Source organism: Granulibacter bethesdensis (genome assembly GCF_001889525.1).
Lineage (GTDB): Bacteria > Pseudomonadota > Alphaproteobacteria > Acetobacterales > Acetobacteraceae > Granulibacter > Granulibacter bethesdensis_C.
Genome location: NZ_CP018192.1, coordinates 2,300,858 through 2,356,499 on the forward strand (window position 1 = coordinate 2,300,858; position 55,642 = coordinate 2,356,499).

The window sequence follows — 55,642 nt, forward strand, 5'->3', positions numbered from 1 at the left end:
GAAAACGTCGAACAGCACAACATCGCCCAATTCCTTGAGACCAATCAGATGGGCCAGCGTTCCGCCAATATGACCGGCACCGATCAAGGCAATTTTGTTGCGAGCCATAGGGTGTCCTTCCGAGGGCAATGGAAAACGGCCCGTCTTGTGCCGCTATGCCAGACAACCGCCCGGGAGCCGTCCGGCACAAGCTGGGTATCCTGTTTTGCCGCATTGCGGCAAGAAATCCGGCTACCCGCTCCGTTTATGCCAGACCCTCGTTTTGATAAAGGCTTCATACTGACCCATAAAAAAAATTTATGATCAGGGAATGCAAGCGCTCTCGACATAATCCTCGCTTTGCATTTCTTCCAGCCTGGAGGCCGTACGACGGAAAGCCTCAGCCCCCTCCCCGGCCTGATACAGCGCATCCGGCTGGTCCGCAGCAGAGGCAATCAGTTTGACCCGGTGATCATACAGCGCGTCGATCAACGTGATGAAACGCCTGGCCGCATCATGATTGTCCGGGGAAAGACGTGGCACACCATCCAGCACCAACACTTCAAAATGCGTAGCGATGGCCAGATAATCGCCTGGTCCAAGATTGGTATTACACAGATGGTCGAAATCGGCCCTTGCCACCCCGTTGGCAGCCAACGGAATGGTCAGCGTCCGCCCGGATACCGATAGGAAGACAGGGGCCGCCGGTACCCCATCACTCAGTTCCGCAAAGGCGCGGTCCAGCGCGGCATCGGCCCGTGCATCGGCAGGGACATGCCAGCGCGGCGTGACGCGCAGCCGATCCCGCCGCCAGTCACGCGCCCCGTTCAGCGTGACCAGATCCAGCTTCTGCCGGATCAGAGCGATGAAGGGCAGGAAGGCATCGCGTCCCGGCTTGCCCGCAAACAGATTGTCAGGCTCCGTATTCGATGTCGCCACAATCACCACGCCGCGGGCAAAAAGCGCCTCAAACAGACGGCCCAGCAGCATGGCGTCGGCAATATCGTTTACCTGAAACTCATCGAAGCACAGCAGAATACTCTCGGCGGCGATGCTGTCTGCCAAAGGCGGGATTGGATCAGCGCCACCCGGATTTTCCATGCGCCAACGATGCACGCGGGCATGGGCATCCTGCATAAAACGATGAAAATGCACGCGTTTCTTGCGCGTCAACCCAACTGCACCGTGGAACAGATCCATCAACATGGATTTGCCCCGCCCGACATCCCCCACCATGTATACGCCACGTGGCGGTTCTGTGTCCTGCGTCTGAGCACCCAGCAGACGGCCCAGCCAGCCTTTCCGGGCGGGGGCGGGTGATGGCTCATAACCTTGCAGCGCCTGCCATAAGACTTGCAATTTCTCCGCCACCCCCAGTTGCCCCTGATCAGGCGTAATGATCCCGGCCTGAGCGCGGGCGCGATAGGCGGCCAGCGGGCCACGGCTTAAATCATCACCGGTCATGGACGGCTCCTTTTGATCAACAAAGCGTGATCAAGGCAGCCGATCATCGCTTTATCCGTTGACGTTGCAGAATTGCATCACCGGACCTCCCGGAGACAAGCGATGAAACACCTTCTGCTGACAGGCGTGCTGATAGCCTCCCTTGCGCCTTCTGCACAGGCGGGGACTCCGCTGGAATTATCCGTTCACATGGGTTTCTCCACTGCATGGCCCTATCGCAGTCCCTGCATCAGATCTGATGGGGGGACCAATCCTCAACAGGCCACACCGGAAGCAGTCGCTTTTATAAACCATGCCTGCATGCGACCGGTGTTGGATGCGCAGCCGCTTTCCACCATGAGCCTCGACAAACCCAAGCGTCTCCTGCGGACCTGACCGGAGCGCAAGGGAGGATTTCCCGATACCGCCGGCATGCTAGGAATACCGCCAAGAAAACGGGGGCCGACTTTAATGTCTCCGCCACGTTTCCTGCCCGGTAGGCGGGTCAGGGTTGGGAGCAGAGCAAAGCATCATGGATCTGAACTACGCCGCACTGGATGAGACCCCTGTTTCATCAGACCCGTTCAACCACGTGCTGGTCCGGAATTTTGTGCCCGGCCCTGTTCTCTCCCGATTAATTCCGGAACTACCGCTGCTGGAAAAAGGGGGGTCTTTTCCCGCCGAAGCCCTGCGGTTGGGACCGATTGGCAAAGACCTTTTCGCAGAACTTTCCGGCCCCCGTCTGAAGGCCGCGATCGCACGGAAATTTTCCCTCGATCTGGAAGATGCCGCAACCATGGTCACACTGCGCGGCTGGTCTCGGGAAAAAGACGGACGCATCCACTGCGACAGTGTCGCCAAGCGCGTGACGATTTTGCTGTATCTGAACCCCGAAACGGAAGCCTGGGCCAAACAGGAAGGCTGCCTGCGTCTGCTGCGTAGCCCGGATGATATCGAGAACTATGCCGTCGAGGTTCCGCCCGTGAATGGCACACTGCTGGTTTTCCCCAACGGCCCTACCACATGGCACGGACACCGCCAGTTCGTGGGACGACGCTATGTGGTGCAGTTGAACTATATGGCCGACGATAAGGCGGCACGCTATGAACTTCGTCGCCACCGTTTCTCTGCGCTGGTCAAACGGCTGACCAGAGCCGCCTGATAATCTGCATTGTCACAGGGCGGGCTATCAGACAAAGCCCGGCCCTGTTCAGCAACAGGCGTCAGTCTTCCTGAATCATGCTCTGACGCTTTGTCTCCGGCATCATGATGTAAACGACCAATGACAGCATGATCATCATGGTCACATACCAGAAGAAATAAGGCTCATGGCCGTTCTTCTTGAACCAGAGCGCGACATATTCTGCGGTGCCGCCAAAGATCGTATTGGCCAGCGCATAAGGCAGCGCCACACCCAGAGCTCGGATATGCGCGGGAAACAGCTCCGCCTTCACCAGCGCATTGATGGAGGTATAGCCAGACACGATCAGCAATGCCGCCAACGACAACAGAAACGCGGGCAGCATATCATCGGTGGTGGCAAGGGCGCTGAAAATCGGAATGGTGAATGCACTTCCAAGCAGACCGAACCCGATCATCAGCGGCTTGCGGCCGATCCGGTCGGACAACGCACCGTACAAAGGCTGTAACAGCATATAGATGAACAGGGCCAGAGCCGTGATGCGCGTACTTTCCGGACGGCTGAAACCAGCAGAATTGACCAGAAATTTCTGCAGATAAATCGTATAGGTATAGAAAGCGACCGTGCCACCCGCCGTCAGCGCCATCACCATGAAGGCCTGTTTGGGATAGAAATGGAACAGCGCCAGCCCGCTGGAACGGCGAGGCTCAGTCTGATCCCGGTGTGCTTTGGTGAAAGCTTCCGTCTCCGCCAGTCCGCGCCGTATGTAATAGACTGCCAGTGCCAGCACGCCACCAATGGCAAATGGAATACGCCAGCCCCATTGCTCCAGCGTCTGCTCACTCATGAACGCCTGCAGAAGCAGTTGCACCGCCAACGCGGTCAACTGGCCACCCACCAGCGTGACGTATTGAAAGCTGGTGTAAAATCCCCTGTGATCCCGCCCGGCCATCTCACTGAGATAGGTGGCGCTGGCACCGTATTCCCCACCGACGCTGACGCCCTGAATCAGGCGCGCCAATACCAGCAGGCCGGGCGCGGCCAGACCGATCTGATGATAGGAAGGGGCTACCGCAATGATCAGCGAGCCGAGGCACATCAGCGTCACTGACAATGCCAGACCTGCCTTGCGGCCATGCCGATCCGTATAGGTTCCCATGATCCATGCACCGATCGGGCGCATCAGAAAACCAACCGCGAAAATCGCCGCCGCGCTCAAAAGCTGGGCAGTATGGTCTTCCGAGGGGAAAAAAGATTTGGCGAAATAAACCGTGAAAGCCGAATAGGCATACCAATCATACCATTCGACGAGATTCCCGGCAGAACCACCGAGAATCGACTTCAACCTGCGTTTGCGTTCCTGCGCATCTGTATTCCAGGCCATAATTTTGGTACTTCCCCCACCAGGACTGGCAAGTCTTGTGTGCTGCCATTTCATTATTCAGTGCGTCGGATAAGGATGATCCTCACCGATCATTCCCGACGGAGCACCGTATCCGTAATGAAACTGGATAATCCGCCTGCAACGAAATCCCGCTTGAGTGCGACCTCGTCGTAATCGTGCTTTACCCAATCCAGAAAATTCTGTTTTCCCTCTGCCTCCCTTGCATATCGAACAAAGAATGCATCCAGAATCCCGGTGCGGGAGCGGTTGAAATGCCCGAACCGCCATGACAGCTGCCGCAAGGCCTGCGCCGCAGTACCACCGGCCAGAACAATAGCCAGTCCCGATGCCAGACCAGCCCGGTCTGCCCCCGATTTACAGTGCATCAGGACAGGATATTCGATCTGCTGCAGGATGGAGGCAAAGCGCAGGATGCGGTCCCTATGCGGTGCACCCCGGCTTTCGAACGCCATATCGACATGGGCCATCCCCAGCCATTGGGCCGCATCGCGCGACAGCGCGTCAGAGCCGCATTGCCGGTGGCCACGCAGATTGATCAGAGTGCGAATACCATGCCGCCTGACGGCCGCGGCCAAACGACCGGGCGTAGGGTGGTTGGAGCGGTAAAGGCCGGGCAGAACCTCGGCCCAGTTATCCCAGACGAGCCTGAAAACGGCATGATCGACGAACAGGCTGTCAGCCCATGCACGGCGGCGCATCGCAGGGCCGGAAAGATCACCAGTAAACATGCCGCCTTATAGCGGGACGACGGAGCGGAGGGAAATGCCCACCGTTCCGTAACGTTCCATCCTGGAAAAGTCCGCTCAGGCCTGACGTTCGGCCAGCAGCTTCTTGATCTCGCCAATCGCCTTGGCGGGGTTCAGCCCTTTCGGGCAGGTCTGCGCACAGTTCATGATGGTGTGGCAGCGATACAGCTTGAACGGATCTTCCAGTGCATCCAGACGCTCACCGGTCGCCTCGTCACGGCTGTCGGCAATCCAGCGATACGCGGCCAGCAGCGTGGCCGGACCCAGATAGCGATCACCATTCCACCAGTAGCTGGGGCAGGAAGTGGTGCAGCAGAAGCACAGGATGCACTCCCACATACCATCCAGTTCGGCCCTTTCCTCACGGCTCTGGCGACGCTCGGCATCAGGCGGGGGAGGCGTATCGGATTTCAGCCACGGCTCGATGCTACGCAACTGTGCATAGGCCTGCGTCAGATCAGGGATCAGATCGCGTACCACGGCCATATGCGGCAGCGGATTGACATTGCAGGCCCCCTTCACATCCTCGATCGGCTTCAGACAGGCCAGCGTATTGCCACCATCGATGTTCATAGCGCAGGAGCCACAGATGCCCTCACGGCAGGAGCGGCGGAAGGCGAGGGTCGTATCGACCTCGTTCTTGATCTTGATCAGCGCATCCAGAACCATCGGTCCGCACTGATCCAGATCGATTTCGTAGGTATCGACCACCGGATTATTCCCGTCATCCGGGTTCCAGCGATAGATCTTGAATTCCTTGACCCGCGTCGCACCCGCAGGCGCCTTGAACGTCCGGCCTTTGCCAATTTTGCTGTTTTTGGGCAGCGCGAATTCGACCATTGTCCGTATCCTCCCTGCTCTCAGTACACGCGCTTCTTGGGCGGGAAGACCGAGACCTCGTTGGTCAGGGTCTGCATTTTCACGGGGCGATAGCCCAGCTGCACATCGCCACCCGCGTCCACCCAGGACAGGGTGTGCTTCATCCAGTCCTGATCGTTCCGATCCGGATAATCGTCATGCGCATGGGCGCCACGGCTTTCCGGACGGGCCTCGGCGCTGACCATGGTGGCGGCCGCGTTGCCCATCAAATTGTCCAGCTCGAGCGCTTCCACCAGATCGGTGTTCCAGATCAGGCTACGATCGGTGACGGAGACATCCGACAGACCGCCCCACACCGTCTTCATCTTCTTCACGCCCTCGGTCAGACTGGCGCTGTTGCGGAACACGGCGGCATGACGCTGCATCGTGCGCTGCAATTCGGCACGCAGATCCGCCACGCGGGAACCACCCCTGGCATGACGACGGGAATCGAGGCGATCCAGCGCGGCCTCCCCCGCACGGGCCGGCAGCGGGGCGTGCTGCGCACCCGGCTTGACGATCTCTGCCGCACGATGCGCCGCGGCACGACCAAACACCACCAGATCGAGCAGGGAGTTGGTACCCAGACGGTTCGCACCATGCACGGACACGCAGGCCGCTTCCCCCACCGCCATCAGGCCCGGTACCACCGCATCGGGATTTTCCGCCGTCGGACGCAATACTTCAGCGCGATAATTCGTGGGAATACCACCCATATTGTAGTGAACGGTCGGCAGAACCGGAATCGGTTCCTTCGTTACATCCACACCGGCAAATACCTTGGCGGTTTCGGAAATGCCCGGCAGGCGCTCGGCAAGGATCTCCGCCCCGAGATGCTCCAGATGCAGCAGGATATGATCCTTGTTCGGACCGACACCCCGCCCTTCATTGATTTCGATGGTCATGGAGCGGCTGACCACGTCCCGACTCGCCAGATCTTTCGCGGTTGGCGCATAGCGTTCCATGAAGCGCTCACCCGCTGCATTGGTCAAGTAGCCGCCTTCACCGCGCGCACCCTCCGTAATCAGGCATCCGGCGGGAAAGATACCGGTCGGATGGAACTGCACGAACTCCATATCCTGAGTTGGCAGGCCCGCGCGCAGCACCATGCCGCCACCATCGCCGGTACAGGTATGGGCAGAGGTGCAGGACTGGTAGGCGCGTCCGTAACCACCAGTCGCCAGCACCACCATATGCGCGCGGAAGCGGTGCATGGTACCATCTTCCAGATTCCAGGCGATGACGCCACGGCAGGCACCTTCATCGTCCATGATCAGATCGAGCGCGAAATACTCGACGAAGAATTCGCAATGATGCTTCAGGCTCTGCTGATACAGCGTGTGCAGCATCGCATGGCCGGTCCGGTCGGCTGCGGCGCAGGCACGCTGTACCGGCTCTTTGCCGTAATCCCGCATATGGCCGCCGAACGGGCGCTGATAAATACGCCCATCCTCGGTGCGGCTGAACGGCACCCCGAAATGTTCAAGCTCGTAAATCGCAGGAATAGCCTCGCGGCACATATATTCGATGGCGTCCTGATCCCCGAGCCAGTCGGAGCCTTTCACCGTGTCGTACATATGCCAGCGCCAGTCATCGGGCGTGATATTGCCCAGCGCCGCACTGATGCCGCCCTGCGCCGCCACGGTATGGCTGCGGGTCGGGAAGACCTTGGTGACGCAGGCGGTTTTCAGCCCGGCGGCACCCATACCCAGCGTCGCACGAAGGCCGGCACCGCCGGCGCCGACGACAACGACATCGTAGGTGTGATCGACGATTCTGTAAGCGCCGGTGGAGGGAGACGTTATCGCGTTCATTCTTGACCGATCCGCTGGGGCATTCGAGCCGGTGTCCGACAATAGGGAGGAATGCCGGAAATCCGGCAAAACAAGACTCTCTGAAAAAGCTTACGGTGTGGCCGCCAGCGTCAGAGCGTCAGCTTCAGGATGGAAATTGCACAGGCCAGAGCCAGCAGAAAACAGGCTGCCCTGGCTGCAAGCAGACTAGCAATTTTCACGGAGTCGGTATGCACGTAATCCTCAATGATGACCTGCAAACCAAGCTGGACATGATGGAAAGTAGCAAAAACCAGACTCAGCAACAGCACGGCATGGACGGGATGACCAACCCATTGCGCGACCTCGGCCCGGCTATGACCGGTCAGATGGAGCGCGGCGAAGATAAACCAGAGGGTCAGCGGCACCAGCGCAACCGAAGTCATGCGTTCCGCCCACCAGTGGGTCAGGCCGTGTTTTGCGGAACCAAGACCACGCGCACGGCCCAGATGGCTGCGCATGACGCGAATACGGGGAGATGATTGGGCCATTTCTCTGCTCCTGCTGACTGATGCCGGTTACAGAACCACGGCAGCGGCGATCCAGATCGCCACGGTAAACAGGGCCGTCAGCCCCAGAACGATATAGGAGCTTCTGTTGGCTTCGTGCTTGTCGAAGCCATAGCCCGCATCCCACACCAGATGGCGGATACCGTTGATAAAATGGTACACCAGCGCCACCGTCCAGCCAAACAGCATCAGTAACCCCAACCCTGAGCGCATGAAGCCGGACACGGTGTCGTAGGCATGATCGGAGGTCGCAGCCGCCACCAGCCACCAGGTCAGCAGCAGGGTACCAATCGCGGCCGCAACACCGGTGACCCGGTGAAGGATGGAGAGTGCCATCGTGATAGGCCAGCGATAGACCTGTAGATGGGGTGACAGCGGACGATGGATCAGACGACCATCGCTCGTCCGTCCAACTGCCAGAACCTCACGTGTTTCAGTCATGATAGGGGCCTGCCTCTGCGCACTTTAATTTCACAAAACCAGCGCACGTCTTTCATACTTGTGCGCCGCAGCGCGGTCAACGCGAAAGAAGCAATAAAGTGATCCGGGCAACCCTGATCTGCCGGTATTAGGAAGGATTGCCGCATCACAGGATCAGACACCCCAACGATAACGGGCGGCCCGAAAGCCGCCCGTTTCATTTTGGTCAACGCACTCTGAGCCGCTTCTGTTGGACCAGAAGCTCCGCAATCTGGACCGCATTCAACGCGGCCCCCTTGCGGAGATTGTCGGACACACACCAGAACGCCAATCCGTTCGGCACCGTGGGATCCTGCCGGATGCGGCTGACATAAACCGCATCCTCACCCTGACATTCCAGCTGGGTGATGTAGCCACCATCCTCCCGATGATCGACCACAGTAATGCCGGGCGCCTCCCTCAGCACCGCACGCGCCTCCGATGCCGTCACCGGCTTTTCAAATTCGACATGCACCGCCTCGCCATGGCCGATGAACACCGGCACGCGCACGCAGGTGGCAAAAACGGCGATATCCGGATCGAGAATCTTGCGGGTCTCAACCGCCATTTTCCACTCTTCCTTGGTGGCGCCGTCATCCATGAATGTGTCGATATGCGGGATGCAGTTGAAGGCGATTTCCTTGGTGAACTGCTCCGGCTTGGTGGGATCGTTCACGAAACCGGCCTTGGTATGGCTGAACAGCTCGTCCATCCCTTCCTTGCCGGCGCCGGATACCGACTGATAGGTCGCAACGGAAACGCGCTTGACGCCCCAGCGCGTATGGAGCGGCTTCAGCGCCACGACCATCTGGATGGTCGAGCAGTTCGGATTGGCGATGATTCCGCGCTTGATGGACTCAAGCGCCTGCGGATTAACCTCCGGCACCACCAGCGGAACATCCGGCTCCATACGGAACTGGCTGGTATTATCGACCACGATGCAACCAGCCGCCGCAGCACGCGGTGCGTGCACAGCGGAGACAGAGGCACCGGGGCTGAACAGGCCGATATCCCAGCCGGTAAAATCGAATGTGTCCAGGTTCCGGACCTTCAGAACCTTGTCTTCACCAAAGGAAATCTCCTGCCCGGCTGAGCGGCCGGACGCCAGCGCCGCCACTTCCGAGACAGGGAAGTCACGCTCGGCCAGGGTTTTCAAAATCTCGCGGCCCACTGCGCCCGTCGCGCCAACTACCGCTACCCTGTAACCCATGTCTTTCGCTCCATGCTGTGTCGGCCCGTCATGCATCCCGACACCAGCCGCCGACAGGAATGCGGCGGCCAGAGCAGGCGTGCCAGAGAGGGGACAGCCATCAATAGAAAATGCCTATACGCCAGTTGCCTCCGGAACAAGCTTATCACCCGTTCCCAGCCACGAGCACGAAGACCATCAGCCGCGCAAGGATTGCAGGGCAACGCAGAGATAACGTTTTCGTATCGAATAATGTTTGTCGTTTTGCTGCCTTTCGTCATGACAGAAGGCTTTGTCTGGAAATCTCTCCGGACTTCTCCCATAAGCAGCATATGAGGTGCGAAAACCCTGACCCATCCGAATTGAATCTCGATCTGCTGCTTCTGCTGAACGACGTTGCCCGTCTGCTCCGCATTGCTGCCGACAAGCGTGCGCGGCTGCATGATATGACCCGCGCCCAGTGGATCATGCTGCTATGGCTGGATCAGATGCCCGGCATCTCCCAGAAACAGCTTGCCGAGAAACTCGAAGTTGAACCCATCACCGTCGCCCGGCTGGTAGATCGGCTGGAACAGCGCGGCATGGTAGAACGCCGTCCCGATCCGTCAGACCGACGTATCTGGCGGCTGCACCTGCTGCCTGCCGCCCGTCCGCTGATCTCGGACATCAATGCAGGACGTGCCGAAATTCTGCAGCTGGCTACCCGGGAGCTGGACCCGTCTTTGCTGGAACCAATGCAAGCCGGCCTTATGCGCATGAAGCATACGCTCTGTTCAGAACTGCGCCCAAGAAAACGTGATCAGGATGATCAGGATCGGATACAGGGTCATTCTACCTCATCAGTGTCTTCCCCTGAAGGAGAATAATCCGCTTTGTAATGTGGATGGTTTTCATCCGGCCATGGAAACGGCTAAGACAGCATCGTGCCAACTGATCTTCCCAATCTGCTGACCTTGTCGCGCATTGCCGCCATCCCTCTGATGGTGGCCCTGATCGCATTTGGCAGCCCCGGTGGCGATCTGGCCGCCTGCATCATTTTCTCCGCCGCCGCCATCACCGATTATTTCGACGGTAAAATCGCCCGCGACCGCCGCCAGATTTCCGATCTGGGCCGGATGCTGGACCCTATTGCCGATAAATTGCTGGTCGGAGCCTCCCTGATGATGCTGGTCGGGTATGGCCGGGTCGGCGATCATGGCCTGTTCCCCGCTATCGTCATCATGCTGCGGGAAATCCTCGTCAGCGGTCTGCGCGAATATCTGGCCGGACTACAGGTCAGCCTGCCAGTGACCCGGCTGGCCAAATGGAAAACCGGTGTGCAAATGGGCGCACTCGGCACCCTGCTGGGGGGCGATTCTGCTGCCCATCTCATCGGCCTCGGGTTTCTACCCGTGCAGTTGATCGGGGAAATTCAGTTATGGATCGCCGCCGCACTAACCTTGGTAACGGGCTGGGATTACCTGATGGCCGGACTGCGCCATGTTTCCCCTCCAGCCGGTGTCGCAAAACCGGAACATCCCTCTTCCACACCCAGTCGCACACCATGACGACCGGGACTTCACCAAATTCCGCCCTCGCGAAGCCGAAAATTCTCGGCATTGCAGGTTGGTCCGGCAGCGGTAAAACCACCCTCCTCACATCCCTGATTCCGCTTCTGATCGCATCCGGGCTGCGTGTCTCCACCATCAAACACGCCCATCATGGCTTTGACCTCGATCGTCCCGGTAAGGATAGCTGGCGGCACCGGGAAGCCGGCGCGCATGAAGTCATGCTGATGGGTGAGGCACGCTGGGCCTTGCTGCATGAACCTCGCGCAGATGAGGAGGCGCCAGATCTGGACCGTTTGGTACAGCGCATGGCACCGGTGGATGTCATTCTGGTCGAGGGTTTCCGCAGCTACCCTCACCCCAAGATCGAGATCTACCGGCCCGCAACCGGGAAACCGCCCCTCTGGCCGGACCGGCGTGACATCGTGGCGGTTGCGGCCTCCCCTTTCCTGCCGGAAACGCTGGAAAGCGGCATCCATAAACCGTGTTTTCTGCCGCTGGATGATGTGCAGGCCGTTGCAAACTGGACGATTGGCTTTCTCAGCCGCTATGTAGCGCCGGCTTGATCGTTCCGGTTCTGCGATCCATTGCAATATGATTGCTGTTATGTCGTCTCTTTCCGGTTATTCCGGTTGCTATCGTTCAAGGAAGCTCGTCATGCGTCGTCTGACCTTGCTGGGTATCATGCTGTCTCTGTCAGGCTGCGGCTTCGGTGATTTTCTGTCGGATACCCACACTTTCCGCAGCAATCCGAACGGGCCGATCGGCTCCAGCCCGAATATGCTGCGGGTGCAGGGTGAACGTACCGTCACCACGCCGCTGACCACCGAGCCGGGAGATGTCTGGCCCGGACCCATCCCGCCTACCCCCACCTTGTCCGACCTTCAGAAGCAGCAGAATAACATCGCGCCAGAGCTGGGCGGCGTACGACGCACACCCAATATGCCACTTGGCACAGGTGTCATGCCATCTCCCGCACCCTATAAGCCGATGCCGGAAGGTAATGGAGCCGCCAAAGGCGCGGAACCGGGCAGCACAGGAAAGAATACCGACGGCCAGATCATCGTCCCAAACGGAAACGGCACCAGTACGGTGATCGAGCCTGATGGAACGGTCCGCACCATTCCAACCCCCAAGGACAAGACACGCTGACGTGTTGCTGCCCGAGGATATCGTTTTTTTATTGATTGCACGACGTGGAGGCTGATCGGAACACCAATGAAGGAGGGACTACATATCGTTTATTTCGCGTGGCTTCGCGACCGGATCGGTCGTAATGAGGAACACGTGCCGTTACCTCCGGGTGTCGCGAATGTCGGTGGGCTGATCACCTGGCTGCGTGGACGCGGCAGGGATTACAAATCAGCGCTCGCCACTGAAAATCGCATCCGCTGTGCCGTCAATCATGAGGTTGCGGCGCTCGACACGCCCATCTCCCCGGGGGATGAGGTCGGGTTTTTCCCCCCGATCACAGGCGGATAATCCCTTATGATCCCCCTGCTCCCGCGTATTGCGGTTCAGGCTGATCCCTTTGATATGACAAGGGAATATGAAGCACTGACCGCAGGACAGCGCCGGATCGGGGGGATCGGCAGCTTTGTCGGCGTGGTGCGCGGTGAAAGCGCCGGGCAGAGCGAACAGTTACAGGGCATGACCCTGGAACACTATCCCGGCATGACCGAAAAACAGATCCGCCGCATTGCCGAAGAAGCCATCCGGCGCTGGTCCCTACTGGGCTGCACCATTATCCACCGGATCGGCTACCTCCCTGCCGGTGCCCCTATCGTTCTGGTGATGACCGCCGCGCCGCACCGTGAGGCTGCGCTGGAATCGACCTCCTTTCTGATCGACTGGCTGAAGACCAAGGCCCCGTTCTGGAAACAGGAGCATCTGGAAGACGGCACCACACGCTGGGTCGCAGCAAGGGATGAGGACGAGATCGCCGCCGATCGCTGGAATATCATCAGCGCCTCTTGACCTTCCAGTGCTGGAACCTTCCATTTTTCATCCTGTTCCAGATCACACAGGGCCGTGATGCCGGTCTGACAAGATCAATCTGACAACCTCTATCTGGCAAAGAAGGAAACGGCCGATGACCCCAACCACCATCCTGTCGATCAAGGGCATGACCTGCGAAGGCTGCGTCAATGCCGTTCGCCGCATTCTGCTGGCTGTGCCGGGGGTTTCCGATGCTTCCGTAACCCTTGGGCGGGCAGAGATCAGCGGCGGCGAGGCCGCCAGCCTGATGGAAGCCGTGCGCGATGCGGGCTTCGGTGCCGAGATTCTCGCCACGGAGTAACCCCGATGCCGGTTGAAGCGATGCCATCCGGCCCCGCCCGGCAGGAGCTGGACATCACCGGCATGACCTGCGCCAGCTGCTCCGGTCGTGTGGAGCGGGCGCTGCGCAATGTCGAGGGCGTCAGCCGGGCGGTGGTCTCCCTTATCAGCCATCGCGCCCTGGTCGAAGGCTCGGCCCGGATCGAGACGCTGGTGGCGGCCGTGACCCGCTCCGGCTTTACCGCCACTCCACTGACGGGCGAGCGCGAACAGGAAGAACGGATCGAGCAACAGGCACGCAGAGCGACCCGACAGGAAGGGCTGCGTGTGCTGCTCTCCGCGCTGTTTACGGCGCCTTTGCTGCTGCCCATGCTTGGAGTACCTCTACCCGGGCTGCTGATGCTGGTGCTGGCAGGCATCGTCCAGATCGGTTTCGGATACCGTTTCTATATCGCTGCATGGCGAGGCTTGCGGGCCGGAGCCGGCAATATGGACCAGCTGGTCGCCATCGGCACCAGCGCTGCTTTTCTCTACAGTACCGCCTCTGTGCTGGGCGGAGACAGTGAACACGGCTATTTCGATGCCTCCGCTGTCGTCATCAGCCTGATCCTGTTCGGGCGCTGGCTGGAAAGCCGGGCGCGGCAGGCCACTGGCTCCGCCACGCGCGCCCTTTCGGCCCTCCGCCCAGACACCGCACGGCTACAGGATGGCGATGGAGAGCGCATCGTTCCCGCGAGCCATCTGATGCCGGAAGATATCGTGATCATCCGCCCCGGCGAACGCTTCGCCGCCGATGGGGAAGTCGTGTCCGGCCAGTCCGATGCGGATGAAAGCCTGCTGACCGGGGAAAGCCATCCGGTTCCCAAGTACCCCGGTGATTCCGTCATCGGCGGCGCTATGAACGGTTCCGGCCTTCTGCGGGTGCGTGTCACGGCCACTGTCAATGACGGCACACTGGCGCGTGTGATCTCGCTGGTGCGGGAGGCGGAAGCCAGCCGGGCCCCTGTACAGCGGCTGGTGGATCAGGTCGCCGCCATTTTCGTACCCGCCGTGGTGACCATCGCCGTGCTGACATTTCTGGGGTGGTGGATCATCGGCCATGACGTTGCGAACGGGTTTCGCGCTGCCGTCTCCGTGCTGGTGATCGCCTGCCCTTGCGCGCTGGGACTGGCCACGCCCGCTGCCCTCATCACCGGCACCGGGATCGCCGCCAGACGCGGTATTCTGATCCGCGATGCCGCCAGTCTGGAACGAGCAGGCAGCATTGACACCGTGGCGCTGGATAAAACCGGCACGATCACGGAAGGCAAGCCGGTGCTGCATGAGATCATTCTACTGCCCTCCGCTCCGGTCGGCATGGACAAAGCCACGATCCTGCGTCTGGCCGCCGCCGCCGAGTCGGGCAGTAACCATCCGCTGGCGCATGCCGTTCGCGAATCGGCCCTGGCCGGGGAAACAACTCTTCCGGTGCCGGATTGCCTTCAGGAGCGTCCGGGGGAAGGCGTGATCGCCCATGTCGCCGATCATGAAATCGCCATCGGCAATGCAGCACTGTTCATTCATCTGGACATCCCCGACAGCCCACAAGCCGTGGCCTTGGAACAGGAGACCCCATCCGCCATCCTGCGGGTTGCCATTGATCGCAGTCCTGCTGCGCTATTACTGGCCGAAGATACGCTGCGCCCCGGTGCCGCTGCCGCAATCCGCCGCATTCACGCCACCGGCTGCACAGTGATGCTGCTGACCGGCGATACCGAAGCATCCGGCCACAAGGCGGCCAAAGCTGCGGGCATTGAACTGGTCGAAACCAGATTGCGCCCCGAAGACAAGGCCGCCCGGATCGCCGCGTGGCAAGCCAAAGGCCATGTGGTGGCCATGGTCGGCGACGGCGTCAACGATGCGCCGTCTCTGGCGCAGGCCGATCTCGGAATCGCCATTGGCACCGGAGCCGATGCGGCCCGCCATGCAGCCGGCGTTATCCTGATGCGACCGGAGCCGGGCCTGATTGCCGAAGCCATTTCACTCAGCCGCGCCACAAGGCGTAAAATCCGGCAAAATCTGTTCTGGGCCTTTATCTATAATGCCATCGGTCTGCCCTTTGCGGCTCTGGGCCTGCTCAACCCTGTGATCGCGGGGGCAGCCATGGCCTTCTCGTCGGTCAGTGTGGTGGTCAATGCACTGCTGCTGAAACGCTGGAAGCCATCCTCTCTTTAAGCTATCGGAGGATCATACATTTGCCTGACGCACCGGAACCGGATCACACGCACGATCATCGGGGTGGTCTTGCCATCGGCGAGGTCTCACGCCTGTCTGGTCTGCCTGCGAAAACCATCCGTTATTACGAGCAAGCCGGGCTGCTGCCACCTCCGTCTCGCAGCGATAATCAGTATCGCCGCTACCACCACGAGGTGCTGGAGCGTCTGCGTTTTCTGTCAGCCGCACGTGGGCTGGGCTTTCCATTGCAGGAGCTGAAAATGCTGATGGCCCTGCGCTCAGACCCGCATCGGGCGAGTCGCGAAGTCAAATCACTGGCCCTGGAACATATTGATCGTCTGGAGGACGATATCGCTCGGCTTCAGACCATGCGAGACACGTTGCAGGGGCTGACGGCTGCTTGCCCGGGGGATGACTGCCCCGCCTGCACAATTCTGGATGCGCTCAACAGCGCGGGTATCCATACGCAGAACGGTGCGAGCACCAACGCGCCCGCACCGTTTTGTCAGACTGAGCCGGAAAGCCGGAACAATCAGTAAGCCAGCAGCGCCACCAAAGCGCGGCCATTCTCGGTGCTCAGCTCAGCCGGGCTCAGCGTGCCGTCATGATCCGGGTCGGCCTTCTTGAAATAGGCATCGACCAGCTTCAGCCATTCGGCCTTGTCCAGAGAACCGTCATGGTCGGGATCGAAGGCAGCCAAAGCCTTCTTGCCGAGGATGCCGGTCAGTTCGGACGCATCCAGCGTGCCTTCGTGATCAGTGTCCAGAGCCTCAAACTTCGCTTCAGCGGCCTTCTGAGCCTCTTCCAGGCTGACGGTGCCGTCATTGTCGGGGTCGAGGCGGCTCATCACCAGGCTGGTGTCATGCGGGGTCGCATCAACAGCAGCCATGGCAACATGGGACAGGCCCTGAGAAGTCAGGATGGACAGACCGAATACGGCGGTCATCAGAACATTTTTGCGCATTATGTGAACTCCGATTGCACTTTATGCAATGAATAGGCCCCATAAATGCAGAACATGCAAGCAGATAATGTGCGACCCTTTAAAAAAGTCGCGCATACGACTTATGCAGCAGCAAGATGAGGGGGGAGGGAAAAAGCAGCCAGATCCGTCAGCGCGTAGGGCGCGGCGGCGTATGGGCGTAATCGTAGAAACCACGGCCTGTTTTACGGCCCAGCCACCCGGCTTCGACATATTTTACCAGCAGCGGACAAGGACGATATTTACTGTCGGAAAGACCGTCGTACAAAACCTGCATGATGGAAAGGCAGGTATCGAGGCCAATAAAATCCGCCAGTTCCAGCGGCCCCATTCTGTGGCTGGCCCCCAGCCGCATGGCAGTATCAATTCCGCTGACGGTGGCCACGCCCTCGTAAAGCGCAAAAACCGCCTCGTTGATCATCGGCACCAGAATACGATTGACGATAAAGGCCGGGAAATCCTCGGCCACTGAAATGGTTTTATCCAGTCGCTGCGCCAGACCGCTGACAGCAGCAAAGGTCGCATCATCCGTCGCAATGCCGCGGATGATCTCCACCAGCTTCATCACCGGCACCGGATTCATGAAATGCAACCCGATGAATTTCTCCGGCCGGTCCGTACTCGCCCCCAACCGGGTGATCGAAATAGAGGACGTATTGGTGGCCAGAATACAGTCCGGCTTCATATGAGGCGCCAGAAGCTTGTAGAGCGCTTTTTTGGCCTCTTCCTTTTCGGTAATGGCCTCGACCACCAGATCGCAGTCACTGAGCCGATCATAACCGACCGCCGTGACGATACGCGTCAGCGCTGCAGCTTTCTGCTGCTCGGTGGTTAATCCAGCCTTGATCTGCCTATCCAGATTGACGCGAATCGTCGTCATGGCACCATCCAGAGCTTCCGCTCTGGTATCGGTCAGTACAACGTCGATCCCTGCCAGGGCGCAGACATGAGCAATTCCGTTGCCCATCAACCCTGCACCGACCACACCTATTTTTCGGATGGCATAAGATGCGGCTTCAGAAAGAGGCAAAGGCTCGACGCTCATGACGATATATTCCTGTCGCGGATCATGATGCCTGCCAATCCACGCAAAGGGGAGCATGGACCGACAAGCGTATCATCACCACGCAGCAAGGCACGATTCAACACGGGACGCAAAGAGGCTTTGATCAGAGTGCTTTTTCAAGGGCGGGAAGCGCCTCGAACAAATCGCCGACATAACCGTAATCGGCCACCTGAAAGATCGGCGCATCCGGATCTTTGTTGATGGCGACAATGACCCGGCTGTCCTTCATCCCCGCCAGATGCTGGATGGCGCCGGAGATACCGACCGCGATATACAGTTCCGGGGCAACAATCTTGCCGGTCTGCCCGACCTGATAATCGTTTGGGGCATAACCCGCATCCACAGCGGCGCGGGATGCACCGACCGCAGCATTCAGCTTCCGGGCAACCCGGTCAAGCAGCTCGAAATTTTCGGCGTTCTGCATTCCCTTGCCGCCGGAAATCACGATCCGGGCGGAGCCGAGTTCCGGTCGTTCGCTGGCCGTCAGCGCCTCTGACACGAAGCGGGAGCCGCCTTCGACCGGCGTGGTGGAAGCGGGAGCGATTTCTGCAGAACCACCCTCGGAGGGAACCGGTTCGAAACTGGCGGCGCGTACGGTGATGACCTTCACAGGGTCCGCCGAACGCACGGTTGCCAGCGCATTCCCTGCATAGATCGGTCGCACGAAAGTATCGGCCGATTCGACACCGCAAATGTCGCTGATCGGTTGCACATCCAGCAGCGCCGCCGCGCGGGGCAGCACATTCTTGCCGGTGGCGGAAGCCGGCGCAAGGATATGGGAATAATCCGGCGCCAACGCCACCAGCAGAGCCGCCAGCGGCTCCGCCAGCGCATGGGCATAGGAAGGTGCATCGGCGGTCACGACGCGCGACACGCCGGGAATGGCGGCAGCCTGGGCAGCGACCGGCCCGACATCCTGCCCGGCGACCAGAATATGGAGGTCTCCGCCCAGTTTCCGGGCGGCGGCAATGGCGCTGCGGGTCGCCTGTTTCAGCGTGCGCCCGTCATGTTCAGCAAGAACCAGTGCAGTCATGACTCAGATCACCTTCGCTTCGGTTTTCAGCTTCGACACCAGTTCATCAACAGAGCTCACTTTCACCCCTCCCTGACGCGGCGGCGGTTCCGCCACACGCAACACGGTCAGACGCGGGGATGCATCGACCCCGAGATCGGCCGGTGTCATGGTCTGTATCGGCTTCTTTTTCGCCTTCATAATGTTCGGGAGGCTGGCATAGCGCGGCTCATTCAGCCGCAGATCCGCCGTCACGACGGCCGGCAGGGAAAGTTGCACGGTCTGCGCGCCGCCATCAATTTCACGGGTGACGGTGATATCACCCTTTTCCACCGCAACAGCACTGGCAAACGTGCCCTGCGGCCAGCCGAGCAATGCCGCCAGCATCTGGCCGGTCGCATTCATGTCGTCATCAATGGCCTGCTTGCCCATGACGACCAGTCCCGGTTGTTCCTGTTGCACCAGAGCACGGAGGATCTTGGCGACGCCCAGTGGCTCCACCGTCTCTTCGACCTGTACCAGAATACCACGATCAGCACCCATCGCCATACCGGTGCGCAACGTATCCTGTGCCTGTGCCGGACCGACGGAAACGACGACGATTTCGGTAGCCACACCTTTTTCCTTCAGGCGCACGGCTTCCTCAACCGCGATTTCATCGAACGGATTCATCGACATTTTCACACCGGCCGTTTCAACCCCGGTGCCATCGGCCTTGACCCGAACCTGGACGTTGTAATCGACTACCCGTTTGACCGGGACGAGGATCTTCATGGCGGTTCCCGCTGCGTTTGAATGTCCGGAGCCATGATGAGGCCATATTGACCGCCACCATGCCGAGCTGACCGCCCGGCGCATAAACCGGCGACCAGACAAGGCGGCACGGCATTATTTCCCGGAACGGCGCTCTGGATATGCAAGCGGGTCGCAAGGCTGTCAAACCGCTTCCGTGCAGCCCTGTTCCGGAAAAACCGCTTCAGTCGCCTCGGCGCCGGATATCAGCGCCAGACATTGAAGGCCAGCACACACAGCAGGATCGCAATCCCCTGAAATAAAATACGATAGCGCATCAGCTTGTTGGAACGCTCCGGACTGCCGCCGGAACCGACAGAGCCGATACCGGCCACAAGCGTTCCCACAACCAGAGCCATGGAGATGACAAGCAGGATCAGGGCAATTGTATGCATCCGAACCTCTTACCGCGACTCGGCCTGGCTGCCCATACAGGACTTGCATGCCCATCGGGAAATAAACACATGCCCTTGACGGCAGTGTTCCACTGTGTGCCAGCACCTGCCCGATTTTTATTGTGACCCGGCGTGGACACCCTGTCAGCGCCAGACCTGCCGAGTGCCCGCCATGTTCGATGCCCTGACGACCCAGCTGCGTGAATCCGGATACGCCTTCGTCCGTTCAGAGTATGCCACATCCCTGCTATCCGCCTTTAATGATGGCGACAGAGCCGGACTCTCCGACTGGACAGCCTTCGCCGATAGCTGGAACAGGCTGGCCCTGGATACTTATATGGCCGATGGAGGGCGTTACCGCCGTCGGCGTCATGCCGTTTTCAGCATTCTGCCCGGCCATGCTGCTGAACGCGGCCCACATCAGCCGCATTATCAGGGGCTGGAATATAACCGCCTGAATGGCGGTATCGAGCGCTGGTTCGAACCGATGGAAGAGGCGGTCGCGTCCGGCCCCACCATGACCTGTATCCTGGATTTCTGCCGCACCCTGTTCGACAGCCTGATGCCGGAGACGGGATGGCATGTTGAAACCCATCAGTTCCGCATCGAGGCCACTGCAGATGGCGGAAAGCCGACACCGGAAGGGCTGCACCGGGACGGTGTGGATTACGTGCTGGTCCTGATGGTGCGGCGGGACAACATTGCCAGCGGTGAGACCTCGATCCATGGCGAGGACGGAACGCTGCTGGGCAGTTTTACGCTGACCGAACCGCTGGACATGGCGCTGGTGCATGACAGGCGCGTCTATCACGGGGTGACGGCCGTGCAGGCGATTGACCCTGTCCTGCCTGCCTATCGCGATGTGTTGGTCGTAACCTTCCGCAAACGCTGAAAGCACGCCATCAGCGCGCCGCTTTTTCTGCATGGCGGAGAATCAACAGGGCCTTACGCAGACGCAGAATACCCCCGCGCACATGCCCCTGATCGCACAGATGCCGTCCCTGATCGGCAAGTTGCATCACATCAGACGGGGGAGCGCCGAGCACGAAATGCGCTTCCTGTCGGGCCAGCTTATGCTGCAACTGCTGGCAGTAATCCAGCGTATCGGAGGTAATCAACTGAGGCGCATCCGCCAGACCGGGTGTCACGCCACTCCCCAGCAGCACCACGAGCAGAGCGGCCCCCATGCAGGCACAGATACATGATGGTATGCGGCTGTTCATGATCATATCATGCCCCATTCCACATGACCGTGGAATGGGGGCCTGATGACAGGGTTTTAACCTTCCTCTGCCGACCACCGGACGAAACAAAAACGGCGAGGCCCGAAGGCCCCGCCGGATCCGTTTCAGACTGAACGCACGTGATCAGGCCGTGCGATCACCACCGGCACCCAGCGCCGCCTGAGCCGCGGCCAGCCGCGCCACAGGCACGCGATAGGGGCTGCAGGAGACGTAATCCAGACCAACCTTTTCGCAGAACGCGATCGAGGACGGGTCGCCCCCATGCTCACCGCAAATGCCAAGCTTCAGACCATGCTTGGCCACGCGACCTTTTTTTGCAGCAATCTCAATCAGATAGCCCACGCCTTCCTCATCCAGGGAGATGAACGGGTCTTTCGGCAAGATGCCCGCCTCCACATAATGCGGCAGGAACTTGCCGGCATCGTCACGCGACAGACCGAACACGGTCTGCGTCAGATCGTTGGTGCCGAAGCTGAAGAAATCCGCGCTGTCGGCAATCGTATCAGCCGACAGGGCCGCACGCGGCAGCTCGATCATCGTGCCGATCGTATAATCCAGCGTCCGGCCCGCACGGGAAAATACCTCCGCCGCGACCTTTTCGATCTGAGCACGCACGATCTCGATCTCACGCTTGATACCCACCAGCGGCACCATCACTTCCGGCACCGGTGCATTCCCGGTCTCCTCGGCAATCGCAAGGGCACCCTCGAAAATGGCCCGTGCCTGCATCTCGTAGATTTCCGGGAAGGAAATACCGAGACGGCAGCCACGATGACCCAGCATCGGGTTGGCTTCCGCCAGCTCGGCGGCACGGCGACGAATGGTGTCCAGATCGACCCCCAGCGCGACACCAACCTCGGCCAGATCCTCCTCGTTATGCGGCAGGAATTCATGCAGCGGCGGATCGAGCAGACGGATCGTCACCGGCAAGCCCTGCATGATGCGGAACAGATCGGTGAAATCCTTGCGCTGGAACGGCAGCAGCTTCTCCAGCGCCAGACGACGGCCACGCTCATCGGCAGCCATGATCATCTGACGGACGGCCCCGATTCTCTCCGGATCGAAAAACATATGTTCCGTCCGGCACAGACCGATGCCTTCCGCTCCGAATTTACGGGCGGTTTCCGCGTCCAGCGGCGTTTCCGCATTGGCCCGCACCTTCATGCGACGGGCGCTGTCAGCCCATTCCATCAGCGTGGCGAAATCACCGGATAAGGACGGTTCGATCATCGCCACCGGGCCGACAAACACCTCGCCCGTCGCACCGTCGAGGGTCACAATTTCACCCTCGCGGATGGTAATGCCGTTGGCCGACAATTCCTGAGTGCCGTAATCAACCTGGATACCGCCAGCGCCGGCGACACAGGGGCGGCCCATGCCACGCGCCACCACCGCAGCGTGGCTGGTCATACCGCCGCGCGTGGTGAGAATACCCTTGGCGGCATGCATACCGTGAATATCTTCCGGGGAGGTCTCGATCCGGACCAGAATCACCGCCTCGCCCTTGGCAGCGCGCATTTCCGCTTCGTCAGCATTGAACACCACCGCACCACAGGCAGCCCCCGGACTGGCCGGCAGACCACGGGAGAACACCGTGCGCGGTGCTTTCGGATCAAGCGTCGGATGCAGAAGCTGGTCCAGCGAGGCCGGATTGACGCGCTTGACCGCCTCATTCCGGTCGATCAGACCTTCATTCGCCATCTCCACGGCGATGCGCAGCGATGCCGCGGCAGTACGTTTGCCGCTGCGGGTCTGCAGCATGTACAGCGTGTTCCGCTGCACCGTAAATTCGATGTCCTGCATGTCCTTGTAATGCTTTTCCAGCGTTTCACGGACCTGACAGAGTTCTTCGTACGCCTTGGGCAGCGCTTCTTCCATACTGCGCTCACCGGGCTTGGCGCGGGCCTTTGACAGCGGCTGCGGCGTACGGATGCCGGCCACCACGTCCTCGCCCTGCGCATTCACCAGGAACTCGCCGTAGAAAATATTCTCACCGGTGGACGGATCGCGGGTGAAACACACGCCGGTGGCGCAATCCTCGCCCATATTGCCGAACACCATCGCCTGCACATTCACAGCGGTGCCCCAATCGGCAGGGATCTCGTGCAGGCGGCGATAGGTAATGGCACGCGGGTTCATCCAGCTGCCGAACACCGCACCAATCGCGCCCCAAAGCTGCTCCTCAGGATCCTGCGGGAAGGGCTTACCGGTCTCGGACAGTACCATGTCCTTGTAACCGCCCACGACCTTGCGCCAGTCGGCGGCATCAAGAGCCGTATCCTCGATCACGTTGCGATCGAGCTTGATATGCTCGATGATTTCCTCAAACCGATGGTGATCGACACCCAGCACGACACTGCCGAACATCTGGATGAAACGGCGATAGCTGTCCCATGCGAACCGGTCATCCCCGGACGCCCGTGCGAGCCCCTCGACCGTCTGGTCGTTCAGACCGAGATTCAGCACCGTATCCATCATGCCCGGCATGGAAACCCGCGCGCCGGAGCGAACGGAGACCAGCAGTGGATTGTTCCGGTCGCCGAAGGTCAGGCCGACGGCCTGTTCGACCCGCTGCAGCCCTTCCTTGACCTGAGCTGCGAGATCGTCGGGGTAACGACGATCATTCCGATAGAACTCGGTACATAGCTCCGTGGTGATGGTGAAGCCGGGGGGCACCGGCAGGCCGATGCTGGCCATTTCCGCGAGATTGGCACCCTTGCCACCCAGAAGGTTGCGCATATCCGCGCGTCCTTCATTGCGACCAGCACCAAAACCGTAAACCCATTGAGTCATGGAGCAGGCTCCTTCAGCCTTCGATACGGGAGAAGTCGGCAACACGATTCATCGTGTCACGCAAACGGGACAACAGGCGCAACCGGTTACGGCGGAGCGAAGGCTCCTCCGCATTGACGGTAACCTGGTCGAAAAACGCATCCAGAGGACCACGCAGGCGGGCCAGGGATGCCATGGCAGTGGCGTCATCTTCCGCGTCCAGCGCGGCCATGACCGCTGGCTCCGCTTCCTGCAACGCTTCGGCCAGCGCACGCTCTTCCGGCATCTCAAGCAGGGACTCGTCCAGCGTGCCCTGATGAGGCCCATCCTTGCGATCCTCAATGCGCAGAATATTCGCGGCGCGCTTGTAGGCGGCTAGAAGATTTGCGCCATCTTCACTGACCAACAAGGCAGCAACGGCATCGGCACGGGCCAGCAGACGGACGATATCGCCTGCTCCTTCCGCCGTATCATCGGCATGCACCGCAAAGACCGCTGCCAGCACGTCATGGCGGGCCCCTTCGGCGCGGAGCTGCACGCGCAGACGCTCGGCCATGAACGCCAGCAGATCGGCCACCGGCGCTTCGTCGGAGGCAAAGGCGAACAAACGGCCCAACGGCAGCCGCAACCCGTTCTCACGAATAATGCGGATGATCCCCAGCGCCGCACGCCGCAGCGCGAACGGATCGCCCGAGCCGGTCGGAGCCTCCCCGATGGAAAAGAACATCGCCAGCCGGTCGATCTTGTCCGCCAGCGCGACCGCGATCGAGACCGGGGCATCCGGCACCGGATCGGACGGGCCTTTCGGCGCGTAATGATCACGGATGGCATCGGCAATCCACGGCGATTCCCCGTCATGCAGCGCGTAATAGCGGCCCATGACGCCCTGCAGTTCCGGGAATTCCCCCACCATGCCGGTGGTCAGATCGGCTTTCGCCAATAGCGCCGCACCATCCGCATCGCGTGCATCCGCCCCGACCAGCGGCGCGATTTCCCGCGCCAGCCGCCGCAAACGCGCCACCAGAGCGGCCTGACTGCCGAGCTTCGCGTGATAGGTCACACGCTCCAGCACGGCCAACCGGGAGGCCAACGGTTCCTTCCGATCCTGATCCCAGAAATGGCGTGCATCGGCAAAGCGGGCGCGCAGCACACGCTCATTACCGGCCATAATGGCGCGGCCCTGATCGGTGGCCTCGATATTGGCGATAAAAGCAAAATAAGGGGCGGCTTTGCCCTCGGCATCCCGCAACGCGAAATAACGCTGGTTGACCCGCATGGAGACCTGCATCACCTCCGCGGGGAGCGACATGTACTGATCGTCGATCCGACCCAGCAGCGGCACCGGCCATTCCACCAGCCCGGCCACCTCATCGACCAGCCCGGAATCGTCCACCACACTCAGCCCATGGGCAGCAGCAACGCGGGCAATACCCTCCGCCACGCGGCGACGGCGCTCTTCGATATCGAGCACCACATGCCGGTCGGCCAATGCCGCCTGCCATTCGGCAATGCCACGCACCTTCACAGCACCGGGGGACAGGAAGCGATGCCCTTCCGTCTCATCGCCGGAGCGCAGGCCATGCCCGTCATCATCACCCTGAGCGAGCGAAAACGGTACCACCGCACCATCCAGCTGGCAGAGAATGCGGCGCAGGGGACGAACCCATGTGAACAGGCTCGATCCGCCCCAGCGCATGGATTTGGGCCAGGGAAATTTCCACAGCAGCGTCGGAATCACCTCGGCAATCAGCGCTGCCGCTTCACGGCCCGGGCTGGACGTATCGAGTACCCAGTAATCGCCCTCTTCACGCAGGGCTGACCGATCCGCGCCATGTTTGCGCAGGAACCCGGCCAGAGCCTGCTCCGGCGCACCAATCCGCGGACCCCGCTCATTGCCTGAGCGGGCAGGAACGCCTGCCTCCACCGTCGCAGTCAGGGCAAGCCGCCGGGGGCCGACATGCCAGCGCAGATCACGCGGCGACAGATCAGCCAGCGCCTCGCCGGCCAGCCGCACCAGATCTTCCCCGGCCTTGACCTGCATACGGGCGGGGATTTCCTCGCTGAACAATTCCAGCAGTAATTCGGGCATCGGGATCAGTCCTGGATTTCTTGCAACACGGTTTCTTCGGGCTGAATGGCTGGCTCGATGTCGGTATGATCGAAATCCCGCCCTTTGTAGAGCAGCCTGTCACTCTCGGTCTTGGCGAGAGCATAGGCCAGGCAATCACCGTAATTCAGCCGGTGCGCATGACGGAATCGGCCGAAATAACGCCATGCGCCACGCGCCACCGTCGCCTGCTCGGCACTGACGGGGACGATCTCAATCCCGGCGGCGCGGATGAATTCATCAAAACGGAGGCCGGCAAGGCGGCCACCTTTTTCCTCGACCATCATACTTGCCTCCAGCCAGTTGGCGGCCGACATGCGGGGGCGCTCGGCCACGACCAACGCCTCCAGATAGCGTTGGCCATCAGGCTCCCCCAGCACAATCGCCAGCAATGCGGAGGTATCGATAATCACAGTGGCAATCCGCCCTCGGCATACAGCGCGCTATGATCAGAGCTGACCCGACCACGCATATGAGCGCGGATATCCGCTGCGAGGACAGTCAGGCGTTGAAGACGGGACACATGGTCCCGCAGGCGGCGCTCACGCTCCAGACGTTCCCGAAGCGCCTCCGTCACTGCCATGGTCATGCTTTCGCCGGTCAGTGCAGCAAGCTCGGTTGCCAGCACGTAGGCATCCTCACTTTTGATGTTGAGCTGCGCCATGATGGTAGACATCCCGCCGTTGCAGGTAGACGCTACTTCACCTTGTCTACCATCGTCCAGAGGAAATGGTAGAAAATTTTTCGATCATGGAAGAAAGCCGGCTGTCAGGGCTGAAACGCCCTAACCTCCCCCCGCCAGCCACGCTTCGGCACAGCTTTTCGCCAGACTGCGCACACGGGCGATATAGGCGGCCCGCTCCGTTACGCTGATGACACCGCGCGCATCCAGCAGATTGAACAGATGGCTGGCCTTGATGCACTGGTCATAGGCTGGCAACGCCAACCCCTGCCCCACCAGCGCCGCACATTCCTTTTCCGCGTCGATGAAATGGCGGGAAAGCATCTCGGTATTCGCATATTCGAAATTATGGGCGCTGTATTCGCGCTCCGCACGCAGGAACACGTCACCATAAGTGACGCCCTGCCCGTTGAAGTCGAGATCGTAGACGTTCTCCACGTCCTGCACATACATGGCCAGACGCTCCAGCCCGTATGTCATCTCGAAACTGGGCAAATCGACCGGAATGCCGCCGACTTGCTGGAAATAGGTAAACTGGCCGACCTCCATCCCGTCGCACCAGACCTCCCAGCCCAGCCCCCATGCGCCAAGCGTCGGGCTTTCCCAGTCATCCTCGACAAAGCGAATGTCGTGCAGCGCCGGGTCGATCCCGATGGCGCGATAGCTGTCCAGCAGCATGGATTGCGCAGTCTCCGGACTGGGCTTCATAATCACCTGATACTGGTAATAATGCTGAAGCCGGTTCGGATTTTCCCCATAACGGCCATCAGTCGGGCGGCGGCTGGGCTGCACATAAGCGGCGCGCCAGGGCTTGCGGCCCAGCGAGCGCAGTGTTGTGGCTGGATGAAACGTGCCTGCACCCATCTCGACGTCGTAAGGCTGCAAGATAACGCAGCCTGCTTTCGACCAGAAAGCATGCAGGCGGAGGATCAGATCCTGGAAGCTGGGTTTGTCAGGCATTGACGGGCACGGTTCCGAGAAGCGAGAAGCCGCGCACGCTATAAGCTGTCGCCGTCGGCGGCAATCCGCAACAAGTGAGGATCAACCATGACCCAGAATGCCGACGCGCTGATCCGCGCGTACTACAACGCTTTCAACGCCGGCGATGAAGCCGCTTTCCTGGCTCTGCTGACCGATGACGTGGAGCATGATATCAGCCAGGGCGACAAGGAAGTCGGCAAGGAAGCCTTCTCCCGCTTCCTCGCCCATATGAACAACTGCTACCGCGAGCGGATCGAGCTGCTGCGCGTGATGACCGAATCGACCGGCCAGTTCGCAGCCTCCGAATTCATCGTGCATGGTGAATATTTGAAGACGGATCCCGGCGTGCCGGAAGGCACCGCGCCGGCTCGCGGCCAGCGTTACACCTTGCCCGCCGGTGCCTTCTTCACTATCCGAGACGGCAAGGTGGCCCGGATTTCCAACCACTACAATCTCGGTGAGTGGATCCGTCAGGTGAACGAAGGCTGATCCAGTCTGCCCCGTCAGGATATGGCGCTTGCCCTGCCTATCCTGATGGGGACGTCTTGATCGCCGCCCAATGCCGCGCCATGTTTCGTCCAGCACCCTCATGCCGGGGATTGAGGGGACATCGCCAGGAGAGCGGCCGGATATGAACGACCAGGAACGCGAGATCATCACCCGCTTCATCGAGCGGGTCAGCGGGGCACAGACCGCACCGGGAACAGCAGTACAAACGCTGCCGCCCGTCGATCGCGACGCCGATGCGTTGATCGGCCAGCTTTTTACCCGCTATCCCGAAGCCCGCTACCGGCTGACACAGACCGCCTATGTGCAGGATTACGCATTGGCCGAGGCCGGTAAAAAAATTCAGGCCCTCCAACAGCAGGTGCAGCAACTGCAACAACAGGTGCAGGCGCTTCAGCAGCAGAGTGGCCAGCCTCGTGGCGGATTTTTCAGCACTCTGTTCGGTGGCAGCCAGCCCTCCGCCCCTCAGCAGCCAGCTTTCCAGCCTCCACCCCAGCAGGGTTATCCCCAGCAGGGCTACGCGCAACCTGGATATGCCCAACCCCCCTTCCAACGCGGCGGAAGCGGATTCCTTGGCTCAGCCCTGACCACCGCTGCGGGCGTGGCGGGCGGTATGGTGGTCGGCAATATGCTGACCGGGCTGTTCTCCGGCCATGAACATGCCGATCCGGGTGCCGGATTCGGGGCCGGTGGTGACAGCGGCGTCTGGGGCACAGGGGGCGATGCAGGCGGCGCAGCCCCCGGAGGCAATGACTGGGGCAATCTTCAGAACGACACCACTCCTGATCAGAGCAGCTGGGGTGACAGCGGCGATTCAGGGTGGTCCGATTCCGGCGGTGGATGGGACGATCTTTAAGGCCATGCCCGGCTTTAAGACCATGCAGGGGGAAAGAAAGATAAAATTTCCTGATTGACGCCAGTAGAATCATTTGTATTTCTCATGGTTCTACCCACCCGTTGCGTCAGGCAGTTCTTTCTTCCTACCGGAAATCAGTGCTGCCGCAGGAGCAGCCTGAAGTGAATTATCCTGATCTCGATCTCGATCTCCTCCGCTGCTTTGCCTGCGTGGTGACGGAACGGGGCTTTACCGCCGCCGGTCAGGTGATGGGGCTGACGCAATCCGCCATCAGTCTTAAAATCAAACGGCTGGAAGACCTGATCAATCGCCGGGTTTTCGACCGCTCCAGCCGTCACCTCGCTCTGACCCCGGATGGGGATATCCTGCTGGCTTACGCGCACCGGCTGCTATCCCTGAATGATGAAGCCGTGCGACGGCTGGTGGCCAGCCCGATCAAAGGGCATTTACGGCTTGGCGTCGCGGATCACTTCCTGCCCTATCATCTGGCGCAGATTGTGGGCCGCTTTCATCGCACCTATCCCGCAGTCAGGCTGGAAATAGAGGTAGGCCGCTGCGCTGAACTCCGCACCGCCTGTGATGAAGGGCGATTCGATCTGGTTATCGGCAGACGCCGTGCCGGTGACACGATGGGGATGCCCATCTGGACCGAAACCATGGTCTGGGTTGCGGCCAACGATTTCCGGATGCCGGAGCGGGACAAGCCCTTGCCTTTGGCAACCCTCTCAACGGGATGCATGTTCCGGGAACGAGCGCTGGATGTCTTGTCCCGCGCCCGTATTCCACATGAGCTGCGCTATACCTCAACCAGCCTGCTTGGCATCATTGCCTTTGTGCAGGAAGGGCTATGCATTAGCCCCCTCGGTCGTTCCGATGTACCAAGCGGCCTGAAAGAGATCGACTCGTTACCTGCTCTCGGAAATTCCGAGATTGCCGTATTTGGTGATACCTCTGAGGAGAATCTCGAGTTGGTGCAGCCGCTGATTGACCTGTTCCGGGACGACCTGGGCTCGGGCCGTAAAAGCAGCACCTCACCCTGAGACTTTACTTTACGCGTCTCTCCGCGCATCCGTGTGCGCGTGTCACATTCAACCTGTTCATCACCCATGTTCCATATTGTCGGCGGGGGTCTGGCCGGACTGTCCGCAGCCCTTGACCTCGCTGAACGGGGACAGTCCGTTACGCTGTATGAATCAAGTCGTCAGGCAGGCGGGCGCTGTCGCTCCTATTTTGATAAGGAGCTTGGATGCAGGATCGACAATGGGAACCATCTGCTGCTGTCCGGCAATCGGGCGGCGCATGGTTTCCTGCAACGGATCGGCGCGAGTGACAGTCTCAGCGGGCCGGGGAAACCCCTGTTTCCCTTTGCCGACCTCACCGATGGATCATTCTGGAGCGTGCAGCCAGGCCTTGGCCGCCTGCCGCTATGGCTGCTGAAGCGTCAAGCCCGTGTCGCGGGCACAAAGGCACGAGACTATCTCTCCCTGCTGCGCATCCTGCGGGCACAGAAAGAAGCAACAGTACAGGATCTGGCCCTGCCGGAGCCTCTGTTTCGACGGTTGCTGGAGCCTCTTGCGGTGTCTGCGCTGAATACCCGCCCGCATGAAGCCAGTGCCAGCCTGTTCGGAGCCATCATCCATGAAACCCTCGCTGAAGGCGGTTCTGCCTGTATCCCCGCCATTCCGCGGGAGGGTATGTCGGAAAGTTTCGTTGATCCTGCGCTGAACCGTCTGTCCACATTGGGGGTGGAAGTACGGTTGAGCCACCGCATCGTGTCCCTCACCATCGAGAACGGGCGCGTCGTCACACTGGGGAATATCAGGCTGGGAGCAGCCGACAAGGTCATCCTCGCTGTTCCGGCCTGGGTGGCTGCCGATTTGCTGCCTGGTCTGACCGTGCCGGACCAGCATGAAGCCATCATCAATCTGCATTTCCGCACGCCACAAGCTTCCTCCACAAATCCCGATTTCATTCAGGCGGGCTTCATTGGCGTGGTCGGCGGCACGGCAGAATGGATTTTCCGACGTCCCGAGGTAATCTCCGTCACTATCAGCGCGGCTAATCATCTGCTGGATGATCCGGACGTACCAGAGCGCGTCTGGGACGACATCCGGCGCGCCACCGGTCAGCAGGGACAGATGCCCAAACTCCGCATTGTACGGGAAAAACGAGCCACTTTCCTCGCCTCCCCCGGGCAGAATGCCCGACGCCCTCAAGCCGACTTCATGTTGCAATGCGGCATCACCAATCTGGCTCTCGCAGGGGACTGGACCGCAACCGGCTTGCCTGCAACAATCGAAGGTGCCATCAGGTCCGGTTCGATAGCTGTAAAAATGCTACTACCGGGCTGAACCAATGCCAAAAGACACCCCTGCCGATCTGGCTTCTGAAGCCATCTCTGGCGATATGCTGGAACAGGCCGTGCTGCGCGCCAGCATGGCTCTGCACCGGAAACAGCAAACAGACGGGCATTGGGTTTTCGAGCTGGAGGCCGACGCCACCATTCCGGCGGAATATGTGCTGCTCGAACATTTTCTGGATCGGATCGACGACGATCTGGAGCACAAAATCGGCGTCTATCTGCGGCGGATTCAGGGCGACCATGGCGGCTGGCCGCTGTTTCACGAAGGCGCTTTCAACCTTTCCGCCAGCGTCAAGGCGTACTACGCACTGAAAGCGATTGGTGACGATCCGGATGCGCCGCATATGCGCCGCGCCCGCGAAGCCATTCTGGCCGCAGGCGGGGCAGAGCGCAGCAATGTCTTCACCCGCATTCAACTGGCGCTGTTCGGGCAGATTCCCTGGCGCGGCGTACCGGTCATGCCCGCCGAACTGATGATCGCGCCCAAATGGTTTCCCATCAACATGTGGAAAGTCAGCTACTGGTCGCGCACCGTGATCGCACCGCTGCTGGTGCTGATGGACCGCAAGCCGAAAGCACGCAATCCGCGCAACGTGCATGTCCGTGAGCTGTTCCTGAATGATCCCGACCGGATCAGGGACTGGATCCGTGGTCCGTTCCGCTCCGGCTGGGGACATTTTTTCAAATATCTGGACAGCGTGCTGCGTGTTGTGGAGCCGGTGGCGCTGAAACCCATGCGCCCGCGCAGCATCCGTCTGGCCGTGGATTTCGTGCGGGAGCGCCTGAATGGTGAGGACGGGCTGGGCGCAATCTACCCCGCCATGGCCAATAGCGTGATGATGTATGACGTACTGGGCTACAGCCCCGATCATCCGGAGGCCGCGATTGCATGGGAAAGCGTCCGCAAGCTGCTGGTCATCAAGGATGATGAGGCCTATTGCCAGCCCTGCCTTTCCCCCATCTGGGATACCGGCCTGTCGGGCCATGCCATGGCCGAAGCTGAGGGCGCTGTTTCTCCGGGTGTGGCAGCTGCCTGCGACTGGCTGCGGAACCGTCAGATCACGGATGTGGTCGGCGACTGGGCTGAAATCCGTCCCGGTGTCCAACCTGGTGGCTGGGCCTTCCAGTACAATAATGCCCATTACCCCGATGTGGACGATACGGCGGTCGTGGCCATGCTGCTGCACCGGCAGGGTGACCCGGCACATGAGGAGAGCATCCGGAAAGCGCGTGAGTGGATCATCGGGCTGCAATGCCGCGACGGCGGCTGGGGGGCGTTCGATGCCGATAATGACAAGGATTATCTGAACCACATCCCCTTCGCCGATCATGGTGCGTTGCTGGATCCGCCGACCGCCGATGTGACGGCACGCTGCATCTCCTTCCTCGCTCAGCTGGGCAATCCGGAAGACAAACCTGTGATCGACCGCGCCATGACCTGGCTGCGCAAGGAACAGGAAGCCGATGGCAGCTGGTTCGGCCGCTGGGGCACCAACTATATCTATGGCACATGGTCCGTATTGTGCGCCATGAATGTTGCCGGCGTGCCGCATGATGACCCAGCCATCCGGCGCGCGGTCAATTTTCTGTTGGCAACACAGCGCGAGGATGGCGGCTGGGGCGAGGATGAGGAAACTTATGACCCCGCCTCTGGCGCGCAGCCCGGTCGTTACAAGGAAAGCACCCCCAGCCAGACCGCCTGGGCGCTGATTGGTCTCATGGCCGCCGGGGAAGCCGAACATGAGGCGACACGGCGCGGCATTGCCTATTTGCAGGCAACACAGAAGCCGGATGGGGAATGGGATGAAGCGGCCTATACGGCGGTTGGCTTCCCGCGGGTCTTCTACCTGAAATATCACGGTTACAGACAGTTTTTCCCGTTGATGGCACTGTCCCGATATAAAAATCTCCGTAGCAGCAATATGAAAAAAGTTTCGTTCGGATTCTGATTTATAAAGCTTTCGTTTGCACGATGATGCGCTTACTCAGTCAGACGTCACAATAAGACTCCCATTATTCTCCTTATGATACGCTATGCTTTATAGCAGGGCTTGAAGAAGGGTCTTTTTCCTGAACATCCTCAAGGACACCTCATCCATTTCTGGTCTGAACCAGCAAGCATCCGGTGAAGCCGCCATCAAGCCGGATCCGGAAGCACTGGCATCTGGGCGGCATGAAGGCTGTGCAGGCATTGCCACACTGGCTGCACTGGCGTGCGATGCAGAATGTGCAGTGCTTTATATCAACACCACCCCCGGTCAGTCCCCGTTTCTGGACATTCATGGCGCAGGACAGGGTAACCTGCCTTTTTTTCCTCACACCTCTCTTCCTGCACTGGCAAAGGCCTTCATGGCAGGCGAGGAACCGGTCATCCATATCCGGGATGAAGCCCTGCCACAGGAGGTAATCCGGCCTGTTTTCTTCGCAGGCTATCCTGTCATAACGCCTTCTGGCCATCAGCAAGGCGCATTATGCGTCCTGGGGATGACGGCCCGGACGCTCTCCCCCGCACAAAGCAGCCGGCTGCTCGCCCTCGCCCGACTGGCCGGCATGCAGAGCGATCCCCCCGACGATCAATCCGACCACAAGGGGCATGTCCCTGCACAGAGCGACTTTCTGGAACTGCTGGGCACGTCTCCGGACTGTATGAAAATTCTGACGACAGAGGGAACGCTGCTGTTCATCAGCAATGCTGGTCTTAAGGCGCTGGGCATCGCCAATGCTTCCCATGTCATTGGCAAATCCTGGCCGCATTTATGGGACGAGCCTGTGCGCTCTCAGGCCTTAGCGGCCGTTGCGAAAGCGCGATCAGGAGGTATCGGCCGTCTGGAAGGAACCACTACCAACAGCCAGGGTAAATCCTCACACTGGGACATAATCATCACGCCCCTGCTCGATCAGAAGGGCAGCATAACGCGCCTGATGGCCGTCTCCCGCGATATTACTGAAGCACGGGAGGCCCAGCAGGCCCTTCAATACAGTGAAGCCCGTTTCCGACTGATGACGGAAACCCTGCCACAGATCATCTGGATGGCCGATCAACAGGGAGATATTTTATACGTCAGCGAGAAATGGGAGCATTTCAGCGGTCGGTCGCCCCGGCATCTTCTTCGGAAAGGCCGTTGGATGAGTCTGGTCCACCCGAACGACCGCCAGACTCTCCGCACCGCCTGGGCTGCAGCAAAGCAGGAAGGCGCTTTGAAATGCGAGTACCGTATGCGTCAGCGCAACGGAGTCTACCGTTGGTTTCTGCTCACGGCACAACCGGAACCGGATGCCGCCACGGGGGAACCACTCCGCTGGTTCGGCAGCTGCACGGATATCGATGTGGAACGAAACATCCGAGAGGCCCTCGCTGTCCGCAGCCAGGGACTGGAACAGGAAATCGCCCACCATGTGCAGGAACTGGAGCGCATCTGGTGCCTGTCCCGCGATCTTCTGGCCATCCTCCGGTATGATGGCGTTATCCTGAGCATCAATCCGGCCTGGCAAGCAATATTGGGCTGGGACAATATCAAGGATATCGAAAACCCCATTGATACCTTGTGCCACCCGGATGATCTGCCGGAAGTCGAACGCTCAATGGAACAGATGCGGCAAGGACAGACAGTTGTCAGCCAACCTGTCCGTATTCTTCATGTCGATGGCAGCTATCGATGGATTTCATGGAATGCTGTGCCGTTTGACGGGTTGATCTATGCAACCGGACGCGATGTTACAGATCTCATCTCAGCCGAAGAACACCGCAAGGAACTGGAAGCACAGCTGCACCAGGCACAAAAAATGGAAGCAGTCGGTCAACTGACAGGTGGGATTGCGCATGACTTCAATAATTTGCTGACAGCCATCAGGGGCAGTCTGGAACTGATGCAGACCAATCTGGATCGCGGACGCCTGCAATCCCTGCCGCGCTATATTGCCACAGCCCATCAAGCGGTGGAACGAGGGGCATCCCTGACCCACCGTCTTCTGGCTTTCTCACGGCGTCAGACCTTGTCACCATGCACACTTGATCCAGAAAACCTGATTACAGGCATGGCTGAACTGATCAAGAGTATTTGCGGCCCCTCGATTCAGGTTCAGATCAATTTTCAGCCAATCCCTGCATTGATTCAATGTGATCCCAATCAGCTGGAAAACGGATTGCTGAATCTGGTGATCAATGCACGCGATGCCATGCCGCAGGGTGGAACCCTGATCATGGAAACAAACATAATAAAAATACCGGAGCGACATGTCAGCGAAGTAAACGAAACATGGCTTGACAGCGCACTTTCCAATTTCCAGCCCGGTGATTACTTGGTCATTGCCGTGCAGGATACCGGTATAGGAATGACTAAGGATGTCATGAGGCGTGCTTTCGATCCGTTCTTCACGACAAAGCCGATTGGTCAGGGAACCGGACTTGGCCTGTCGATGATTTACGGTTTCATCAAACAGACAGGCGGCCATGTGCGGCTGAAATCATCCCTCGGCTCAGGAACAACGATCTGTCTTTATTTTCCCTGTTATTATGGTGATCTTTCCACTGCACACCATACCGGACAGATGACAGGTTTTTCTGCATCCACCTCCACTTCATCCTCTCATCCAGCCAGTGGTACAATCATGGTTGTGGATGATGAAGAGTCTATCCGCCATTTGATCAAGGAAACCCTTCAGGATCAGGGATACAAAATCTTGTTGGCTGATCATGCCGCAGCAGCACTGAGACTACTGAAAACCACTCTACAAAATGGTTACAGGATTGACGGTCTGATTACCGATATTGGCCTGCCCGGTAGCATGAACGGCCGGCAACTGGTGGCAGAGGCCCTGTCTCTTATCCCTGACCTGCCTGTCCTTTTGATGACGGGATATGACTGCACCCCTCACGCTGCAGACAGGCTGAGCACATATGTACAGGAAAATCTGGATATTCTGGCCAAGCCGTTCAGTATGGATATGCTGTTGAAAAAACTGAGCTCAGTACTGGAGCCATCTTTTCAGCAGCGGACCAGTCGACCGATTTTTAACAATTGAATTTTTTCAGGACTTTCATGACCAAGAAGATTACGCCGCTGCTGATTACCCATAGCGGAAAATTCCATTGCGATGAGGTGTTTGCCTACGCCGTATTACGTTTTGCTCTTGGTCTTTCCAGATCGGGTGAGGACCATGTGCTTCTACGCACCCGCAAGCCGGAGCTGATCGAAACCGGCGATATCGTTTTTGATGTCGGGCTGATCTCGGATCCTTCCAATAACCGGTTTGATCATCATCAGATTGGCGCGCCTACGCGGGAGGATGGAACGCCTTTTTCCTCTGCAGGGCTGGTATGGCAGATGTATGGGGAACGTGCCGTCGCCTCCCTGCTGGCACCACAGGATGCTGCCTTCGCCCATGCCATTGCTACGGCTCTGGATGGAAAATTGGTGAAACGCATTGATGAAATCGACAATGGCGTTTCGGCTTCAGGCCCGGTTGTTCGTAACTCTCTCGATCTTGCAGCCCTTGTCGGCGATTTCAATCCGCCCTGGGACAGCCCTGACGCCAACGGCCCCACAGCCGGAGATGACGCCTTCCAGCACGCGACAGCCATGGTGGCCGGTGTACTGGCACGCCAGGTCGATATCCAGCGCTCCAAGCTGCAGGCTGAGGCACTGGTCCTGGCGGCGCATGCAGCGGCTGATGATAAACGCCTGCTGGTGCTGGAGACCGGCATGCCGTGGAAAAATATCGTATTCAGCCATGATCTTCCGGTATTACTGGCGGTCTCACCTGCCTCCAATGGCAACTGGATGGTCGATACCGTACCGCCAGAACCCGGTTCCTTTGCCCAACGCCTGCCTTTGCCGGAAAGCTGGGCCGGTCTACAGGGCGCTGATCTCGCGGCCGTCAGCGGTGTGGCCGATGCCGTCTTCGTGCATGTGCGCCGCTTTGTAGGCGGCGCCAAAACCCGTGAAGGGGCTATTGCGCTGGCACACAAGGCTTTGGCGCAGGCAGGCTGACCGGCTCTGTCATAAAAAAAAAGGAGCCGAAGCTCCCCTTTATCTGCATCCGCTCAGGACTCAGCAATCCAGTGTCTGCTGCCGTTCCCAGTCGGTGAGGTGATACATGTATTCATCCCATTCCCGCTGCCGCAGCTTGACGTAGCTGTCTACCACATCAGGACCGAACGCCGCACGGATGACTTCCGAACCTTTCAGGGCTCGCAACGCATCCAGCAGATTGCCCGGCAGCCTGCGCACATTGTCGAGCTTCGCGGCATCCCGATACATGTCGATATCCAACGGTTCTCCGGGATCGCCTTTCGTCTCGATCCCGTACAATCCAGCGGCCAGAATAGCGGCAGGCAGCAGGTAGGGATTGGCCGCATTATCAGGCAATCTGATTTCCATCCGTCCCCCTGCAGGCACACGGATCATGTGCGTGCGGTTATCACCGGCATAGGTCACCGTATTTGGCGCCCAGGTTGAGCCTGACAGGCCAGGGGGTGCGATAATCCGCTTGAAGGAATTGACCGTCGGATTGGTAATCGCACATAGCGCGTCAGAACATTCCATCAGGCCGGAGATAAAATGATACCCCAGCGCAGACAGACCAAGCCCGCGTGAATCATCTGGATCGTCCAGAAGATTGCTCTCCCCGTTCCACAGCGACATATGCATATGGCAGCCGCTTCCGGTACGGTTCAGGAACGGTTTTGGCATGAAGGTCGCGCGCAGACCGTGCTTTTCCGCAATCGTACGCACCATATATTTAAAGAAAGTAGTACGGTCAGCCGTTACCAGAGCATCAGCATAATTCCAGTTCATTTCGAACTGGCCGTTTCCGTCCTCATGATCGTTCTGATAGGGTCCCCAGCCAAGCGCCGTCATATAATCGCATATCTCGCTGATTACATCATAACGGCGCATCAAAGCGCCCTGATCATAACAAGGTTTGCTGGAGGTATCGAGCGTATCGCCGATCAATGTGCCCGATGAATCCAGCAGGAAAAATTCAGGCTCTACACCGGTTTTCAGTGTAATTCCTTTTTCTTCTGAAGCCTTTTTCATTTTCTTCAGAACGTTGCGTGGCCCCTGTGGCAGGATCTTGCCGCCCATATGCAAATCTGCAGCCAGCCAACCAACTTCGGGCTTCCACGGCAGCTGGATCAGGCTGTCCGGATCAGGAACCGCATTCACGTCGGGATGAGCAGGCGTCAGATCAAGCCAGCTTGCAAACCCAGCGAAACCCGCGCCTGATTTGACCATGCCATCAATGGCCGCGGCCGGTACCAGCTTTGCACGGTTGGTACCAAAAAGATCGACATAGGATATGAGGAAATAGCGAATACCCCTTTGCTTCGCTTCCTCTGACAAGATGGTCGCCATTGGCGTTTTCCTCTCCAGGACGGCCTGCTTCATGCGGCTGTCAATGCACCCGGACCCGTTACCAGTAATGATTTCACGCCCGCTTCATGCAGACAGCAAACAGGACTATGAAAGATGGCAGCGGGCGACATGATCAACCCTGTAATCGGCGTTTCCCGGCTGTCTTATACCGGTTATGATTTTGTTATGGCTGGCACATGGAACTGTGCCAGCCATTTTTATCAGTCTTGGTGTCTCAGCCCGGCTGAAGCCCGGGAATCCAGTTCGTGCCAGCCAGCGGAACCCGTGCCATCGCAGCGGCCTCCATGGTCAGGGCAACGAGATCTTCCGGTTCCAGATTATGCACATGGCTCTTACCACAAGCCCGGGCAATCGTCTGTGCTTCCAGCGTCAGCACTGAAAGATAGTTGGCGATACGCCGCCCCCCCAATACCGGATCAAGCCGCGCCGACAGAACCGGATCCTGCGTGGTGATGCCGGCCGGGTCGCGTCCTTCATGCCAGTCATCATAAGCCCCGGCAGTCGTACCGAGCTTCGCGTATTCTTCTTCCAACGCGGGATCATTGTCACCTAGCGCAATCAGCGCACCGGTTCCGACCGCCACCGCATCAGCACCGAGTGCCAGCGCCTTCGCTACATCCGCACCCATGCGGATACCACCAGAGACAATCAGCTGCACCTTGCGATGCATGCCCAGATCCTGCAACGCCTGCACCGCCGGACGGATGGCGGCAAGAATGGGTAGGCCGACATTTTCGATGAACACTTCCTGTGTCGCCGCCGTGCCGCCCTGCATACCATCCAGCACCACGACATCCGCACCGGCTTTCACAGCCAATGCCGTATCGTAATACGGACGCGACGCACCAACCTTTACATAAATCGGCTTTTCCCAACCGGTGATTTCACGCAGTTCCAGAATTTTGATTTCCAGATCGTCCGGGCCTGTCCAGTCGGGATGGCGACAGGCCGAACGCTGGTCGATGCCGGGCGGCAGGCAGCGCATCTTCGCAACACGATCAGTAATTTTCTGGCCGAGCAGCATACCGCCACCACCCGGTTTTGCACCCTGACCGATCACAATCTCGATCGCATCGGCGCGCCGCAGATCATCGGGATTCATTCCATAGCGACTGGGCAGATACTGATAGACCAACGTCTGGCTATGTCCCCGCTCCTCCTGTGTCATGCCACCATCACCCGTGGTGGTGGAAGTGCCGACGGTTGTTGCACCGCGTCCCAATGCTTCCTTCGCCGCACCGGACAGCGCGCCGAAGCTCATGCCTGCGATGGTGACAGGAATTTTCAGATGAATCGGCTTTTTGGCATATCGCGTGCCAAGCCACACATCCGTACCGCATTTCTCGCGATACCCTTCCAGCGGATAGCGGCTAATGGAAGCACCAACGAACAGCAGATCATCGAAATGCGGAACCCGGCGCTTCGCGCCGCCACCACGTATGTCGTAGATGCCGGTTGCGGCGGCACGACGAATCTGGCCAATCGTATATTCATCAAATGTCGAGGACGCACGCGGTGGGGTCCACAGGGCGTCATCCTGTCTGGGCGGGGATGCGGTCATGTCAGTAAGCTCCCGCGTTATCGAGATGGAAATTATAAAGACGGCGTGCCGATCCATAGCGACGGAATTCAGCAGGATCGACCTGACCTTCCAGTCTGGCACGCTTGAACAGGTCGAATAATTCCTGCTTGTGCGTGTCACGCATTTCTTTTTCGATACAGTCAGTGCCAAGGCTTTTCACTGATCCGCGCACGAACAGACGTGCCTCATACAGGCTGTCGCCCAACGCTTCCCCGGCATCCCCGAACACGACCAGACGACCGGCCTGTCCCATAAAGGCGCTCATATGGCCGATGCTGCCGCCTACAACGATCTCCACACCTTTCATGGAAATACCACAGCGGGACGACGCATTACCGTCGATGCGCAGAATGCCGCCCCATGCTGTCGCTCCCGCCGAAGCAGAGGCGTCACCTTTCACATGCACAAAGCCGGACAGCATGTTTTCCGCTACACCAACACCGACATTGCCGTTGATAACGACATGAGCCTGCTTGTTCATGCCAGCGCAGTAATATCCGGCGTTACCGTCAATCTCTATAGAGACGGGCGCATCGAGACCGACGGCAATAGCATGCGCGCCTTCCGGATTGACAACCGTCCAGTGGCTTTCATTGGTGTTTTCATGCAGCGCATGCAATGCGCCGTTCAGATCGCGCAATGGCGCGGTAGCCAGATCAAAGGACGGCATCACTGATGCTCCCAGAAATAGACGGTCGCTGGTTCCGGTTCCCACACGCGGGCCTGCTTGATGCCCGGCAGCCCGGCAAGAGCGCGATATTCCGATCCGAATGCGACATACTGATCGGTTTCCGCCATCACGGCCGGCTTACAGGCCACCGGATCACGCAGAACTGCAAAGCCGTTTTCAGTGCCAACGACAAATGTGAAGAATCCGTCAAGATCATTCAGAGATGACTTCAACGCATCCCCGAGCGAAAGTCCCTGCCGCATGCGCAGGCTGAGATAACCCGCCGCCACTTCCGAGTCATTCTCGGTCGTGATGCGAATACCTTCGCGCTTCAGCATACGACGCAGACCGGCATGGTTCGACAGGGAACCGTTATGCACGAGACACTGGTCCATCCCGGTTGAAAATGGATGCGCGCCACAGGTCGTTACGGCCGATTCTGTTGCCATACGGGTATGACCAACCGCATGGGTGCCGGTCATATCGCCGACGCCGAAACGCTGTGCGACACTACGGGGCAGGCCGACTTCCTTATACAGCTCGATCCGGTGTCCCTGTGCGAACACATCCACACCTGGAACATCGTGTAACCAGAGCGCGGCTACATCTCCATACGCCGCGGGAACGATAAACACCGCATGCGTATCGTGGCGGCGCACATCCGGCGCCACGTTCAGCGCATCGCGCAGCTGCGCGGCCAGAGCGGCGAAATCATATCCCTCCTCGGCCCGGAGAGAAAATTTCACCGTCTCCGTACTGCCGCCACCATAGATCGCGATCCCGGCACTATCCGGGCCACGATCGGTCATGGTGCCCAGCATATCGGCTGTCATCCGCCCGAGAAGCGGTTGAAGCCCCTTATCCTTCAAAAAAAGCCCGACAATGCCACACATCTTTCCATCCACCCGGCTTCATCCTGTCGAGGATGAAACAGCATGGCGGATAAAATGTCAACTCATATGAAAATAAATATCATCAGAAGAAATTATAACCAGTTACGTCCGGCTTAATGCGTCACGACCTCATCAGGCAGCAGCCCCCACATCGTGGAGCGGCGCAAATAGCCGCGATAAGATTTCACCTGCACCTGACACCACTCTGATTTGGCTTCACAGTTCTGTATCCGCCCCACCACACCGGGTTTCAGAATGGCAACGGCTGAGGATTCTTCATCAGCCCGGCGGCGCAGTGTGACAGGGGTCTGTCCGATGGTCAGGAAAGTACGACGGCCAGTGAGCGTCGCCTGATGCACCCAGCCCTTGACGCCTTCCTGATCCTGCACCAGACGCCAGACCTGAAATTCACGCACGATCTCAACCGGCAGCTCGCGGCGTTTATAAACCCACTCGATCGGATAGCGCGTATCCGGCCCCACGCGCATATTGACCTCATCGGCCCGCAACGCAGCAAAGCGCGGGATCGGCAGACCGGTGGCCGACCCTTTGTTCGGATCGGGTGGCGGCGGTTTGGGTTTGGCGTTCTTGTCCTCCGCCGCAGGAGCCGCAGCCGTAGAAGCAGCAGCGCCCGCTGTCGCTGCTCCAGCCGCCGCAGCAGCGGCGGCAGCTTTGGGGACATGCTTGCCAGTCGCATGGGCATTGGCAGAAGGTGAAGCTTTGGCCTTATTCCCTGCGGCCCCATGATGCGGAGGAGAGACCACCGGCGTTTTATGAGTCGTCGCCTTGTTATGATGATTGGAGGAGCTGTGCTTCACCACCGGACTGGTCTGCGCATAGGCAGTGTCACCAGCACCCAGCACAGAACCGGCGCATAAGGCCGCCAGCAATACATTCCGCGCAGACCGCTTCAGAACGGGGAGATCAAAATTCACCAAACGGCTGTGCATGCAGTCTCCGTTCATATCGACACGATCTGGCAGCCATGGCTGGCCTCCAGAAATCCGGCAATTCCGCCAATCCGCACCCCGGGCAACACATCATCCGGCATGAGATCAGCCATTTTCAGTCCCGCTTCGCACAGGATCATCGGGATGTCGAATAATGACAGCGCGTCCCGTAACTCCTCCAGTCCTGCCACGCCTTTTGCACAGGTATCCTCATCGCGGCTCGACCCTTCCAGCGCGCTCCAGTCCCGCATCAGGGCAGGGCAGGCTCCCGCGCTGGCAAAGACTACTACGGACCGTCCCAGCGCCGCTGCACCCGCGGCAAGGCTGAATCCGAAATGAACCCGTGTGTAATCGCCGGAGAGCAAGATCAGCCCCAGCCCCCGCGTCTGCTGCGCTTCATCCACGGCCATGCAGCCCCCCACAGGACGGGCAATGGGGATCACGCGGCAGGCGTATCGTGCGGAAACGACCGGCCAGAGCCTCCCAGATCAACAACCGGCCCGACAGGCTGTCGCCCATGCCGCAGAGTTCCTTGATCACCTCTGTCGCCTGCAAACTGCCGAGAACACCGGTGACGGCACCGAGAATCCCGGCCTCCGCACAGCTCGGCACCGCTCCACGCGGCGGAATCTCCGGCGTCAGGCAGCGATAACACGGGCCTTCCGGATCGAGATGCGGGCGAAACGTGGAAAGTTGGCCTTCAAAACGCAGCACCGCAGCAGAAACAAGAGTACGCCGAGCCTGCAACGCAGCATCCGCCACGACAAAGCGAGTCTGGAAATTGTCGCTGCCGTCGCAGACCAGATCATAGGCGCCGATCAACGAGGCGGCATTCGATGCGTCGAGACGACCGACATGCGTTTCAATACGGACCTCCGGATTGATCGCCTCTGCCGCCTGACGGGCCGAATCGACCTTCAGCATGCCGATCCGATCAGTGCTGTGCGCGATCTGGCGTTGCAGGTTGGAGAGTTCGACCCGGTCATCGTCAATCACACCGATCGTACCGACCCCTGCCGCCGCCAGATACAGCAGCAGGGGTGAGCCCAACCCTCCGGCGCCGACAATCAGAACGCGGGCTGCCTTCAGCCGTGCCTGGCCCGCCGCCCCCATTTCAGGCAGCAGAATATGGCGGGAATAGCGATGAATTTCCGGTTCGGTCAGATCAATCGTCATAATGCTTATCATAGGCACTGTAATCGGGCAGAGGGAGAGTATGACCGAGACAAAACCGATTTCCGGCCTCGCCCTGCCCTGCCGCGACCATGCGCTGGTGCTGTTTTCCGGCGGCCAGGATTCCACTACCTGCCTCACCTGGGCGCTGGAGCGCTTCGCCCATGTGGAGACGATCGGCTTCACCTACGGCCAGCGCCACAGTGTCGAAATGGAATGTCGCGGCCGGGTGCGGGAAGCACTCGCGCATATGAGCGGCCGTTCCGGTACAGACTGGGGCAGTCGTCTCGGTGAGGATCATGTGCTGAATCTGGGCGATGCCCTGCACCATGTCGGTCAGAGCGCTCTGACCGGGCGTTCGCCGATCGAGATTGGTCAGGGCGGTTTGCCGACCAGTTTCGTGCCGGGACGTAACCTGATTTTCCTGACCTATGCCGCAGCCCTCGGCTGGCGGCGCGGATTGCGTCGGATTGTCGGGGGTATGTGCGAAACGGATTATTCCGGCTACCCGGACTGCCGCGACGATACGATCAAGGCCATGCAACTGGCGTTGAATACCGGCATGGAGGCGCATTTCGTGCTGGAAACGCCGCTGATGTGGCTGACCAAGGCCGAGACATGGTCGTTGGCTGAGACACTGGGCGGGCAGGCCCTCGTCACGCTGATCGAGGAAGAGACTCACACCTGCTATCTGGGGGATCGCAGCCAGCGCCACCCATGGGGTTATGGGTGCGGGGAATGCCCTGCCTGCCTGCTGAGAGCGGAAGGCTGGCGCGAATGGCAGGCTTCTTCGTCTGCCTGATCGCCTCCATCCGGTCTGGTTGCAAGCCAGATCATGATGGCCATTGCCGGGAAGGCTGACAGCGTGCAGGCGGCATAAAATCCGTGCCAGCCCAACCAAACCGCCAGAAATCCGGACGCACCCGCCACCGTATTCAACGGCAGGGCAGACAGTGAAGACAGAAGGGCATATTGCGTTGCGCTATGCCGTGGCGTGCACAGGCCAGACAGGTAGGACAGGAAAGAGGCGCTGGCCAGACCACCGACAAAGGCCTCCACCGCCACTGTACCGACCAAAGCCATCCGGCTGCCCTGCGCATAGCCAAGCGCCAGATAGATCAGGATCGCCAGGGTCTGGATACATCCGGTCAGGACCAGTGCCCGCATGGTGCCAAGACGCTGCTGAAGCCAGCCTCCCGCCGCCACGCCCGCCAGACCGGCGAACAGGGAGGGCGTATTGGCAAGCGCCACATCCGCCTTCTGATACCCCATCGCCCGATAATAAGGAGGCAGCATCTTTCCTGCCAGCGCCTCCCCCAGATGGAACAGCGTCACGAAGCATAGCGCCGCAATGCTGTAAGGCTTGCGCAGCATGTCCACCAGCGGCGCTTTCATGGCATGCAGACGCCGCTGCCAGCCGGTTTCCAGCGTGACGGTCTCGGGGATAGACGGGATCGCCGGTTCCGTCGCCAGCAGCGTCACCACCATGCCAAGCGCACTCAGCGCACCCACGGCAAGCAGGGCCACATGCCAGCCCGCGAGACTGGCCAGCCCGATCACCCCGGCATTGCCGATCAGCAGCGCCATGCGATAGCCCCAGACATAGCCTGCCAGAGCAGGCCCCTGCCCATGACGGCCAAAAGTCTCGATCCGCCACGCATCAATGACGATGTCCTGACTGGCAGAAAAAAACGCCATGGAGGCAGCCAGACTGATGGTAAGGAAAGGAGTTGCATGGGGATCGGTCGTGGCCATGGCGAGGATGCTGAGTGTCAGCACCGCCTGCACAAACAGCAGCCATCCGCGCCGACGCCCCAGACGTCGCAATGGTCCAGGCGGGTGAACATAATCCGCAACCGGCGACCAGAGAAATTTGAGCGAATAGGCCAGCGTGATCAGGGAAGACAGGCCGATCGCCTGCAAGGACAGACCGCTATCGCTCATCCACTGGCCCAGCGTGAAGTGGCACAGCGGAAATGGCAGACCGCTTGCAAGCCCGTACAGACCGATCAACCAGAGGCGACGATCCGTCAGGGAAATCGTGGCAGCGCCCGGCGCGCCTGCCGCATCATCAGGGGTTGGCAATCCGGTCATCCCTGCGTCATGCCCTGCCTGGAAGCACACAGCAAGGCGCCGCGCGCCATGCTCTACCAATCCAAACGCCGTACAGCAAAACGCCGGGCCCGGTACAGGACCGGACCCGGCGTCGCCTGTCAGCAGAAGCGCGAATTACTGCGCGGCAGCCGGAGCAGCGGCGTCAGAAGACTTCGCGGCCTTGCTGTGATGACCAGCGTGCTTGGCATGGTGCTTCTTGCCATGGCCCTTGGCCGGAGCGGCATCATTGGCAGCAGGAGAAGTAGCCGCAGGCGCCGCCGCAGCCGGAGGAGCGGTTTCGGTGGACTGAGCAAAAGCGGGGGCGGCAAAAGCGAAACCAGCCAGCAGAGTGGCGGTCAGGATCGCATGGCGCTGAATGGTCATGTCTTGTCTCCATAGAAAACTGGAAAGAACGAAACATACGGTACACCCGGTGGGAGCATATAAAGCCGACGCGTCCCTCACCGAGACTGACCGTCCGCACCGCACGGCCTGTAGGTTAAGCACACAAGCTTTGTTCCGGCTATGGGAGGAAGCTTAACAGGAAGATGAAATTATGGTTAGAAACGCCTGCAAAACCAGCAGAAAAACAAATTTCTGTTACATTTTCGTATTACGGTCACAACAAAACACCCGCCCTGGTTAAGGCGGGTGTTCTTGGCCAAATGATGACAAATTGGACAGGTGGCGTGACCTGATCAGGCCGCATCACCCGAGCGCTGGGCTTTTTTGCGCTCATTCGGATCAAGATGGCGCTTACGCAGACGCACAGCACTCGGCGTCACCTCGACCAGTTCATCATCCTCAATATAGGCAATGGCCTGTTCCAGACTCATCTTGCGCGGCGGAACCAGCAGCAGAGCCTCGTCCTTGCCGGCAGCACGGATGTTGGTCAGCTTCTTTTCCTTGATCGGATTCACATCCAGATCGTTCTCACGGGAATGCTCGCCGATAATCATGCCGACATAGACTTTCTCGCCGGGATCGACGAACAGCACACCACGATCCTGCAGCGCAAACAGCGCATACTGCACGGCTTCGCCATCGGAATTGGAAATCAGCGAGCCATTGCGGCGCCCTTCCAGCGTGCCCTTGTAAGGACCATAGCCGGAGAACAGCCGGTTCATGATTCCCGTGCCACGCGTATCGGTCAGGAATTCACCGTGATAGCCGATCAGGCCGCGGCTGGGGATCAGGAAGGTCAGACGCACCTTTCCACCGCCGGAGGGACGCATCTCGCGCAGTTCGCCCTTGCGACGGGACATCTTTTCGACCACGACGCCGGAATAAGGCTCGTCCACATCGACCAGCACTTCTTCCATCGGCTCCTCGCGACCGTTTTCCGTCTCCCGGAACAACACGCGGGGACGACCGATCGCGAGTTCGAAGCCTTCGCGGCGCATGGTCTCGATCAGCACACCGAGCTGAAGTTCACCACGGCCCGCGACCTCGAACGCATCGCTTTCCGAGCTTTCAGAAATGCGAATCGCAATATTACCTTCGGCCTCACGCATCAGACGGTCACGAATCTGGCGGGAGGTCACCTTCTTGCCTTCGCGGCCCGCCAGAGGACCATCATTGACGCGGAAGGTCATCGCCAGGGTCGGCGGATCAACCGGGATCGCCACCAGCGGTGCTTCCAGTTCCGGCGCACCGATGGTTTCCGGCACCGTGGTGTCGGACAGACCGGCAATGGCGATGATGTCGCCTGCCTCGGCTTCTTCCACCGGCACACGATCCAGACCGCGGAAGCTCATCAGCTTCGTCAGGCGACCGGTTTCCACCACCGAGCCATCAGCGCGGAGCGCCTTGACCGGCATGTTCAGCTTCGCGCGGCCCTGCTCGACACGGCCGGTCAGGATACGACCCAGGAAGTTGTCGTATTCCAGAATCGACGCCACCATGGCGAAGGGCGCCTCCTTGTCCAGCTGCGGCGCAGCCACATGACGCAGGATCAGGTCGAACATCGGGTTCAGGTTTTCGCGCGCGCCTTCCAGAGACTCGTCAGCCCAGCCCTGACGGCCCGATGCATACAGAACCGGGAAATCGAGCTGCTTCTCATCCGCGTCCAGAGAGGCGAACAGGTCGAACACCTCGTTCAGCACTTCATCCGGGCGGGCATCGCCGCGATCGACTTTGTTCACCACGACGATGGGACGCAGGCCGCGGGCCAGCGCCTTGCCGACCACGAACTTGGTCTGGGGCAGCACGCTTTCCGCGGCATCGACCAGCACCAGCGCGCCATCCACCATGTTCAGGATACGCTCGACCTCACCGCCGAAATCGGCGTGGCCCGGAGTGTCGACGATGTTGATGCGGACGTCGTTCCACATCACGCTGGTGCATTTGGCGAGGATGGTGATCCCCCGCTCCCGCTCCAGATCATTGCTGTCCATGGCGCGTTCAGCGACCTGCTGGTTCTCACGGAAGGCGCCGGACTGCTTCAACAGCTGATCGACGAGGGTGGTCTTGCCATGGTCGACGTGGGCGATAATGGCGATATTACGGATGTCCATGCATAATCCGAGGCTGAGCGCAGCCGATGGAGCCGCGCGGCGGTAAGGCAGAGGGCCATCTCCTTCTGCGTTTCAGCAGAAGATAAAAGACTGGCCACCCACCAGACCTGTTGCGTTGCGGCGCACAGATAAAGGCTTGTCCCGTCCGTTGCGAGACAAAAAGCCGCATAGCTCCCCTTCCCGACGTTTTTTTCATCCCGCCGGCGCATTCAGGTCACTGCTGCCCATCACGGATGCTGGGTGGAAAGCACCTGTAATGCGGCATCAACCTGTACCCTTGCTCCGACAAAATCCTTCTGCGCCAGTGCCGTCAGGGCTGAGTTGATCGTCTGAATCACCGGCGATTGATCGACCGGATGCGTATCAGTCGCCAGCACGGAACGATCGAGCAGACGGGTTTGGGCACGCTCCATCGATTCCTGTGCCAATCCGCTCTGCTTCTGTTGCAGCGCCTTCAGCGCCACCCGCAGGAGAGCAACAGGCCCGTTCGCATCCTCCGGCACCGGCAGGCTGGGCGCAATGGTCGAGCGGGTATTGGCCGGATCAATATTGCTGGCCTTGTCGGAGCGCGGCAGGGAACTGCCGGTGCCGATCACATTCCCCGGACGGGCGCCGTCAGGCGTGCTGCTATCCGCATGCGCACCCTGAACCGATCCCAGCAGCAGCATGGCGGCCACCAGCGCCGCAGCACCGGCGGAACGGTTATGAGACAGTCGATCATGGATATGTTCGTGCATAGCCTCGTTCCCCCCATTTGATCTGCGGCCCCCTTCTGACGGGCCGCTTCATGTCACAATCCAAAGACGTATTCAGTGTGCCGACACGATTATAGCGCAACCATGTCCGGATTCTGAACGTTTCGTATGGTGTATGGGTTTATAAATAGGGGGTGACGATGCTCAAGCTGGCGCTGTTTTTCCTTGTGGTTTCGCTGATTGCAGGCCTGTTCGGATTTACCGGGATCTCGGCGGCCTCCGCCGGAATCGCCAAAATTCTGTTCGTTATCTTCCTGATCGTGTTCGTGGTGCTGCTGGTCATGGCATTGGCCGCCGGAAAAGCCATTCTATAGCGATCATTCCACACTCAGGCGAAACAACGGCTCTCTGCCTCAACCGGCAGGGAGCCTTTTTTGTGGCCGCCTCCATCAGGCCCCCAAGACATTCACCGCCACCGATTTGATCAAGGCCAACACAGCTCGACCGGGTTCAAGGCCAAGCCGCTGAACCGCATCACGTGTCACCCGCGCCAGCAAATGGCCACCGGGCAAAGCCAGCCTCACCAATGCTTCCTGTGTCGTCCCGGCGTTGCCCTGGAGATGGGCCGGCTGCCAGTCGGTCATCACAACGGACAGAATATTGTGCAGGCTGATATGGCCGGGTGACTCTGTCGCCAGAATCACATCGGCGGCCGGTATCCTTACCCGCAATCCCGTTCCCGGCTTCATGGCCTGTAACGGCACCAACACCTCCGTCCCGGCACAGGACAGGATGGTCAAGCCACGATCGGGCATATGGCCGGATACCACCGCTTCCAGAACCGCACCGGCCTCATGGCCGAAACAGCCGGACAATGCCGGATCAGATGAAATATGGCCCAGCGATCCGCTCGCCCGCACGCGGCCGGTTTCCAGCAGCACCACATCATCCGCCAGATACGCCATTTCCTGCAGAGCATGCGTCACGTACAGCATCGGCAATCCTGCTGCTTTCAAATGGCGCAGGACCGGCAGAATGTCCTGCTTGCGCGCCTGATCAAGACTCGCCAGCGGCTCATCCATCACCAGCATATGGGGACGGGACAACAACGCCCGACCAATCGCCACACGCTGACGCTCGCCGCCCGACAAGGTCGCGGGACGACGCTTCAGCAGAGCACCGATCCCGAGCATGGTCATGATTTCTTCCCGTGACAGGGGAAAATCTCCGGGCGGGGCGCGCCGCGCGCCATATTCGAGATTGCCCAGTACCGAGAGATGCGGGAACAGGCGAGCATCCTGAAAGACTACTCCGATCCGGCGTCGTTCCGGCGGCAAATTGTGCAGATCAAGGCCACAGACACGCAGATGCAGATGGTCGGGCCGCATCAGACCGGCCACCGCCATGGCAATGGTCGACTTTCCCGCCCCGGAAGGCCCAAACAGGACAGTGCATCCACTGCCTGCAAAGCAGACGTCGATTTCTGTTCCGGGAAACTGGTGATTCAGCCGGACATCCAGCGCGGCCGATGACATCAGCTTCCCAACCGCCGCCGCATCCGGCGGTTCACATATTCCGCCAGCCCCAACCCGCCCAGCGCCAGCAGCAGCGACAACAGCGAGAGGCGCGCCGCGGTCACATCCCCCTCCGGCGACTGCAAGGCGCTGTAGATCGCCAGCGGCAAAGTCTGGGTCTGGCCGGGGATATTCGCCGCAAAGGTGATCACCGCCCCAAACTCTCCAAGACAGGCGGCATAGGCGGTGATCGCCCCGCTCAATAATCCTGGGGCTGCCAGCGGCAAGGTCACCGTCACGAACCGGTCCCATGCTCCGGCCCCCAAGGAACGGGCAGCCTGTTCCAGACCCGGATCAACCGCTTCCAGTGACTGACGGATAGCCCGGACCAGAATAGGCAATGTCATGACCGCACAGGCCAGGCTGGCGCCCGCCGGTGTAAAAGCAAGCCGGATGCCGAACCAGTGATGCAGAAGGCTCCCGACCGGTCCCTGCACGCCGAACACCACCAGCAGCAACCAGCCGGTAACCACCGGAGGCAAAACCAGCGGCATATGCACCAGCAGATCCAGCACCGTACGCCCGGGAAACCGCCAGCGCGCCAACGCCGTCGCCAGCAGCAGCGCGACCGGCAACCCCATGCACAATGCCCGCGCCGCCACCGACAAGGTCAGCCGCAGCGCCACCCATTCATCACCGGAGAGCGGGAACGGCCAGATCATGCCCACTGCATCTGCGTAACCGCGATACCGGTCTCAAAGCCCCCGAAAGCCATAACGGGCAAAAATCGCCAGCGCCTGCTCTCCGCGCAACCAGTTCCATACGGCTTGCACGGCCGGTGTGTTGCCGTTGGCAAGAATAGCCATGGGATAGATGATCGGATCATGGGTTTCCGCCGGAAATGTCGCCGCAACCGTTACGGCCTGAGCCGCTGACACATCGGTCGCATAGACGATCCCTGCCGCAGCCTCACCCCGCGCCACCAGTTGCAATGCCCCCCGCACATCCTCCGCCACCGCCAGATGATCCGCCACACTATCCCACAGTCCAAGACTGGTCAGAGCCTGACGAGCATACATTCCGGCCGGCACATGGGATGGATCCCCCACCGCCAGCCGCCCATCTCCAAGGAGGGCCTTGAGTGCCTCTTTCCGGCTGAGATCAACCGCCTGTGCCTTCGCGCCCGGAACCACCAGCACCAGCGTATTGGCCAGAAGATCAACCCGCGTATTGCGGGCAAGCAGGTTTTTAGCCGCCAGCGCATCCATCCATTTCTCATCGGCGGAGATGAAAATATTGGCAGGCGCACCTTTCTCGATCTGCCTTGCAAGGGTGGAGGAGGAGGCAAAAGACAGGGTCAGACCGGTCTCTGCCTCCCGTCGAAGGACCGCATCCGCTTCTTTCAGCACGTCGGTCAGACTTGCCGCTGCGAAAACTGTCACGGTCGCATTCTCTGCCGACGCCCGCGGTGATTTCAGGATCATCGGCCCGAGGGCGGCACTCATGAGCAGACCAGTACCCAGGCGACGGCGTGATATGAGCATCATACGCTTCCCATCGTTATGACCTTGTCGATAATATCGCCTTGTCATTGCTGCTGCCAGCCGACAAGCATACCTGCCTTAACGCTCACCAGCCCCGGACATTTCCGCGCCTGCCGTTCGCGCCATACCCAAAGCTGTCGGGGCAGCCAACAAGGCAATCCCGCCGATCAGCAGAAAAGCGACCGAAAAATCCGCAAGACCCGGTTGAGTACGGCCATGAATGGCCATAGCCATTTCCAGTGCTCCCGCCCCGGCTGATACGCCGATTGTCAGGGAAAGCTGCTGGATCGTTGAATACAGGCTGGTCGCGGCACTCATCCGGGCCGGCCCGACCTCGGCATAGGCAAGTGCATTATAGGCGGTGAATTGCAATGACCGCAGAAACCCTGCCGGAAGCAGCAAGCCATAGACCAGCACCAGCGGCCAGGAAGGACGCAATGCCGCCACCAGCGCCACCAGCACCGCCGCGCCAATCCCGTTCCAGAACAGTGTATCGCGAAAACCCCATTGCCTCAGCGCTCGCGCCGCCACCGCTTTCATCGCCAGCGCCCCCACGGCACTGGCCAGCGTAATGGCCCCGCTTTTCAGGGGTGTCATCTCGAAACCCACCTGAAGCATCAGCGGAAGCAGGAATGGAAAAGCCCCCGCTGAAATCCTGAATAAAGTGCCGGAGATCACTGAAACCCGGAATGTCGGCAGACGCAGCAAGCCCGGATCCAACACCGGTCTCTGTCTGCCACGCGCATGGCCAAGATAAACGACGGCACAAAGCAGGCCTGCCATGGCCAGCAACAACGTCACCCATGGCGGCACCACACCCCGCCCCACCGTCTCCATACTCGCCATCAGCAATGCCACTGCACCACCGGACAACATCAGACCGCGCGCATCGAACGGACCGGGATCAGGGGCCCGCACATCCGGCACATGCAGCGTCACCATGACGATACCGAGCAGGCCAACCGGAATGTTGATATCGAACACCCATGGCCAGGAGGCATATTGCACAATCAGCCCACCGAGCGGCGGCCCCACCACCGGCCCGACCAAAGCCGGGATCGTCACCCATGCCATGGCATTGACCAATTGCTGTTTGGGAACGGTACGCAACAATACCAATCGCCCGACCGGCACCATCATCGCACCCCCCAGCCCCTGCAGGACACGGGAAGCAACCAGCATACCGAGCGTAGTGGAATACCCGCACAGCACTGAGCCAAGCGTAAAAATTCCGATTGCAGCGCGAAACACATTGCGTGCCCCGAACCGGTCCGCCACCCAGCCGGAAGCGGGGATAAAAACCGCAAGGCTCAAGAGATAGGCCGTCAGGGCCATACTCATATGAACCACCGGTACACCAAATTGCCGCGCCATGGCGGGCAGAGCGGTGGCAATCACAGTGCCATCGAGATTCTGCATGAACAGCGCACAGGCAACGATCATCGCCGTCACGCGGCTGGACGTCGTCACCACCCGGTCCCCGCCACCCGCATCATTGCGGGCCCCATTGCGGGTGCTGTCTTCAGTCATCCTCACGCGGGGTACGGCGGACCAGCACCTCACGTTTGCCGACATGGTTGGCGGGGCCGACGATGCCTTCTTTCTCCATCTGCTCGATGAGCTTCGCAGCACGGTTATAGCCGATGGACAGATGGCGCTGGATGAAGCTGGTACTGGCCTTGCCTTCCCGCGCCACCAGCGCAACGGCCTGATCGAACAGACCTCTCTCCCCGTCGCCCGCCCCGCCCATGCCGGGAATCATGGAACCGCCATCCTCGTCACTGCCTTCGGTGACTTCCTCGACATAATGAGGCTCGCCCTGCGCACGCAGGAAATCGACCACTTTCTCTACCTCGCCATCCGAGACAAACGGGCCATGGGTGCGTAGAATTCGGCCACCACCGGCCATGTAGAGCATGTCGCCCTGACCCAGAAGCTGCTCCGCGCCCTGCTCCCCCAGAATGGTGCGGCTGTCGAACTTGCTGATCACCTGGAAGGAAATACGGGTCGGAAAATTGGCCTTGATGGTGCCCGTGATCACGTCCACGGATGGGCGTTGTGTCGCCATGATAACATGAATACCGGCAGCGCGGGCCATCTGCGCCAGACGCTGCACTGCAGCCTCGATTTCCTTGCCCGCGACCATCATCAGATCGGCCATTTCATCGATCACCACGACGATGAATGGCAGCGGCTCCAGCGCCAGCTGCTGCTCCTCGAAAGTCGGGCGGCCTGTTTCGGGATCGAAGCCGGTCTGTACCCGGCGGGTCACGACCTCCCCACGCGCTCGGGCTTCAGCCACTCGCTCATTATAGCCAGTGACGTTACGCACGCTGAGCTGGCTCATCGAGCGATAGCGGCGCTCCATTTCCCGCACGACCCATTTCAGTGCCGTCACCGCCTTGGCTGGTTCGGTCACCACGGGTGACATCAGATGCGGGATGCCATCATAGACTGACAGTTCCAGCATTTTCGGATCGATCAGGATCAGGCGGCATTGATCCGGCGACAGGCGATACAGCAGCGACAGGATCATCGCATTGACGCCGACCGACTTGCCGGACCCCGTCGTGCCGGCAATCAGCAGATGCGGCATACGGGCCAGATCGGCCACCACCGGCGCACCGCCAATATCCTTGCCGAGCGCCAGTGCCAGACGGCCCGGATGGCGCATCGCCTCATCCGCGCCGAGCAATTCGGCGAGATACACCGTCTCCCGTTTATCGTTAGGCACCTCGATACCGATGACGTTTCGCCCCGGCACCGTGGCGATACGCACCGCGAGCACCGACAGGCTGCGGGCGACATCCTCCGCCAGACCGATCACGCGAGCACTGCGGATGCCGGGGGCCGGTTCCAGCTCATACAGCGTCACCACCGGACCGGGGCGGATATCGCGGATCGCCCCCTGCACCCCGTATTCGCCCAGCACCGTTTCCAGCAACCGGGCATTTTCCTGCAACACCTGGTCACTCGGTCGGCTACCGCCACGGGGGGGAGGCTGCGTCAGCAGGTCGAGCGGCGGCAACTGCCAGCCCGGCTCTTCCTCCACAACCTGCCGTGCAGAGCGACCAGAAGGTGCAGCACTCTGCGCTGACAGGGACGATGCCCGCGCAGGAGGAGCCACCGTGATGCGCGGATCAGGTCTGATCCGCGGCGGTGCAGGCACGCCCACCGGTTCGGGAGGCAGCGTTGCCTGCCTCTGCCGCTCGTCAAAATCTTCATCGGGGAAATAGGGATCGTTCTCATCATCCCGCATGGCGTCATCGACAGGC

General features: G+C 59.9%; 58 protein-coding genes (2 of these 58 cut by a window edge). 22 read left to right on the forward strand and 36 right to left on the reverse strand.

Going from position 1 to position 55,642, the window contains the following annotated elements; all coding sequences use genetic code 11:
• Positions 1-108 carry the 5' portion of a malate dehydrogenase gene (mdh, locus tag GbCGDNIH6_RS10310; RefSeq protein WP_072563813.1) on the reverse strand. Its footprint begins 846 nt before the window's first position, so 108 of the gene's 954 nt are visible here — the first part of the coding sequence; it begins with the start codon at positions 106-108; its stop codon lies beyond the left edge, outside the window.
• Positions 109-303: 195 nt separating this feature from the next.
• Positions 304-1,443, reverse strand: coding sequence for a cell division protein ZapE (gene zapE, locus GbCGDNIH6_RS10315; protein ID WP_072563814.1), 1,140 nt, complete (start codon positions 1,441-1,443; stop codon positions 304-306).
• A 102-nt stretch (positions 1,444-1,545) separates the two neighbouring features.
• On the opposite strand from zapE, the gene GbCGDNIH6_RS10320 reads away from it, so the two are divergent.
• Together GbCGDNIH6_RS10320 and GbCGDNIH6_RS10325 are read left to right on the forward strand one after the other, a co-directional pair.
• A complete protein-coding gene (locus tag GbCGDNIH6_RS10320) occupies positions 1,546-1,818 on the forward strand; it encodes a hypothetical protein (RefSeq protein WP_072563815.1) in 273 nt (90 codons plus the stop codon).
• Positions 1,819-1,954: 136 nt separating this feature from the next.
• Positions 1,955-2,584 carry a 2OG-Fe(II) oxygenase family protein gene (locus tag GbCGDNIH6_RS10325; protein WP_072563816.1) on the forward strand — a complete coding sequence of 210 codons (630 nt, stop codon included), beginning with the start codon at positions 1,955-1,957 and terminating at the stop codon, positions 2,582-2,584.
• 61 nt (positions 2,585-2,645) lie between these two features.
• Here GbCGDNIH6_RS10325 and GbCGDNIH6_RS10330 read toward each other — a convergent pair whose 3' ends face one another.
• The 7 genes from GbCGDNIH6_RS10330 to GbCGDNIH6_RS10360 form a co-directional block, all read right to left on the reverse strand.
• On the reverse strand, positions 2,646-3,947 hold the full coding sequence (locus GbCGDNIH6_RS10330) for an MFS transporter (RefSeq protein WP_072563817.1): 1,302 nt from the start codon (positions 3,945-3,947) through the stop codon (positions 2,646-2,648).
• A gap of 89 nt (positions 3,948-4,036) precedes the next feature.
• Positions 4,037-4,696, reverse strand: coding sequence for a fused DSP-PTPase phosphatase/NAD kinase-like protein (locus tag GbCGDNIH6_RS10335; protein WP_072563818.1), 660 nt, complete (start codon positions 4,694-4,696; stop codon positions 4,037-4,039).
• Between the two features lie 75 nt (positions 4,697-4,771).
• Positions 4,772-5,554, reverse strand: coding sequence for a succinate dehydrogenase iron-sulfur subunit (locus GbCGDNIH6_RS10340; RefSeq protein WP_025287391.1), 783 nt, complete (start codon positions 5,552-5,554; stop codon positions 4,772-4,774).
• A gap of 20 nt (positions 5,555-5,574) precedes the next feature.
• Entirely contained in the window at positions 5,575-7,386 is a 1,812-nt protein-coding gene (sdhA, locus tag GbCGDNIH6_RS10345; RefSeq protein WP_072563819.1) for a succinate dehydrogenase flavoprotein subunit, read from the reverse strand.
• Positions 7,387-7,496: 110 nt separating this feature from the next.
• On the reverse strand, positions 7,497-7,895 hold the full coding sequence (gene sdhD / locus GbCGDNIH6_RS10350) for a succinate dehydrogenase, hydrophobic membrane anchor protein (RefSeq protein WP_072563820.1): 399 nt from the start codon (positions 7,893-7,895) through the stop codon (positions 7,497-7,499).
• A gap of 27 nt (positions 7,896-7,922) precedes the next feature.
• Complete coding sequence (sdhC, locus tag GbCGDNIH6_RS10355) at positions 7,923-8,354, reverse strand: succinate dehydrogenase, cytochrome b556 subunit (RefSeq protein WP_072563821.1); 432 nt, start codon at positions 8,352-8,354, stop codon at positions 7,923-7,925.
• Positions 8,355-8,559: 205 nt separating this feature from the next.
• A complete protein-coding gene (locus GbCGDNIH6_RS10360) occupies positions 8,560-9,582 on the reverse strand; it encodes an aspartate-semialdehyde dehydrogenase (RefSeq protein WP_072563822.1) in 1,023 nt (340 codons plus the stop codon).
• Between the two features lie 311 nt (positions 9,583-9,893).
• Here GbCGDNIH6_RS10360 and GbCGDNIH6_RS10365 point away from each other — a divergent pair, with 311 nt between their 5' ends.
• The 9 genes from GbCGDNIH6_RS10365 to GbCGDNIH6_RS10405 all read left to right on the forward strand — a co-directional run bounded on the left by GbCGDNIH6_RS10365 (position 9,894) and on the right by GbCGDNIH6_RS10405 (position 16,138).
• Positions 9,894-10,427 carry a MarR family winged helix-turn-helix transcriptional regulator gene (locus tag GbCGDNIH6_RS10365; protein ID WP_025287395.1) on the forward strand — a complete coding sequence of 178 codons (534 nt, stop codon included), beginning with the start codon at positions 9,894-9,896 and terminating at the stop codon, positions 10,425-10,427.
• A 57-nt stretch (positions 10,428-10,484) separates the two neighbouring features.
• Positions 10,485-11,108 (forward strand): CDP-diacylglycerol--glycerol-3-phosphate 3-phosphatidyltransferase, encoded by a 624-nt coding sequence (gene pgsA, locus GbCGDNIH6_RS10370; protein ID WP_072563823.1) that lies wholly within the window; start codon positions 10,485-10,487, stop codon positions 11,106-11,108.
• Positions 11,105-11,674, forward strand: coding sequence for a molybdopterin-guanine dinucleotide biosynthesis protein B (mobB, locus tag GbCGDNIH6_RS10375; protein WP_072563824.1), 570 nt, complete (start codon positions 11,105-11,107; stop codon positions 11,672-11,674). The genes pgsA and mobB overlap by 4 nt, the downstream gene beginning before the upstream one ends.
• A gap of 91 nt (positions 11,675-11,765) precedes the next feature.
• Positions 11,766-12,260, forward strand: coding sequence for a hypothetical protein (locus tag GbCGDNIH6_RS10380; RefSeq protein ID WP_081370093.1), 495 nt, complete (start codon positions 11,766-11,768; stop codon positions 12,258-12,260).
• 66 nt (positions 12,261-12,326) lie between these two features.
• Complete coding sequence (gene moaD, locus GbCGDNIH6_RS10385; protein ID WP_011632786.1) at positions 12,327-12,590, forward strand: molybdopterin converting factor subunit 1; 264 nt, start codon at positions 12,327-12,329, stop codon at positions 12,588-12,590.
• Between the two features lie 6 nt (positions 12,591-12,596).
• Complete coding sequence (locus tag GbCGDNIH6_RS10390) at positions 12,597-13,085, forward strand: molybdenum cofactor biosynthesis protein MoaE (RefSeq protein ID WP_072563825.1); 489 nt, start codon at positions 12,597-12,599, stop codon at positions 13,083-13,085.
• Positions 13,086-13,200: 115 nt separating this feature from the next.
• On the forward strand, positions 13,201-13,407 hold the full coding sequence (locus tag GbCGDNIH6_RS10395) for a heavy-metal-associated domain-containing protein (RefSeq protein WP_072563826.1): 207 nt from the start codon (positions 13,201-13,203) through the stop codon (positions 13,405-13,407).
• A gap of 5 nt (positions 13,408-13,412) precedes the next feature.
• The gene (locus GbCGDNIH6_RS10400; protein ID WP_072563827.1) at positions 13,413-15,599 is read left to right on the forward strand and encodes a heavy metal translocating P-type ATPase; all 2,187 of its coding nucleotides are present in this window, start codon (positions 13,413-13,415) and stop codon (positions 15,597-15,599) included.
• Between the two features lie 20 nt (positions 15,600-15,619).
• Complete coding sequence (locus GbCGDNIH6_RS10405) at positions 15,620-16,138, forward strand: Cu(I)-responsive transcriptional regulator (RefSeq protein WP_072563828.1); 519 nt, start codon at positions 15,620-15,622, stop codon at positions 16,136-16,138.
• Here GbCGDNIH6_RS10405 and GbCGDNIH6_RS10410 read toward each other — a convergent pair.
• The 5 genes from GbCGDNIH6_RS10410 to GbCGDNIH6_RS10430 all read right to left on the reverse strand — a co-directional run bounded on the left by GbCGDNIH6_RS10410 (position 16,132) and on the right by GbCGDNIH6_RS10430 (position 19,846).
• Positions 16,132-16,563: an EF-hand domain-containing protein gene (locus GbCGDNIH6_RS10410; RefSeq protein WP_198355754.1), complete on the reverse strand. Its 432-nt coding sequence runs from the start codon at positions 16,561-16,563 to the stop codon at positions 16,132-16,134. The genes GbCGDNIH6_RS10405 and GbCGDNIH6_RS10410 overlap by 7 nt on opposite strands.
• A gap of 148 nt (positions 16,564-16,711) precedes the next feature.
• Positions 16,712-17,626: a 3-hydroxybutyryl-CoA dehydrogenase gene (locus GbCGDNIH6_RS10415; protein WP_072564536.1), complete on the reverse strand. Its 915-nt coding sequence runs from the start codon at positions 17,624-17,626 to the stop codon at positions 16,712-16,714.
• A 124-nt stretch (positions 17,627-17,750) separates the two neighbouring features.
• On the reverse strand, positions 17,751-18,680 hold the full coding sequence (locus GbCGDNIH6_RS10420; RefSeq protein ID WP_072563829.1) for an electron transfer flavoprotein subunit alpha/FixB family protein: 930 nt from the start codon (positions 18,678-18,680) through the stop codon (positions 17,751-17,753).
• 3 nt (positions 18,681-18,683) lie between these two features.
• Positions 18,684-19,433, reverse strand: a complete 750-nt coding sequence (locus GbCGDNIH6_RS10425) for an electron transfer flavoprotein subunit beta/FixA family protein (protein WP_072563830.1) — start codon at positions 19,431-19,433, stop codon at positions 18,684-18,686.
• 224 nt (positions 19,434-19,657) lie between these two features.
• Entirely contained in the window at positions 19,658-19,846 is a 189-nt protein-coding gene (locus tag GbCGDNIH6_RS10430) for a twin transmembrane helix small protein (RefSeq protein ID WP_011632795.1), read from the reverse strand.
• A 172-nt stretch (positions 19,847-20,018) separates the two neighbouring features.
• On the opposite strand from GbCGDNIH6_RS10430, the gene GbCGDNIH6_RS10435 reads away from it, so the two are divergent.
• Positions 20,019-20,738 (forward strand): 2OG-Fe dioxygenase family protein, encoded by a 720-nt coding sequence (locus tag GbCGDNIH6_RS10435; RefSeq protein WP_072563831.1) that lies wholly within the window; start codon positions 20,019-20,021, stop codon positions 20,736-20,738.
• A 10-nt stretch (positions 20,739-20,748) separates the two neighbouring features.
• On the opposite strand, the gene GbCGDNIH6_RS10440 is transcribed toward GbCGDNIH6_RS10435, so the two are convergent.
• The 6 genes from GbCGDNIH6_RS10440 to GbCGDNIH6_RS10465 all read right to left on the reverse strand — a co-directional run bounded on the left by GbCGDNIH6_RS10440 (position 20,749) and on the right by GbCGDNIH6_RS10465 (position 27,611).
• Positions 20,749-21,069 (reverse strand): hypothetical protein, encoded by a 321-nt coding sequence (locus GbCGDNIH6_RS10440; RefSeq protein ID WP_157692419.1) that lies wholly within the window; start codon positions 21,067-21,069, stop codon positions 20,749-20,751.
• Between the two features lie 144 nt (positions 21,070-21,213).
• Positions 21,214-23,883: a pyruvate, phosphate dikinase gene (ppdK, locus tag GbCGDNIH6_RS10445; RefSeq protein ID WP_072563833.1), complete on the reverse strand. Its 2,670-nt coding sequence runs from the start codon at positions 23,881-23,883 to the stop codon at positions 21,214-21,216.
• A gap of 13 nt (positions 23,884-23,896) precedes the next feature.
• Positions 23,897-25,951: a glycine--tRNA ligase subunit beta gene (gene glyS, locus GbCGDNIH6_RS10450; protein ID WP_072563834.1), complete on the reverse strand. Its 2,055-nt coding sequence runs from the start codon at positions 25,949-25,951 to the stop codon at positions 23,897-23,899.
• A gap of 5 nt (positions 25,952-25,956) precedes the next feature.
• Entirely contained in the window at positions 25,957-26,382 is a 426-nt protein-coding gene (locus tag GbCGDNIH6_RS10455; RefSeq protein ID WP_072563835.1) for a type II toxin-antitoxin system VapC family toxin, read from the reverse strand.
• Positions 26,379-26,633, reverse strand: a complete 255-nt coding sequence (locus tag GbCGDNIH6_RS10460; RefSeq protein ID WP_038512269.1) for a type II toxin-antitoxin system VapB family antitoxin — start codon at positions 26,631-26,633, stop codon at positions 26,379-26,381. Before GbCGDNIH6_RS10460 ends, GbCGDNIH6_RS10455 begins: the two co-directional genes overlap by 4 nt.
• Positions 26,634-26,753: 120 nt before the next feature.
• A complete protein-coding gene (locus GbCGDNIH6_RS10465) occupies positions 26,754-27,611 on the reverse strand; it encodes a glycine--tRNA ligase subunit alpha (RefSeq protein ID WP_025287409.1) in 858 nt (285 codons plus the stop codon).
• Positions 27,612-27,698: 87 nt separating this feature from the next.
• On the opposite strand from GbCGDNIH6_RS10465, the gene GbCGDNIH6_RS10470 reads away from it, so the two are divergent.
• The 7 genes from GbCGDNIH6_RS10470 (at position 27,699) to GbCGDNIH6_RS10500 (ending at position 37,347) form a co-directional block, all read left to right on the forward strand.
• Complete coding sequence (locus GbCGDNIH6_RS10470) at positions 27,699-28,121, forward strand: ketosteroid isomerase-related protein (RefSeq protein WP_072563836.1); 423 nt, start codon at positions 27,699-27,701, stop codon at positions 28,119-28,121.
• A gap of 142 nt (positions 28,122-28,263) precedes the next feature.
• Positions 28,264-28,995 (forward strand): DUF2076 domain-containing protein, encoded by a 732-nt coding sequence (locus GbCGDNIH6_RS10475; RefSeq protein WP_072564537.1) that lies wholly within the window; start codon positions 28,264-28,266, stop codon positions 28,993-28,995.
• 101 nt (positions 28,996-29,096) lie between these two features.
• Positions 29,097-30,035, forward strand: a complete 939-nt coding sequence (locus tag GbCGDNIH6_RS10480; protein WP_232449805.1) for a LysR family transcriptional regulator — start codon at positions 29,097-29,099, stop codon at positions 30,033-30,035.
• A 66-nt stretch (positions 30,036-30,101) separates the two neighbouring features.
• Positions 30,102-31,346: a hydroxysqualene dehydroxylase HpnE gene (gene hpnE / locus GbCGDNIH6_RS10485; RefSeq protein WP_072563837.1), complete on the forward strand. Its 1,245-nt coding sequence runs from the start codon at positions 30,102-30,104 to the stop codon at positions 31,344-31,346.
• 4 nt (positions 31,347-31,350) lie between these two features.
• Complete coding sequence (gene shc, locus GbCGDNIH6_RS10490; protein WP_072563838.1) at positions 31,351-33,306, forward strand: squalene--hopene cyclase; 1,956 nt, start codon at positions 31,351-31,353, stop codon at positions 33,304-33,306.
• Positions 33,307-33,589: 283 nt separating this feature from the next.
• A complete protein-coding gene (locus GbCGDNIH6_RS10495) occupies positions 33,590-36,379 on the forward strand; it encodes a hybrid sensor histidine kinase/response regulator (RefSeq protein ID WP_072563839.1) in 2,790 nt (929 codons plus the stop codon).
• A 17-nt stretch (positions 36,380-36,396) separates the two neighbouring features.
• A complete protein-coding gene (locus GbCGDNIH6_RS10500) occupies positions 36,397-37,347 on the forward strand; it encodes an MYG1 family protein (RefSeq protein WP_072563840.1) in 951 nt (316 codons plus the stop codon).
• 60 nt (positions 37,348-37,407) lie between these two features.
• On the opposite strand, the gene glnT is transcribed toward GbCGDNIH6_RS10500, so the two are convergent.
• The 7 genes from glnT to GbCGDNIH6_RS10535 all read right to left on the reverse strand — a co-directional run bounded on the left by glnT (position 37,408) and on the right by GbCGDNIH6_RS10535 (position 44,007).
• Complete coding sequence (glnT, locus tag GbCGDNIH6_RS10505; RefSeq protein ID WP_072563841.1) at positions 37,408-38,715, reverse strand: type III glutamate--ammonia ligase; 1,308 nt, start codon at positions 38,713-38,715, stop codon at positions 37,408-37,410.
• 235 nt (positions 38,716-38,950) lie between these two features.
• Positions 38,951-40,297: an FMN-binding glutamate synthase family protein gene (locus GbCGDNIH6_RS10510; protein ID WP_072563842.1), complete on the reverse strand. Its 1,347-nt coding sequence runs from the start codon at positions 40,295-40,297 to the stop codon at positions 38,951-38,953.
• A 1-nt stretch (position 40,298) separates the two neighbouring features.
• Positions 40,299-40,988, reverse strand: coding sequence for a GltB/FmdC/FwdC-like GXGXG domain-containing protein (locus GbCGDNIH6_RS10515; RefSeq protein ID WP_072563843.1), 690 nt, complete (start codon positions 40,986-40,988; stop codon positions 40,299-40,301).
• Positions 40,988-41,881, reverse strand: coding sequence for a class II glutamine amidotransferase (locus tag GbCGDNIH6_RS10520; protein WP_072563844.1), 894 nt, complete (start codon positions 41,879-41,881; stop codon positions 40,988-40,990). Before GbCGDNIH6_RS10520 ends, GbCGDNIH6_RS10515 begins: the two co-directional genes overlap by 1 nt.
• 113 nt (positions 41,882-41,994) lie before the next feature.
• Positions 41,995-42,831, reverse strand: a complete 837-nt coding sequence (locus GbCGDNIH6_RS10525) for an SH3 domain-containing protein (RefSeq protein ID WP_081370184.1) — start codon at positions 42,829-42,831, stop codon at positions 41,995-41,997.
• 11 nt (positions 42,832-42,842) lie between these two features.
• Entirely contained in the window at positions 42,843-43,241 is a 399-nt protein-coding gene (locus GbCGDNIH6_RS10530) for a hypothetical protein (RefSeq protein WP_072563845.1), read from the reverse strand.
• A complete protein-coding gene (locus GbCGDNIH6_RS10535) occupies positions 43,228-44,007 on the reverse strand; it encodes a HesA/MoeB/ThiF family protein (RefSeq protein WP_072563846.1) in 780 nt (259 codons plus the stop codon). Before GbCGDNIH6_RS10535 ends, GbCGDNIH6_RS10530 begins: the two co-directional genes overlap by 14 nt.
• 40 nt (positions 44,008-44,047) lie before the next feature.
• Between GbCGDNIH6_RS10535 and queC the strand changes: the two genes are divergently transcribed.
• On the forward strand, positions 44,048-44,806 hold the full coding sequence (gene queC / locus GbCGDNIH6_RS10540; RefSeq protein ID WP_072563847.1) for a 7-cyano-7-deazaguanine synthase QueC: 759 nt from the start codon (positions 44,048-44,050) through the stop codon (positions 44,804-44,806).
• On the opposite strand, the gene GbCGDNIH6_RS10545 is transcribed toward queC, so the two are convergent.
• Together GbCGDNIH6_RS10545 and GbCGDNIH6_RS10550 are read right to left on the reverse strand one after the other, a co-directional pair.
• A complete protein-coding gene (locus tag GbCGDNIH6_RS10545) occupies positions 44,728-46,098 on the reverse strand; it encodes an AmpG family muropeptide MFS transporter (RefSeq protein WP_072563848.1) in 1,371 nt (456 codons plus the stop codon). The genes queC and GbCGDNIH6_RS10545 overlap by 79 nt on opposite strands.
• A 135-nt stretch (positions 46,099-46,233) precedes the next feature.
• Positions 46,234-46,482, reverse strand: a complete 249-nt coding sequence (locus tag GbCGDNIH6_RS10550) for a hypothetical protein (RefSeq protein WP_072549019.1) — start codon at positions 46,480-46,482, stop codon at positions 46,234-46,236.
• A 164-nt stretch (positions 46,483-46,646) separates the two neighbouring features.
• Between GbCGDNIH6_RS10550 and GbCGDNIH6_RS12505 the strand changes: the two genes are divergently transcribed.
• Complete coding sequence (locus tag GbCGDNIH6_RS12505; RefSeq protein ID WP_157692420.1) at positions 46,647-46,796, forward strand: hypothetical protein; 150 nt, start codon at positions 46,647-46,649, stop codon at positions 46,794-46,796.
• Here GbCGDNIH6_RS12505 and typA read toward each other — a convergent pair whose 3' ends face one another.
• Together typA and GbCGDNIH6_RS10560 are read right to left on the reverse strand one after the other, a co-directional pair.
• Complete coding sequence (typA, locus tag GbCGDNIH6_RS10555) at positions 46,797-48,614, reverse strand: translational GTPase TypA (protein WP_011632820.1); 1,818 nt, start codon at positions 48,612-48,614, stop codon at positions 46,797-46,799.
• Between the two features lie 227 nt (positions 48,615-48,841).
• The gene (locus GbCGDNIH6_RS10560) at positions 48,842-49,351 is read right to left on the reverse strand and encodes a plant Invertase/pectin methylesterase inhibitor family protein (RefSeq protein WP_072563849.1); all 510 of its coding nucleotides are present in this window, start codon (positions 49,349-49,351) and stop codon (positions 48,842-48,844) included.
• A gap of 158 nt (positions 49,352-49,509) precedes the next feature.
• Between GbCGDNIH6_RS10560 and GbCGDNIH6_RS10565 the strand changes: the two genes are divergently transcribed.
• Positions 49,510-49,683: a DUF1328 domain-containing protein gene (locus tag GbCGDNIH6_RS10565; RefSeq protein ID WP_025287430.1), complete on the forward strand. Its 174-nt coding sequence runs from the start codon at positions 49,510-49,512 to the stop codon at positions 49,681-49,683.
• A 75-nt stretch (positions 49,684-49,758) separates the two neighbouring features.
• On the opposite strand, the gene modC is transcribed toward GbCGDNIH6_RS10565, so the two are convergent.
• From modC to GbCGDNIH6_RS10590, 5 genes are all read right to left on the reverse strand, one after another.
• The gene (modC, locus tag GbCGDNIH6_RS10570; RefSeq protein ID WP_072563850.1) at positions 49,759-50,844 is read right to left on the reverse strand and encodes a molybdenum ABC transporter ATP-binding protein; all 1,086 of its coding nucleotides are present in this window, start codon (positions 50,842-50,844) and stop codon (positions 49,759-49,761) included.
• On the reverse strand, positions 50,844-51,545 hold the full coding sequence (gene modB / locus GbCGDNIH6_RS10575; protein ID WP_072563851.1) for a molybdate ABC transporter permease subunit: 702 nt from the start codon (positions 51,543-51,545) through the stop codon (positions 50,844-50,846). The genes modC and modB overlap by 1 nt, the downstream gene beginning before the upstream one ends.
• Before the next feature lie 33 nt (positions 51,546-51,578).
• Positions 51,579-52,328, reverse strand: coding sequence for a molybdate ABC transporter substrate-binding protein (gene modA / locus GbCGDNIH6_RS10580; RefSeq protein WP_232449808.1), 750 nt, complete (start codon positions 52,326-52,328; stop codon positions 51,579-51,581).
• 117 nt (positions 52,329-52,445) lie between these two features.
• The gene (locus tag GbCGDNIH6_RS10585) at positions 52,446-53,897 is read right to left on the reverse strand and encodes an MFS transporter (protein ID WP_081370097.1); all 1,452 of its coding nucleotides are present in this window, start codon (positions 53,895-53,897) and stop codon (positions 52,446-52,448) included.
• Positions 53,890-55,642: the 3' portion of an FtsK/SpoIIIE family DNA translocase gene (locus tag GbCGDNIH6_RS10590; RefSeq protein WP_072564541.1), read on the reverse strand. The gene runs 893 nt beyond the window's last position; only the last 1,753 of its 2,646 coding nucleotides appear in the window; its start codon lies off the right edge, out of view; the stop codon is at positions 53,890-53,892. Before GbCGDNIH6_RS10590 ends, GbCGDNIH6_RS10585 begins: the two co-directional genes overlap by 8 nt.

What these genes read in the sequence shown, in the direction of transcription:
- zapE (WP_072563814.1), bottom strand. Translation starts at nt 1,443, where the DNA reads ATGACCGGTGATGATTTAAGCCGTGGCCCGCTGGCCGCCTATCGCGCC.
- GbCGDNIH6_RS10320 (WP_072563815.1), top strand. Translation starts at nt 1,546, where the DNA reads ATGAAACACCTTCTGCTGACAGGCGTGCTGATAGCCTCCCTTGCGCCT.
- GbCGDNIH6_RS10325 (WP_072563816.1), top strand. Translation starts at nt 1,955, where the DNA reads ATGGATCTGAACTACGCCGCACTGGATGAGACCCCTGTTTCATCAGAC.
- GbCGDNIH6_RS10330 (WP_072563817.1), bottom strand. Translation starts at nt 3,947, where the DNA reads ATGGCCTGGAATACAGATGCGCAGGAACGCAAACGCAGGTTGAAGTCG.
- GbCGDNIH6_RS10335 (WP_072563818.1), bottom strand. Translation starts at nt 4,696, where the DNA reads ATGTTTACTGGTGATCTTTCCGGCCCTGCGATGCGCCGCCGTGCATGG.
- GbCGDNIH6_RS10340 (WP_025287391.1), bottom strand. Translation starts at nt 5,554, where the DNA reads ATGGTCGAATTCGCGCTGCCCAAAAACAGCAAAATTGGCAAAGGCCGG.
- sdhA (WP_072563819.1), bottom strand. Translation starts at nt 7,386, where the DNA reads ATGAACGCGATAACGTCTCCCTCCACCGGCGCTTACAGAATCGTCGAT.
- sdhD (WP_072563820.1), bottom strand. Translation starts at nt 7,895, where the DNA reads ATGGCCCAATCATCTCCCCGTATTCGCGTCATGCGCAGCCATCTGGGC.
- sdhC (WP_072563821.1), bottom strand. Translation starts at nt 8,354, where the DNA reads ATGACTGAAACACGTGAGGTTCTGGCAGTTGGACGGACGAGCGATGGT.
- GbCGDNIH6_RS10360 (WP_072563822.1), bottom strand. Translation starts at nt 9,582, where the DNA reads ATGGGTTACAGGGTAGCGGTAGTTGGCGCGACGGGCGCAGTGGGCCGC.
- GbCGDNIH6_RS10365 (WP_025287395.1), top strand. Translation starts at nt 9,894, where the DNA reads ATGAGGTGCGAAAACCCTGACCCATCCGAATTGAATCTCGATCTGCTG.
- mobB (WP_072563824.1), top strand. Translation starts at nt 11,105, where the DNA reads ATGACGACCGGGACTTCACCAAATTCCGCCCTCGCGAAGCCGAAAATT.
- GbCGDNIH6_RS10380 (WP_081370093.1), top strand. Translation starts at nt 11,766, where the DNA reads ATGCGTCGTCTGACCTTGCTGGGTATCATGCTGTCTCTGTCAGGCTGC.
- moaD (WP_011632786.1), top strand. Translation starts at nt 12,327, where the DNA reads ATGAAGGAGGGACTACATATCGTTTATTTCGCGTGGCTTCGCGACCGG.
- GbCGDNIH6_RS10390 (WP_072563825.1), top strand. Translation starts at nt 12,597, where the DNA reads ATGATCCCCCTGCTCCCGCGTATTGCGGTTCAGGCTGATCCCTTTGAT.
- GbCGDNIH6_RS10395 (WP_072563826.1), top strand. Translation starts at nt 13,201, where the DNA reads ATGACCCCAACCACCATCCTGTCGATCAAGGGCATGACCTGCGAAGGC.
- GbCGDNIH6_RS10400 (WP_072563827.1), top strand. Translation starts at nt 13,413, where the DNA reads ATGCCGGTTGAAGCGATGCCATCCGGCCCCGCCCGGCAGGAGCTGGAC.
- GbCGDNIH6_RS10410 (WP_198355754.1), bottom strand. Translation starts at nt 16,563, where the DNA reads ATGCGCAAAAATGTTCTGATGACCGCCGTATTCGGTCTGTCCATCCTG.
- GbCGDNIH6_RS10415 (WP_072564536.1), bottom strand. Translation starts at nt 17,626, where the DNA reads ATGAGCGTCGAGCCTTTGCCTCTTTCTGAAGCCGCATCTTATGCCATC.
- GbCGDNIH6_RS10420 (WP_072563829.1), bottom strand. Translation starts at nt 18,680, where the DNA reads ATGACTGCACTGGTTCTTGCTGAACATGACGGGCGCACGCTGAAACAG.
- GbCGDNIH6_RS10425 (WP_072563830.1), bottom strand. Translation starts at nt 19,433, where the DNA reads ATGAAGATCCTCGTCCCGGTCAAACGGGTAGTCGATTACAACGTCCAG.
- GbCGDNIH6_RS10430 (WP_011632795.1), bottom strand. Translation starts at nt 19,846, where the DNA reads ATGCATACAATTGCCCTGATCCTGCTTGTCATCTCCATGGCTCTGGTT.
- GbCGDNIH6_RS10435 (WP_072563831.1), top strand. Translation starts at nt 20,019, where the DNA reads ATGTTCGATGCCCTGACGACCCAGCTGCGTGAATCCGGATACGCCTTC.
- GbCGDNIH6_RS10440 (WP_157692419.1), bottom strand. Translation starts at nt 21,069, where the DNA reads ATGAACAGCCGCATACCATCATGTATCTGTGCCTGCATGGGGGCCGCT.
- ppdK (WP_072563833.1), bottom strand. Translation starts at nt 23,883, where the DNA reads ATGACTCAATGGGTTTACGGTTTTGGTGCTGGTCGCAATGAAGGACGC.
- glyS (WP_072563834.1), bottom strand. Translation starts at nt 25,951, where the DNA reads ATGCCCGAATTACTGCTGGAATTGTTCAGCGAGGAAATCCCCGCCCGT.
- GbCGDNIH6_RS10460 (WP_038512269.1), bottom strand. Translation starts at nt 26,633, where the DNA reads ATGGCGCAGCTCAACATCAAAAGTGAGGATGCCTACGTGCTGGCAACC.
- GbCGDNIH6_RS10465 (WP_025287409.1), bottom strand. Translation starts at nt 27,611, where the DNA reads ATGCCTGACAAACCCAGCTTCCAGGATCTGATCCTCCGCCTGCATGCT.
- GbCGDNIH6_RS10470 (WP_072563836.1), top strand. Translation starts at nt 27,699, where the DNA reads ATGACCCAGAATGCCGACGCGCTGATCCGCGCGTACTACAACGCTTTC.
- GbCGDNIH6_RS10475 (WP_072564537.1), top strand. Translation starts at nt 28,264, where the DNA reads ATGAACGACCAGGAACGCGAGATCATCACCCGCTTCATCGAGCGGGTC.
- hpnE (WP_072563837.1), top strand. Translation starts at nt 30,102, where the DNA reads ATGTTCCATATTGTCGGCGGGGGTCTGGCCGGACTGTCCGCAGCCCTT.
- shc (WP_072563838.1), top strand. Translation starts at nt 31,351, where the DNA reads ATGCCAAAAGACACCCCTGCCGATCTGGCTTCTGAAGCCATCTCTGGC.
- GbCGDNIH6_RS10500 (WP_072563840.1), top strand. Translation starts at nt 36,397, where the DNA reads ATGACCAAGAAGATTACGCCGCTGCTGATTACCCATAGCGGAAAATTC.
- glnT (WP_072563841.1), bottom strand. Translation starts at nt 38,715, where the DNA reads ATGGCGACCATCTTGTCAGAGGAAGCGAAGCAAAGGGGTATTCGCTAT.
- GbCGDNIH6_RS10510 (WP_072563842.1), bottom strand. Translation starts at nt 40,297, where the DNA reads ATGACCGCATCCCCGCCCAGACAGGATGACGCCCTGTGGACCCCACCG.
- GbCGDNIH6_RS10515 (WP_072563843.1), bottom strand. Translation starts at nt 40,988, where the DNA reads ATGCCGTCCTTTGATCTGGCTACCGCGCCATTGCGCGATCTGAACGGC.
- GbCGDNIH6_RS10520 (WP_072563844.1), bottom strand. Translation starts at nt 41,881, where the DNA reads ATGTGTGGCATTGTCGGGCTTTTTTTGAAGGATAAGGGGCTTCAACCG.
- GbCGDNIH6_RS10525 (WP_081370184.1), bottom strand. Translation starts at nt 42,831, where the DNA reads ATGCACAGCCGTTTGGTGAATTTTGATCTCCCCGTTCTGAAGCGGTCT.
- GbCGDNIH6_RS10530 (WP_072563845.1), bottom strand. Translation starts at nt 43,241, where the DNA reads ATGGCCGTGGATGAAGCGCAGCAGACGCGGGGGCTGGGGCTGATCTTG.
- GbCGDNIH6_RS10535 (WP_072563846.1), bottom strand. Translation starts at nt 44,007, where the DNA reads ATGACGATTGATCTGACCGAACCGGAAATTCATCGCTATTCCCGCCAT.
- queC (WP_072563847.1), top strand. Translation starts at nt 44,048, where the DNA reads ATGACCGAGACAAAACCGATTTCCGGCCTCGCCCTGCCCTGCCGCGAC.
- GbCGDNIH6_RS10545 (WP_072563848.1), bottom strand. Translation starts at nt 46,098, where the DNA reads ATGACCGGATTGCCAACCCCTGATGATGCGGCAGGCGCGCCGGGCGCT.
- GbCGDNIH6_RS10550 (WP_072549019.1), bottom strand. Translation starts at nt 46,482, where the DNA reads ATGACCATTCAGCGCCATGCGATCCTGACCGCCACTCTGCTGGCTGGT.
- GbCGDNIH6_RS12505 (WP_157692420.1), top strand. Translation starts at nt 46,647, where the DNA reads ATGAAATTATGGTTAGAAACGCCTGCAAAACCAGCAGAAAAACAAATT.
- typA (WP_011632820.1), bottom strand. Translation starts at nt 48,614, where the DNA reads ATGGACATCCGTAATATCGCCATTATCGCCCACGTCGACCATGGCAAG.
- GbCGDNIH6_RS10560 (WP_072563849.1), bottom strand. Translation starts at nt 49,351, where the DNA reads ATGCACGAACATATCCATGATCGACTGTCTCATAACCGTTCCGCCGGT.
- GbCGDNIH6_RS10565 (WP_025287430.1), top strand. Translation starts at nt 49,510, where the DNA reads ATGCTCAAGCTGGCGCTGTTTTTCCTTGTGGTTTCGCTGATTGCAGGC.
- modC (WP_072563850.1), bottom strand. Translation starts at nt 50,844, where the DNA reads ATGTCATCGGCCGCGCTGGATGTCCGGCTGAATCACCAGTTTCCCGGA.
- modB (WP_072563851.1), bottom strand. Translation starts at nt 51,545, where the DNA reads ATGATCTGGCCGTTCCCGCTCTCCGGTGATGAATGGGTGGCGCTGCGG.
- modA (WP_232449808.1), bottom strand. Translation starts at nt 52,328, where the DNA reads ATGAGTGCCGCCCTCGGGCCGATGATCCTGAAATCACCGCGGGCGTCG.
- GbCGDNIH6_RS10585 (WP_081370097.1), bottom strand. Translation starts at nt 53,897, where the DNA reads ATGACTGAAGACAGCACCCGCAATGGGGCCCGCAATGATGCGGGTGGC.